The following is a 53,321-nucleotide window of genomic DNA, read 5'->3' on the forward strand; positions in this document are numbered from 1 at the left end:
GGAGAGTAGGACACCGCCGGACTCCTTTTAGAGAAACACCAGAAAGGCCCCTTCCACGGAAGGGGCCTTTCTGCGTTTAACGCCGATCGACCGTGCCGGGTCCCGGTAAGATCGACACCGATGTCAGCTCCTTTCTCGACCGCCACCGGCACTGATGTGCGCGTGCGGTTCTGCCCCTCGCCCACCGGAATGCCGCACGTCGGCCTCATCCGTACTGCCCTCTTCAACTGGGCCTACGCCCGGCACACGGGCGGCAAGCTCGTGTTCCGCATCGAAGACACCGATGCGGCACGAGACAGTGAAGAGAGTTACCAGCAGATCCTCGACGGACTGCGCTGGCTCAAGATCGATTGGGACGAGGGCGTGGACGCCGGTGGGCCGCACGGCCCGTACCGGCAGTCCCAGCGTCACGACATCTACCGTGGTGTCATCGACCAGCTCCTCGAGCGTGGCCTCCTCTACGAGAGCTTCGCCACCGGTGACGAGATCGAGGCCCGCAACATCGCGAACGGTCGAGACCCCAAGCAGGGTTACGACAACTTCGAGCGCGATCTCAGCGACGAACAGCGTGCCGCCTTCCGGGCCGAGGGGCGTCAGCCGGCCTTGCGGCTGCGGGTGCCCGACCGCGATCTGAGCTTCGACGACCTCGTCCGCGGCGAGATCACCTTCCCTGCCGGCTCCTTCAGCGACTTCGTCGTGGTCCGTCCCAACGGGGTGCCCCTCTACACGTTCGTCAACCCGCTCGATGACGCCCTGATGGGCATCACGCACGTGTTGCGCGGTGAAGACCTCCTCTCGTCCACGCCTCGTCAGATCGCCCTGTACGAGGCACTCGTCGAGCTCGGCATCACCTCGTTCGTTCCGCGCTTCGGGCATCTGCCCTACGTCATGGGCGAGGGCAACAAGAAGCTCTCGAAGCGGGACCCCGAGTCCAACCTCTTCCACCACCGCGACCGGGGCTTCATCCCCGAGGGCTTGGTCAACTACCTCGCTCTTCTCGGATGGTCGCTGACTCACGATCGTGACGTGTTCTCGATCGACGAGATGGTCGCTGCGTTCGACGTCACCGACGTGAACCCGAACCCGGCGCGGTTCGACGTGAAGAAGGCGGAGTCGATCAACGGCGACCACATCCGCCTCCTGCCCGTCGCCGACTTCACCGAGCGACTGCTGCCCTATCTCGACGGCATCGTGAGCGCCCCGCCGACCGAGTCCGAGCAGGCGGTGCTCGTCCAGGCGGCTCCTCTCGTCCAAGAACGCATGACGCTCCTGTCCGAGGCTCGTGGCATGCTCGGGTTCCTGTTCGTTTCCGATGACGACCTCGTGTACGAAGTCGACGCGCTCGCCTCGCTCGGTGACCGGTCCGCTGAGGTGCTGCGCGCCTCCTCGGCTGCTCTCGAGAGCGTCACGGACTGGACCCATGAGCCGATCCAGGCGTCCCTGAAGGCGGCCCTGGTGGACGAGCTCGGGCTGAAACCGCGTGTGGCCTACGGGCCGTTGCGCGTCGCCCTGTCGGGGCGACGGGTCAGCCCGCCGTTGTTCGAGTCGATGGAGATCCTCGGACGCGAGTCCACGCTCGCCCGCCTGGCCGCTCTCGCGAACCGCTCATGAGCGAGCGCTACGACGTCGCCGTCATCGGCGGCGGGCCAGCCGGCCTCAGTGCAGCGCTGAACCTCGTCCGAGCCCGTCGCCGCGTGTTGTTGATCGACAGCAACCGGCCGCGAAACTCGGCGACGCTGTTGTCGCACGGGTACCTCACTCGAGACGGCATCTCGCCGCTCGAGTTGCGCAAGTTGGGGCGTGAGGAGTTCTTGGGCTACGAGGGGGCCGAGCACCGTCAGACAGTGGCGACCGACGTCCGTGCCGTCGATGGCGGGTTCGAGATCGCGTGCGAATTCCGGGGGCAGGAGTCGAGCGCTCTCGCCGAAGTCGTGCTCGTCACCACCGGCCTCGCCGAGACCCTGCCCGACATCGGGCAGTTGCGAGCCTTCTACGGAACCCACGTCCACAGCTGCATCGAGTGTGACGGGTACGGCAAGCGGGACGAACCGCTCGCCCTGATCGGTGAGCACCCCGATCTGACCGAGCGTGCTCTGCTCCTCTCGCAGTGGACAGACGACCTGATCGTGTTCACGAACGGCTCGGACGTCGTCAGTTCGCGCGACGAGGCGGCGTTGGCCGCCCGCGGCATCCGCGTCGACCGACGGCGCGTCGCGAGCATCGCGGGTGATCGCCACGGCATGCAGGGGGTCGTCCTCGAGGACGGAACGCTCGTGCCGCGCACCGGCGGGTTCGTCCGCCCGGAGTGGTCGGCCGCGCTCGACTACGTCGCGTCGACCGGCGCCGCACTCGACCCCGACGGTCTGCTCGTCGTCGACGGTCACGGTCGCACCTCCGTGCCCGGGCTCTACGCCGCAGGCGAGAGCACGGCACCCGGGCCTCAACAACTGATCGTGGCCGCAGGTGACGGTGCCCGCGTGGCGGCCGTCATCAACCGTGACCTCATCGGTGGCCTCGAACACCTGGCGGATGCTGTACAGTAGACGTCGGTCCAGATGATGGGCCGACAGTGATGTAGGCCTGACGGTCGTCATCATTGGGGTATGGTGTAATTGGCAACACGACTGATTCTGGTTCAGTTGTTCTTGGTTCGAGTCCAGGTACCCCAGCAATGCATGCCCCTTGACCTGACGGTCCGGGGGCATTGCTGTTTCTGCTCGCGTGGCCACCACCACCGGCGGCGTCTTCGGCCTCGCCGAGCAGGGGCGGAGTGCCGGCTTCGCGGGCCCAGAGATGTACTCGTCCGTCGGCGCTCAGTTCGTGTGCAATTCGCGACCATGCAGGGGTGACACGCCGCCTTCGTGTCGCGGCTGGCGCCTCCTGCGGTGTCTTTTGTCGCGATGTGCACGGGCAGGGCTCTTCGGCAGGTCGGGTTCGGCGCAGCCGGGGTGTGCGGCAGGTCGAATTCGGCCGGGCGGGGACGTTCAGGCCCGAGACGGCATCGGGCGGCCGTGCGGGGTGTGCCGGAACAAGGAAGCGGGCGAGTCCGGCGGAACAGATCGACTGGTGTCGATCGATTCCGCCGGACCCGCCCGGTTCGGGGAGGCGCGGCTGGTTACTCGCCGATCGTGGCTCCGAAACGGGCCGGGAGCGTGCCCCGGTGGGTGCTGCGCAGCTCGTCGATCGACACGGTGAAGACGTCCTGCACCTCGAGCGAGCCCGACTCCGCGTCGGTCACGCCGATACGGGCCACGGGGTACCCGCGGCCCTCGCAGAGACCACGGAAGCGGACGTCGTCCTCGCGGGGCACCGACACGACGACGCGGCCCGTTGACTCGCTGAAGAGCGCCGTGGCGACGTCGATGCCGTCACGCTCGAGCACCTCGCCCAACCAGACACGGGCGCCGACGCCGAAACGCAGCACGGCTTCGGCCAACGCCTGCGCCAGGCCACCGTCGCTCAGGTCGTGGGCCGCAGCGATCAGCGACTGGTCGCCCCCGGCGTGCAGCAGCTGCGCGAGCCGGGCCTCGGCCGCCAGATCGACGGCCGGCGGACGGCCACCGAGGTGGTCGTGCACGACTCCGGCCCAGGCCGACCCGTCGAGCTCGAGCGCCGTGGTGCCGAGCAGGTAGATGTTGTCGCCCTCGTCCTGCCAGCCGGACGGGATGCGCTTGGCGACGTCGTCGATCACTCCGAGGACGCCGACCACGGGGGTGGGGTGGATCGGACGCGTGCCGGTCTGGTTGTAGAACGACACGTTGCCGCCGGTGACCGGGATCTCGAGCTCGAGGCACCCGTCGGCCAGGCCTTCGACGGCCTGCGAGAACTGCCACATGACCTCGGGGTCCTCCGGGCTGCCGAAGTTGAGGCAGTCGGTGACCGCGGCCGGGACGGCACCGGTCACGGCGACGTTGCGGTACGCCTCGGCCAGGGCCAGACGGGCACCCTGCCGGGGATCGAGTTGGCAGTAGCGCCCGTTCGCGTCGGTCGCGATGGCGAAACCGAGACCGGTCTCTTCGTCGACGCGGATCATGCCGCCGTCGTCGGGGAAGCTGAGCGCGGTGTTGCCGAGCACGTAGGTGTCGTACTGGTTGGTGACCCAGCTCTTGTCAGCCAGGTTGGGTGAGCCGAGCAGCTCGAGGAACTGTTCGCGCAGCACCGCGTTGCCCGTGGGACGGGGCAGCGTCGAGGCGCTGTCGGCCTGCAAGGCGTCGATCCAGCTCGGGTAGGCGACGGGGCGCTCGTAGACCGGACCGTCGACGGCGACCGTGCGGGGTTCGACGTTGACGATCTCTTCGCCGTGCCAATTGATGACGAGCCGGCCGGTGTCGGTGACCTCGCCGAGGACGCTGGTCTCGACGTCCCACTTCGCCACCACGGCGAGGAACGCATCGAGCTTGTCGGGGCGCACGACGGCCATCATGCGCTCCTGGCTCTCGCTCATGAGGATCTCTTCGGCGGTCAGTGACGGGTCGCGCAAGAGGACGTTGTCGAGCTCGATGAACATGCCGCCGTCACCGTTCGAGGCGAGCTCGGAGGTGGCACAGCTGATGCCGGCGGCCCCGAGGTCTTGGATGCCCTCGACCAGCTCGTCACGGAACAGTTCGAGGCAGCACTCGATGAGCACCTTCTCGGCGAACGGGTCGCCGACCTGGACGGCGGGGCGCTTGGTGGGGCCACCGGACGAGAAGGTGTCGGACGCGAGGATGGAGGCGCCGCCGATGCCGTCGCCGCCGGTGCGGGCACCGAAGAGGACGACCTTGTTGCCCACGCCCCGGGCGTTCGCCAGGTGCAGGTCTTCGTGGCGCAGCACGCCGACGGCCAGGGCGTTGACCAGGGGGTTGCCCTGGTAGACGGCGTCGAAGTAGGTCTCGCCCCCGATGTTCGGCAGGCCGAGGCAGTTGGCGTAGAAGCTGATGCCGCCGACCACGCCGTCCACGACCCGGGCCGTGTCGGCTGCGTCGATGTCGCCGAAGCGCAACTGGTCCATGACCGCGACCGGACGGGCCCCCATCGAGATGATGTCGCGGACGATTCCACCCACGCCCGTGGCAGCACCTTGGAACGGCTCGATGTAGCTGGGGTGGTTGTGCGACTCGACCTTGAAGGTGACGGCCCACCCCCCACCGACGTCGACCACGCCGGCGTTCTCGCCCATGCCGACCATGAGGTTCTTCTTCATGGCCGGCGAGACCTTCTGGCCGAACTGGCGGAGGTAGATCTTGCTCGACTTGTACGAGCAGTGTTCGCTCCACATGACCGAGTACATGGCGAGCTCACCGCTGGTGGGACGACGGCCGAGGATCTCGCGGATCGAGGCGTACTCGTCGGCCTTGAGCCCGAGGGCGCCGTAGGGCTGCTCTTTGTCGGGCGTCGCCGCGGCGTTCGCCACGGTGTCGGGCTGGTGACCCTCGGGGCGGACGTCGATCATCTCGGCGTCGTGCGTGGCGCGGTCTGTCTGGTCGGTCACTTGGCGAGGGCCCTCTCGAGAACGGACGTGAAGAAGGTCAGGCCGTCGACGCCGCTCGACATCGCGGCGGGGGTGTCGGGGCCGAAGCCCTCTTCGACGGCGTGCTCGGGGTGCGGCATCAGGCCGACGACGTTGCCGCGTGCGTTGGTGACGCCCGCGATGTCGTCCATCGACCCGTTCGGGTTGACGCCGACGTAGCGGAAGGCGACCTGCCCTTCGCCCTCGATGCGCTTGATGGTCTCGGCGTCCGCGATGAAGCGGCCGTCGGCGTTCTTGAGGGGGATAGTGATCTCTTGCCCCTCGGTGAAGCCGTTCGTCCAGTCGGTGCGGGCGTTCTCGACGACGAGACGCTGGTCGCGCCGGATGAACTGCTGGTGCGCGTTCCGGGTGTGCGCCCCCGGGATCAGGCGGGCCTCGGCCAGCATCTGGAACCCGTTGCAGATACCGAGCACGGGCATGCCCGCGTTCGCGGCGTCGACCACATCGGCCATGATCGGCGAGAAGGACGCGATCGCACCGGCGCGCAGGTAGTCGCCATAGCTGAAGCCGCCCGGCAGGATGATCGCCTCGACGCCCTTCAGGTCGTGGTCGCCGTGCCAGAGGGCGACGGGCTCGCCACCGGCGAGTCGGACCGCGCGCTGCGCGTCACGGTCGTCGAGGGAGCCGGGGAAGGTGACGACACCGACGCGCATCAGAGGGCGGCGGGAGCGTCGGCGACCGTGATCGAGACGACGTCTTCGATCACCGAGTTCGAGAACATGTCGTCGGCGAGCTCGCGGACGTCGGCGAGGACCGCCTCGGTCACCTCGCCCTCGACCGTGACCTCGAAACGCTTGCCGATGCGGACGTCGGTGAACGAGCCCTTGCCGAGACGGGAGAGGGCGCCGGCGACGGCCTTGCCCTGGGGGTCGAGTAGTTCAGCCTTGGGCATGACCTCGACGACGATTGTGGGCACTGGTTTACTCCTGCAGAGGCGTCAACGGGTGGACGCGACGAGTCTACGGCAGCCGCGCGCGCCTCCAGGTGGCGGGGGGAGGCGCGCCCGCGACGGGACGAGAGCGATCATCAGCAGAATGCGAGGCTCTTGTCAGCGTGATCATGGACTCGAGCTGCAGAGTGTTCTCAGCGGACAGAGCGCAGGCCTCGTGATCGGGCCTTCTGTCCGGCTTCCGGTCGAGGGGTTCCTGATCCGCCCCGAGACCGCCGGACGCCCGGCCGAACCCCCCGTCGGCCGGGCGTCTACCCCTCTCGGGCCTCGTCGGCCCTCGCGAAGCCCCCGCCCGGGGTCGTCGCCGCCGGTTCGAGGGTCGGGACGCCCGGTCGCGATCGGCCGAGCAGCCAGATCGCCAAGGGAAGGCAGACGGCCCCCGCGATCGCGTTGCGCAGGTCGAGGCCCTCGTGCATCACGTCGAACGGCGGGCCGATCGCGAGCACGGCCGCCGCACCGATCAGCCACCAGGAGGCGCGGCGCCGGCCCTCGGGCAGCGCTCGCGGCGGCCGTTCGAACCGTGCCGTCGCGAGCGACACGAGGCAGGCCAGCCCGATGACGAGGGCCCAGATCGGCAGGCGAGTCCACCACCAGGCGGCCGTCGAGGGCTGGGGGAGCGGCCCGCCCACGACCAGCAGGATGCCGAACAGGGCGATCAGCAGCGGCAGGTGCCAGAGGTAGATGGTCATGCCTCGGCTGCCGATCGCGAACACGACGGCGCGGGCCGCAGGCGTGGACATGAGGCGCGACAGAGCGGGGTGCAGGAGCGACAGCACGCAGATCTGGGCCACTCCGAGCACCATGAGCGGCACGGTCGGCGGATTGAGGTTGCTCAGCATGTCGTCGGACCACGGCCCGATCGACGTCAGCGGAACCAGGGCGGCGTAGGCCACGACGGCGACGACGAAGAGCACGACCCGAGGGGTTCGACGGAACCGACCGTCGGCGTAGGCGAAGCCGAGCTGCTGCACGAACAGCCACACGAAGGCGAGGTTGAGGAGGCCGACCGCCGTGACGCCGGTGCCGTACCGCACCGCGTCGACCAGGACGGCGGCGACGACCAGGACGATCAGGGTCGCCCAAGGGCGGGTGGCCTGCAACCGGGCCATGACCGGCACGAGAACCTGCGTGATGCCGTAGGCGGCGAGGAACCAGAACGGCGAGCCCACGCCGGTGGCCACGACGTCGCGGAGTTCGGGATCGACGCCGAGCAGGGTCGCCACGGCGAGGGCGATCGCGAGGACGGCGAAGACGGCGCCGGCCGGGCGGGCGAGTCGCAGCAGCCGGCCGCGGACGAAGTCGCCGGCATCGGCGCCGCGGCGACGCGCACCGGCCCAGGCCGTGGCGCTGGCGAACCCGCCGACCACGAAGAAGAGCGGCATGATCTGCCCGGCCCACGTCGAGAGGGCGAACCACGACTGCTCTTGCAGAGGTCGGTTCACGGCGACGGCGCCCGTCGCGTCGACGGCGACGCCGACCATCATCACGTGGATCGCCACGACCAGCAGGACGCAGAAGACGCGGGCGAGGTCGACCACGAGGTCGCGCCCCGGGGGGACGACGGGGGTGGCTGACGACGGTGTCGTGGCGGTGGTGCTCATGTCGACGACGCTAGCGACCCGCGGGCCCCTCGGAGTGGTTGTCCACAGGCGGCGGGTCGCCCCATCCCGGGAAGAGCCTCCGAGCCGTCCTCAATTGTTTTGATCTGATCAAAAGAGTGGTTGACTTAGTCCATGACCGTTCCGATCGACGACCCCCGCGAGGCCCTGCGCTCCGCCGGGTTGCGCGTGACCGAGCCCCGGCTCGCCGTGTTGCGCGCCCTCGAGCCGTCGCCGCACGCGGCTGCCGAGCAGGTCTTCGCCCGGGTCGCCCTCGAGCTGCCCGGTACCTCGCTGCAGGCGGTGTACGGCGTGCTCAACGCCCTGACCGGCGCGGGACTGGTGCGTCGCATCGAACCCGCTGGCTCGGCTGCGCTCTACGAACTGCGGACGGGTGACAACCACCACCACGTGGTCTGCGGCGTGTGCGGTGCGGTCGCCGACGTCGACTGCGTCGTCGGCCACGCCCCGTGTCTGACGCCGTCGCACGACTCGGGGTACCTCGTGCAGACCGCCGAGGTGACCTTCTGGGGTCTGTGCCCGGCCTGTCGAGCCGCCGAGGCCCTGGGCGCGGAGGGCGACGAGCCGATCCGCGCCTCCTCATCCGACGCCCTTTCCGCGGTGCCCGCTCCCTGAGCCGGCCCCGCCCCCCTGAACCCACACGACGACGAACCACCGACGAAAGAGGACACATGACCGACGCGAAGAAGATCACCACCACCGACAACGGCGCCCCCGCCGCCAGCGACGAGCACTCGCAGTCGGTCGGTGCCGACGGCCCGATCGTCCTGCACGACCACAAGCTGGTCGAGAAACTCGCCAACTTCAACCGCGAGAAGGTGCCGGAGCGCATCGTCCACGCCAAGGGCGGCGGTGCCTTCGGTACGTTCGTCACCACGGGCGACGTCTCGCAGTACACCCGCGCGGCGCTCTTCCAGCCCGGCGTCGAGACCGAGATGCTCGCCCGGTTCTCGACCGTCGCCGGCGAGCAGGGCAGCCCCGACACCTGGCGTGACCCCCGCGGGTTCTCGCTGAAGTTCTACACGACCGAGGGCAACTACGACCTCGTCGGCAACAACACCCCCGTCTTCTTCATCCGCGACGGGATCAAGTTCCCCGACTTCATCCACTCGCAGAAGCGCCTGCCCGGTTCGCACCTGCGTGACCACGACATGCAGTGGGACTTCTGGACGCTGTCGCCCGAGTCGGCCCACCAGGTCACCTGGCTGATGGGCGACCGCGGCCTGCCCGCCTCCTGGCGCACGATGGACGGCTTCGGCTCGCACACCTACCAGTGGATCAACGCCGAGGGCAAGCGCTCGTGGGTGAAGTACCACTTCAAGAGCGACCAGGGCAACGAGATCCTCACCCAGGAGGACGCCGACCGCATCGCCGGCGAGGACGCCGACTTCCACATCCGCGACCTGTCCGAAGCGATCGAGCGGGAGGACTTCCCGACCTGGACCCTGTCGGTCCAGGTGATGCCCTACGAGGACGCCGCCGGCTACCGGTTCAACCCGTTCGACCTCACCAAGGTGTGGCCGCACAGCGACTACCCCCTCATCGAGGTCGGCACCATGACGCTGAACCGCAACCCCGAGAACTACTTCGCCCAGATCGAGCAGGCCGCGTTCGCCCCGTCGAACTTCGTGCCCGGCATCGCGACGAGCCCCGACAAGATGCTTCTCGCCCGCATCTTCAGCTACGCCGACGCGCACCGCTACCGCGTGGGCGTCAACCACCAGCAGCTGCCGGTCAACATGCCCAAGACCGAGGTGCACTCGTACTCGAAGGACGGCGCGGCGCGCTACCACTTCAGCGAGGCCACGGCGCCGGTCTACGCCCCGAACTCGGTGGGCGGCCCGGCGGCGGACCCGCAGGCCGCGGGTGACACCGGCGGCTGGGAGTCCGACGGCGAGCTCGTCCGCTCGGCGGCGACCCTGCACGCGGAGGACGACGACTTCGGCCAGGCAGGCACCCTCGTCCGCGAGGTCATGGACGACGGTCAGCGTGACCGTCTCGTGCAGAACATCGTCGGTCACGTCTCGAAGGTGACCCAGCCGGCGCTGCGCGAGCGGGTCTACCAGTACTGGACGAACGTCGATGCGACCCTCGGCCAGCGCGTCCGCGCAGGCGTCGAGCCGTCGGCGCCCGGTTCGAACGAGGACCCGGCCGTGGTCGGCGTCCCGGCGTAGCCGAAAGCCACGTCAGACCGCAGGAGGCGCGGTGACCGGTCGTCGGTCACCGCGCCTCCTCGGCGTCCCACGGGTCTCAGACCATCTGGCCGTTCCAGTGCAGCTCGCCCTCGGGCCAGTCCGCCACGGTGAGCGTGCCCTCGTGGAGCAGCCAACCGTGGTCCTGCGTCACGAGGACACCGGCGCCGTCGGCGCTGAACGCGGTGTAATGCGCCGTGAGGCCCTCGACCGGCAGCCAACCGCCGCGGCGGTAGAACCCCTGCACCTCGTCGCCCGTCTCGAGAAGTCCGAAGCCGCTGTCGAGCGAGGTCAGTGCTGCGTCGACCTGTCGCAACAGTTCACCGCCGACGCCGGTGCCCTGCGACGAGGGCGAGACGGCGACCATGCCGACCGCGGTGACCAGCAGGTCGGTGTCGCCGACGGTCACGAACTGGCGACGCAGGCCGGCGTGCGCGACCACCACGTCATCTCGACGCGCGACGACCCTCAGCTCGGGTTGCATGCCCGCCCAGCTCCGGGCCCCGGCGTACCAATGGTCGTAGCTCGCGAACGCCCGGGCGAGCATCGCCGCGATCGCCTGGTGGTCGTCGAGCGTGAGGTCGCCCTCGCGGGTCGTGCTGAAGAGTGGGGAGTCGGCTGGGGACATGCCTCGACGTTAGCGGTGCCAGGCGTCAACTCGGGCGGATCGTCACCTGGATCTGGTTCGACCAGGGGTCATCGAACCCCAGCACCCGGCCGTCGTCACGGGTCGCGACTCCGTGGTGGCCGAGGCGCTCGCCGAGGGCACCCAGGTCGTCGGTGGTCGGTACCTCGATGCGCACCAGGCCGAGGCCCAGCGCGAGGCCGCGTCGCCCGGCCCCGGCGCTGTTCCAGGTGTTCATGGCCATGTGGTGGTGGTACCCGCCCGCGCTGACGAACAGCGCCTGCGGGCCGAACCGCGTCGTCGTCTCGAATCCGAGCTGCTCGACGTAGAACCGGTGGGCTGTCTCGACGTCGCCCACGCTCAGGTGCACGTGGCCGACCGTGGCGGGACGGGACGCCGAGCCGGCCAGCGCCTCCTCGGTGACGTTCTGCTGCACGAACGCGTTCGGATCGAGGGCCAGGGTCGCCATGTCCACTTGCCCGTGGGTCCACGACCACTCGCTGCGGCGGCGGTCCCAGTAGAGCTCGATGCCGTTGCCCTCGGGGTCGGTGAAGTAGAAGGCCTTGCTGACGAGATGGTCGGCACTACCGGTGAAGGTGCCCGCGTGACGGGTGGCGACGCTGTAGACGGCCGCGGCGAGGTCGGCCTCGGTCTCGAACAGGATCGCGGTGTGGAACAGGCCCGCTTCGCGAGGGCCGGCATGCTTCAGCTCGGGTGCGTGCTCGAGGATGACGATCGGGGTCGCGCCGCGTCCGAGGACGACGCGACCGGCTGCCGGCTCGGCGGCCAGCACCGTCAGGGTGACCGCGTCACGGTAGTACGCGGTCATCGCGTCGAGGTCGGCGACCCTCAGCGTGACGGCACCCATGCCGGTGTCGGCGGCGAGCAGGTCGGTGGCGCCGACGCCCTGCGCCCGAGGGCCGGTCGCGGGGGACGAGGAGGCGCGGGTGGCGTCGGTCGCGGAGGTGTCGGTCATGGATGCCCTCGGTCTGGTCTGGTCGGGTCGGGTCTGGTCGTCACCTGTTCGGTGACGTGTCATCGACTTGAACCGGGCGCGGTCGGCGGGCATTCCCGACCGGGCGGGTCAGGGCGGAACCGAGAGGGGCGGTGCGGTCGCGGGCCGGCGTCAGCGAGAGGTGAGGCGCTCGATCAGCTCGCGGTACCGGTCCGCCGTGCGGGCGACGATGTCGTCGGGCAGGGCCGGAGCCTCTCCGACGCCGTCCCAGTGCGCGGTGAGCCAGTCCCGGACGATCTGCTTGTCGAAGCTCTGCGTGCGGTTGCCCGAGGCGTAGGCCTCGGCGTCCCAGAAACGGCTGCTGTCACTCGTGAGCACCTCGTCGCCCAGGGTGATCTCGCCCGTGACCCGGTCGGTACCGAACTCGAACTTCGTGTCGGCGAGGATGACCCCCCGGGCCTCTGCCACGTCGGACGCCAGACGGTAGATCTCGAGCGACCGGTCGCGCAACGCCGACGCCGTCTCGGTGCCGACCAACTCGACCGTGCGCTCGAACGAGATGTTCTCGTCGTGCTCGCCGAGCGGCGCCTTGTACGCCGGGGTGTAGATCGGCTCGGGCAGACGATCACCGTTCGAGAGCCCGGCCGGAAGGGCGATGCCGCAGACGGTGCCGTGTTCGCGGTACTCGGCCCAGCCGCTGCCGACCAGGTAGCCGCGGACGACGCACTCCACCGGGAACATGTCGAGCGGCTTCACGAGCATCGCGCGGTCTCGCACCTGACCGGGCAGCGACACGGAGGCGGTGGTCGGGTCGACGAGGTGGTTGGGCACCTCGACCAGTTGGGCGAACCACCAGAGGCTGAGTTGCGTGAGCAGGGCTCCCTTGCCGGGGATGCCGGGCTCGAGGACCTGGTCGAAGGCGCTGACGCGATCGCTCGCGACGACCAACACGTGCTCGGTGTCGGCGAGGGTGGCGGCGTCACCGACCGAGCCGGCCACCGGCGCGGGGACGTAGAGGTCGCGGACCTTGCCCGAGTACACGGGCGTCCAGCCGTCGAGGTGGCGGGGGGTGCCCGTCGTGACGGGCGTGGCCTGGCTAGCCGCGCCTCCTGCGGTGGCGTCGGAGGGAACCGTCGTGCCGTCGGGGGCGGTCACCGGGCGACCCGTTCGGCGATGTCGTGGCGGTACTGGCCGCCCTCGAGCTCGATGCGGGAGAGGGCGTCGTAGACACGACCCCGGGCCTCGGTGAAGTCGGAGCCCTGGGCCACGACGCTGAGAACCCGACCGCCCGTGGCGATGAGTCGGTCGTCGAGGCGTGCCGTCGCGGCGTGGGCGAGGTGGACCCCGGCGACGGCGGTCGCGTCGTCGAGCCCGCCCACCGGGCGACCGCTGACGGCACCCTCGGGGTAGCCCTCGCTCGCGAGGACCACCGTCACGGCCACGTCGGACGAGAAGCGCGGCGACTCGTGGTTGCCGAGCGACCCGGTCGCCGCAGCGAGGAGCAGACCGCTGAGCGGGGTGACCAGACGCGGAAGCACCACCTGCGTCTCGGGATCGCCGAAGCGGGCGTTGAACTCGATGACGCGCACGCCCTGCTCGGTGAGGATCAGACCGGCGTACAGGAGGCCGATGAACGGCGTGCCCTCGGACTCGAGCTGCCGCACCGTCGGGGTGGCGATGGTGTCGAGCACCTCGTCGACGAAGTCCTTCTCGCTGCCGAAGCGGTCGGCGAGCCAGGGCAACGGCGAGTACGCCCCCATGCCGCCGGTGTTCGGGCCCGCGTCGCCGTCGAGCAGGCGCTTGTAGTCCTGTGCGGGACTGAGCGGCACGACCGTGTGACCGTCGCTGAGGAAGAACAGGGAGACCTCCGGGCCCTCGAGGAACTCCTCGACGAGGACCGGCCCGTGCTGCAGCCAGTAGGTGGTGTGCTCGACCGCGGCGTCGCGGTCGTCGGTGACGAGGACACCCTTGCCGGCCGCGAGTCCGTCGGCCTTGACGACGTAGGGCGAGCCGAAGTCGTCGAGGACGGCGACGGCCTCGTCGAGGGTGCCGACTCGCGTGGCCCGCCCGGTCGGCACGCCGGCCTCGTCCATGACGCGCTTCGCGAAGGTCTTGCTGCCCTCGAGCGCCGCGGCCTTCTTGCCGGGGCCGAACACCGGGATGCCCCGGGTACGGAGAGCGTCGGCGACACCGGCGACCAAGGGGGCCTCGGGACCGACGACGACCAGCTGGACGTCGTTCTCGAGGGCGTACTCGGTGACGACGGCGCCGTTCGACGGGTCGAGGTGCACGATGTCGACCTGCTGGGCGATGCCCGCGTTGCCGGGCGCCGCCACGATCTCGTGGCCCGCGTCTTCGCGCAGCAGGGCGGTGATGATGGCGTGCTCGCGAGCACCGGAACCGAGGACGAGGATTCGCACGCGCCACAGCCTACCGAGGGTCGGCCGCGCTGCCGAGTCCTCCGCGGGGCGCGGAACGCGGTGGCGGTGGAGCGGTGGCGGTGGCGCGGGTAGCGTGGGCCCATGGCCAGGGCACGGATCGAGGACGCGGCGGGATCGGCCGCCGTGGGCGAGGTGCGGGCGGCGCTCGCCGCCGACGCCACCCCGCCGCGGCCCGTGACCGCCATGGCCGTCCGCTGGCTGTTGCAGGTGCTCGCCGACGGTGAACCCGGGGCCACGGTCGAGGTCCGCGTGCCACCGTTCGGTGCCGTGCAGTTCCGCGAGGGGCTCAGCCACACCCGCGGCACGCCGCCCAACGTCGTCGAGACCGACGCCGCCACCTTCGTGCGGCTCGCCACCGGCGACCTCAGCTGGCAGGAGGCGCGGGCCGGGGCCCTCGTGTCGGCCTCCGGCAGCAGGGCGGACCTGACCGGTTACGTGCCGATCTCCTGGCAGCGGAGCTGACCCGCGCCTCCTCGGCGTCCGGGCCGGAGCGCCGCCGCGCCGGCGTCGAGGACGACGGTGGTGGCGAGGCCCTGCTCGACGTCGAGACGGGCGTCGGCGCTGGCCGGCCGGCTCTGGGATGATGGGCGGGTGACGAACGCATCCGACGACCAGCACCGACCCGAGCCCGTCGTCGAGCCCGCGGCCGAGCCCGTCGTCGAGTCGATCGTCGAACGCGACGAGGTCACCGTCCGTCGAGCGCCCAAGGTGCCCGTCTTCTTGATCATGGGCGCCGCGCTCGGTGTGGTCGTGTCGCTGATCGTCACCTCGCTCTTCCCGTTCGACTCGGGTGAGGGCGTCGCGCAGACCTACGGGTACATCTCTCTCTGGGGACTCACCATCGGCGGCGCCGTCGGCTGCGTCGTGGCGATCGTCGCCGAACGCGTGACCAGCCGGGGGGCCAAGCGCGTCCAGGTCGAACGCGAACGGCTCGAGCTGCCCGTCGACCGGACCGAGTCCGCGCCCGACCAGGTGACCGACGGCGACTCCAGCCGCGATTGACGGAGACCCCAGTCGCGACTGATGGCGACGTCTGCCACGATTGACGGCGACGTGCTGGCGGGGCTGACGGTGGTGCCGACCGAGGTCGGCTGCCGGATCAGGCTCCGCGGGCCCGCCGCAGTCGGGTGAGCAGTTCGGGGCCCCGGGCGTCGAGAAGACGCCCGCCCCGGCGGATGCCGACCATCATCAGGACGTCCCCGAGGGCGACCCCCACGGCGAGGGTCAGCAGCCCCAGCAGCACGGAGCCCTGCACCAGTGCCACGACGCCGAGCACGAGTTCGGGCAGTGACAACGCGAAGACGATCGCCCACGAGGCGTACAGGCCGAGGGTCGAGGTGACGTTGGCCCCGGGCGGCGACTTGAACGGGCTCTCGCCGGCGGCTGGGACGGGCATGAGGTAGAGCGCCGACGCCACGCTCGACACGCCGAATCCGGTGAGGAGCAGGCCGAGACCGATGCCGAGCAGAGCGGGGGCCGTGTCCAATCGGCCCACGATCGCGAGGGGCACGAGCGTGGCGAGCACGACGGAGGGCACCGCGAACAGGCCGAGCGTGAGGACGCGGCCGGCGCGGTCGGCCGAACCCGCCAACCCGGTGGACAGGTGTGCGGCGAAGGCGGTGCCGTCGTACGAGACGTCGGCGGCCAGGGTGACGGCGAGCAACGCCGCGACCGCCGGGCCGATGGCGTACAAGGGCCAGGCCGTGTCGAGGGAGAACGACAGGAAGATCGCCAGGACGGGCATCAGGGGGACGACGATCAGCGAGCCGCCGTAGCGCGGATCGCGCAGCCAGTAGACGGCCGTTCGGGCGGCGACGGCGCCCGTCGGGGTCGCGGGGAATCGTGCGAAGAGACCGAGCCCCTTGGACGCCGCGGTGGCGGTGACGGCCGGGGGAGCCACGAGTGCGCTCGTCAGCCCCCGTCGCCACAGCAACGACAGCACGCCGAGGGTGGCCAGGGCGATGAGGGCTTTGAGGGCCGCCTCGCCAGGTCGACCGAGGGCGACGTCGCCGGGGATCGACCACGCGGCGCCGAGGGGGCTCCACGACAGGGCATGGGCCACACGGGGCAGGTCGTCGCCGATCGAGCTGAGTCCCTGGCCGGCCAGGCCGATCAGCGGCCCGGCCAGGATGAGGGGCACGAAGATCGCGACGCTCATCAACTCGCGGTAGCGACGCTTGGCACCCAGGGCGCTGGTCGCGGTCTCGACGGCGCGTGACGCCGCCACGCAGACGAACACGCCGAGGACCCCGCAGAAGGGGGCGAGCACGGCCGAGAGGGGGTGCTGCACCCAGCTGAACGTCGTCGCGAGGGCGGCCACCAGCGTGACGATGCCCGGGATGCCCAACAGCCCCGTGACGAACAGCGCGACGAGGAGCCGGTCGGCAGGCATGGGGAACTGGCGCAGCTTGGAGACGCTGAGGGTCTGGTCGTACCCGCGGGCGATGACGGGCACGACGACCCAGCCGACGACGGCGAGCGAGCCCCCGAGGACCGCAGCCGTCCAGGCCCAGCGTTCGGGCGCGAACGAGAGGGCCACGAGGCCGATGACGACCGCGGCCAGGACACCGAGCCCGTAGAGCCCGCCGATGATCGCCGCGACGAGCTGCCACGTGCTGCGCTTGAAGCCGTTCAGCAGGACCCGCCAGCGCAGGCTCAGGAGGTGCGCAACCACGACGGCCCCTCGTTGTGCTGACGGCCGCCGACGAGTTCGACGAATCGGTCTTCGAGCGTGGAGCCGGCGCGCACGTCGTCGGTCGTGCCGGCGGCGAGCACCCGACCGGAGGCGATGACGGCCACGTGGTCGCACATGCGCTGCACGAGGTCCATCGAGTGGCTCGACACGATGACCGTGCCGCCGTTCTGCGTGTAGCCGTGCAGGATGTCTCGGATGTTCGCGGCCGAGATCGGATCGACCGACTCGAACGGTTCGTCGAGGACGAGGAGGCGCGGCGCGTGGACGAGCGCGCAGGCGAGCGCGACCTTCTTGGTCATGCCCGCGGAGTAGTCGACGACGAGCGTGCCGCCGGCCGAGCGCAGGTCGAGCAGGTCGAGGAGGTCGCCGACCCGCTGCGCCGTCGTCTCGCGGCTCATGCCGTTGAGGAGGCCGTGGTACGTGACGAGCTGCTCACCGGTGAGGCGGTCGAAGAGCGAGATGCCGTCGCTGAGGACGCCGACGAGCGACTTGGCGTGCGTCGGGTCGGACCAGACGTCGACGCCGAGCACCGCGATGCTGCCCGCGTCGGGACGGAGCAACCCGGTCGCCATCGAGAGCGTGGTCGTCTTGCCGGCGCCGTTCGGGCCGACGAGGCCGAAGAACGAACCCGTGGGGACGGTCAGGTCGATGCCGTCGACGGCGACCTTGTCGCCGAAGGCCTTGCGTAAGGCGGTGATCTGGAGGGCGGACGCCGGGGGCGTCGCGGTCGGTTCGGGGCGGGGGATGCCGACGTCGCTCATGGCCCCAGCCTAGGGACGCACACCGACACGACGCCTCCCCCGGCGGGTGGAAGCAGGGGGAGGCGCGGGTGGTGGTCGACCCGTCGGCTCAGCTGAGCTGGTTGGCCTCGACCCAGGCGAGGTACTCGGGGCTGACCGTCCCGGTGACGTAGTCGCCCGTGAAGCAGCTCATCTCGAGTTCGGTCACGTCGCTGCCCTCGGTGATGGCGGACTGCATGTCGGCGACCTCTTGGTAGATGAGGTGGTCGGCACCCAGCTCGCGGGCGATCTCGGGGATCTTGCGGTCGTGGGCGATCAGCTCGTGTCGGGACGGCATGTTGATGCCGTACACGTGGGGGAAGCGCACCGGGGGAGCGGCCGAGGTGAAGGTGACCTTGTTCGCACCGGCGGCCCGGGCCATCTCGACGATCTCGCGCGAGGTCGTACCTCGGACGATCGAGTCGTCGACGATCAGGATGTTCTTGCCCTTGAACTCGCTCGACATGGCGTTGAGCTTCTGGCGCACCGAGCGCTTGCGCTCGGCCTGCCCCGGCATGATGAAGGTGCGGCCGACGTAGCGGTTCTTGTAGAAGCCCTCGCGGTACTCGATGCCGAGCTTCTGCGCGACCTGCATGGCCGCGGGACGTGACGAGTCGGGGATCGGCATGACCACGTCGATGTCGCCGATCGGCGAGTGCGCAGCGATGGTGTCGGCCAGCCGGTTGCCGAGGCGCAGGCGGGCGTCGTAGACCGAGATGCCGTTCATGATCGAGTCGGGACGGGCCAGGTAGACGTACTCGAACGAGCAGGGGATGAGACGCGGGCTGGCGTGGCACTGCTTCGACACCATCTGGCCGTCGAGCGAGATGAAGACGGCCTCGCCCGGGGCGACGTCGCGGACGATCTCGTAGCCACCGGATTCGAGCACGAGGGACTCGGAGGCGGTGATCCATTCTTCACGGACGCCGTCGGCGGCCAGGCGGCGACCGAGCACCAGCGGGCGGATGCCGAACGGGTCGCGGAACGCCAGCAGGCCGTGGCCGGCGATCATCGCGATCGCCGCGTACGAGCCCTGGACGCGGTCGTGCACGCGCGTGACCGCGGCGAAGATCTGCTCGGGATCGAGCTCGCTGCCGTTCACCTGCTCTTGCAGTTCGTGCGCGAGCACGTTGACCAACAGCTCGGTGTCGCTGTTCGTGTTGAGGTGCCGACGGTCGACGTGGAACAGCTCGCTCGTGAGCTCTCGCGTGTTGGTCAGGTTGCCGTTGTGGATCAACACGATGCCGTAGGGAGCGTTGACGTAGAACGGCTGCGCCTCTTGCTCGTTGGTGGCCGCTCCCTTGGTCGCGTAGCGCACGTGGCCGAGGCCCATGGTGCCGAGCAGGGCGCGCATGTCACGGGTGCGGAACCCCTCGCGAACCTGACCCTTGGTCTTGTGGACGTGGAAGATGCCGCCCTCGGCGGTGGCGATGCCGGTGCTGTCCTGCCCTCGGTGCTGCAGCAGGAGGAGCGAGTCGTAGACGAGTTGATTTGCTGGCTCGTGCGCGACGAGACCGACGATGCCGCACATGCGGATCTGGCTCCAGACCGTAGAGTTGGGGTTACCGCGACAGTCTAGAGCGACACCGAACGGATGAACGAATGGCGACCTCCTCTGCCCACTCGACCAGCGCCTCCTACGCCGCAGCGGGGGTCGACACGGCCGCCGGCGACCGGGCGGTCGAGCTGATGAAGGCGGCGGTGGGCGCCACGCACGGCCCCGGCGTGGTCGGCGGCGTCGGCGGGTTCGCCGGTCTGTTCGACGTCTCCTTCCTCAAGGACTTCGACAAGCCGCTGCTCGCCACGTCCACCGACGGCGTCGGCACGAAGGTCGCCATCGCGCAGGCGCTCGACAAGCACGACACGATCGGGCAAGACCTGGTCGGCATGGTCGTCGACGACATCGTCGTGGTCGGCGCCAGGCCGCTGATCATGACCGACTACATCGCCTGCGGCCGCGTGGTCCCGACCCGCATCGCGTCGATCGTCGAGGGCATCGCCCGGGCCTGCAGCGAGACGGGCACCGCCCTCGTCGGTGGCGAGACCGCCGAGCACCCCGGTCTGCTCGGGCCCGACGACTACGACGTGGCGGGGGCCGCGGTCGGTGCGGTCGAGTCGGGCCGCCAGCTCGGCCCGCACCTCGTGACCGACGGCGACGTCGTACTCGCCCTCGCGTCGTCGGGCGTCCACTCCAACGGCTTCTCGCTCGTGCGACACATCCTGGCCTCACGCGACCTCGGCTACGACGACACCCTGCCCGAGTTCTCGGGCACCGTCGGCGAGGCGTTGCTCGAACCGACTCGGCTCTACACGTCGCCCCTGTTGCGCGTGCTCGACGACCCCGCACTCGACGGCGCCGTCCACTCGCTCAGCCATGTCACCGGCGGTGGCATCGCGGCCAACCTCGCCCGGGTGCTACCCCTCGGGTCGTGGACCGAGGTCGACCGGTCGACCTGGTCGCCGCTGCCCGTCTTCCGGGTGCTGAGCGACCTCGCCGGATCGACCCTCGAGTCGAGCGAGGGCACCTGGAACCTCGGCATCGGCATGATCGCCGTCGTCGCCTCGTCACAGGCCGCTGCCGTCACCGCAGCGCTCGAGTCCGACGGCATCGCGACCTGGCCGGTCGGCACCGTCTCGACCGGGCCGCGGGACCTCGCCGGTTTCGAGCAAGGCGCCAAGGGAGTCGACGGAGGCGCGGTGCGACTCGTCGGGTCCTACGCGGGCTGACCGCCGGACACGCCGCATGGCGTTCCGTCAGCGGCGGACGTACGATGGGCCCACGCCCGTGACGGGCGTGCTGACGACGAGGTCAGACCGGACGACGAAGGAGTCGACCCATGAGCACCACCCACACCCCTCTTCCCGCTGTCTCCCGCACGTCGGTCGCCGCCCCGCGCAGTGCCCGGGTCAGCCGCGTTCCCGCAGATCCGGCGCCGCTGCGTTCTTCGGCGTCACCATTCACCGGCGGGCGCAAGGTCGCGGCCTTCACGGCCGGCGGCATGATCCTGCTGCTGGTCGTGGGCTTGTTGCCTGCGGTCGCGACGCTCGTGGGCGGCTGACCCGCGCCTCCGGACGGGCGATCGCCTCGACCGCACCGCACCGCACCGCACGACGACGGCCCCTCGAGATCGAGGGGCCGTCGTCCTGTAATGCGCGTGGAACCGGTCGTGTGGGCCGACGCGTCAGAGGACGCAGAACTCGTTGCCCTCGGGGTCGGTGAGGACCACCCACGACACGGCGTCGTCGTCTTGGCCGACCTGCGCACGGACGGCGCCCAGCGACTCGAGACGGGCGACCTCGTCGGCCTGCGTCGCCTGGCGGCTCTGGCCGTCGACCGGGCTCGGCCGGAAGTCGAGGTGGAGGCGGTTCTTGATCGTCTTGGCCTCGGGGACGCCCACGAAGAGCAGCCCGGGCAGCGTGTCGGCCGTGGGACGGATCTCGGGCTCGTCGTCGTCGGACGAGACGATCACCCAACCGAGGGCGTCGGCCCACCAGCGCGCGAGCCGCACCGGATCGCTCGCGTCGACGACGACTTGCTCCCACACGAGGGAGGAGGACGAAGAACTCATCAGCCGACCGGCCTCAGGCGCTCTTGTTCTGGTCGTGTTCGGTGTCGTACTCGTCGTCGAAATCGTCGGCCCACTTGTCGACGTATTCGTCGCCGGAGTCGTTCTTCGTCGCCAACTCTTTTTCGAGTGCACCGTAGTTGGTGTCAGGGCTGAAGTACTTCAGCTCTCTGGCGACCTTGGTGTGCTTGGCTTTTTGACGGCCGCGCCCCATGCGTGACCCCCTCTGAACTCGGCCCGGAAACGGTGTCGGACGACCCGGGAACTGCCGACAGGATGCTCTTGAAAAACTGGACCGATCTTATCATGTACCCCTAGCCCCGGCTGCCGCCTCGGACGGGCATGATGGTCGGGATGACTGCAGGGGGCGAACGAGAGCGGACGCGGGTGGTCGTCGTCGGTGCGGGACAGGCCGGCCTGTCGGTCTCGTGGTACCTACGACGGCTCGGACTCGAGGGGGGCCGCGACCTCGTCGTGCTCGACCGAGGCCCCGGTACCGGAGGCGCATGGCAGCACCGCTGGGAGAGCCTGCGGTTGGGTGCCGCACACCGCGTGCACGACCTTCCGGGCATGGCCGGCCTCGGTCTGGGCTTCGACGCGGCGGACCGGTCGGCCCCCGCTCGCGAGGTCGTCGCCGAGCAGTACGGCCGCTACGAAGCCGCACTCGGGCTCGACGTGCGGCGACCCGTCGAGGTGACCGCCGTGACCGGGCTGGGGGACGGGTTCTCGGTGCGGTGGGCGGGGCGCGCCTCCTCGGGTGCCGGGTCGGCGGCGGCCGCGGCGGCCGCGGCGGCCGCGGTGACGGGGGCGGAGGCGGGTTCGGGGCCGACCTCGGGTTCGGGGCCGGCTTCGCGTTCGGGGCCGGCTTCGGGAACGCTGTGGGCCGAGGTCGTGGTGAACGCGACCGGCACCTGGGGCTCCCCGTTCATCCCGTGGTACCCCGGGCGCGACACGTTCCTCGGTCGGCAGCTCCACACCTCGGACTACCGGGCGGCGGCCGATCTCGAGGGGCTCGACGTCGTCGTGGTGGGTGGTGGCACGAGCGCGATCGGCTTCGTGCTCGAGCTCGACGGCGTCGCAGCCTCGACGACATGGGTGACGCGCCGGCCGGTGGACTGGCTCGACCAGGGCGAACTCGACGTCGAGTCGGCCGTCGCGGCCGTCGCCGAACAGGACCGTGCGGCCCGGGCGGGCCAGGCGCTGCCGAGCATCGTCAGCGGCACCGGCGTCCCGCGCACCCGGCGCTTCGTGTCGGGCATCGAACGCGGCGTGCTGGTCGAACGGCCGATGTTCGCGTCGATCGAACCGCACGGCGTGCGCTGGGCGGACGGCACGTTCGCCCCGGCCGACGCCATCCTCTGGGCGACTGGGTTCCGCCCCGAGCTGCGACACCTCGCCCCGCTCGGGCTCCGGTCGGCCGACGGGGGAGTGAGCGTCGAGGGTGGGGCGTCCAGCCTCGACCCGCGGGTGTTCTTCGCAGGGTACGGGCCGCAGGCGTCGACCATCGGGGCGAACCGCGCGGGGCGGGCGATCGCGCGGCAGGTCGTGGCCCGGCTTTCGGAGAGCGACGCCGCGCGCCGCGGGTGAGTCCTCGCGCCGCGCGCTGCGGGTGCGTCCTGGCGCCGTGCGCTGCGGGTGCGTCCTGGCGCCCGCGTCGTGGGTGCGCGTGCGGGGCGGTACGACCGCAGCGGAGGTGGACCGTGCCGAACCCGACCTGAGAGGGGGCGTCGGTGGTGCCGAACCCGACACTCGGCGGGCGACACGCCGACTGTCGCCTGCGTCGGACGGCGTGTCGCGCCTCCGTTGTCGCGATTTGCACAGGTGGGGGAGCCGAAGGGGTGGGCGGGGCGGCGGGTCAGGGGCGGTGGGGTGGGTGGATGTCGTGGGTGGCGGAGCAGACGGCGACGGAGGCCGCGGCGGACCAGGCCTGGGGGCGGCACGAGGCCGGGTACGGCACGGATGACGGCACCTCGGTGGCCGGGTCCCCGGAGTGCAGCTCGGGCGGACGCGATCATCTGGGCAACGGGGTTCCGGCTCGCGCTGCTTCACCTGTCGGAGCTGCATCTGCGCGAGCAGTCGGGCGGCGTGGCGGTGAGGGCGGGTGCTTCGAAGCGAGACCCGCGGATCTTCCTGGCGGGTTACGGGCTGCAGGCGTCCACCATCGGCGCGAACCGCGCAGGCCGCAGCGTCGCGTGGCAGGTCTTGGCCCCGCTGGAGGCACGCCTCGTCTGACCGAGGGAATGGCTGGTGGCGGGACGACTGTTGCAGCCGCCCGTCGAGCTGGGCGCTCACCGCAGGCTCTCGACGGGGCCTGTCGATATCGAGCCGCGGCCCACGGGACTTCAGACAGAGGAGACGTGCGGGCGTGTCCGTGATGAGGCGGAGTGCAGCTGCTCCAGCGACGCCAAACACGGGCGCGATGAGCAGGTGGGCGACGAGGGGAGTGCCCGCGAGGGTCTCCACCCCGAAACCCAAGAGCCAGAACGAAATCGCGAAACGAGAGGAAGGTCACTTCAATGTGCGTGAGGTAGAAGCAGAACGACCGTACCGCGAAGGTCACGATCGCCGTCGGACGAAAGGCCGAGGGTCGTCAAGCAAGGTCGGTAAGCTCGCAAACATCAACTTGAGGGGCTTTTCTTGCACCAAGAACGCATGCACGGACTGGCGCTGCTCGCCGCGATCGCCTCCATCGTCACTCTCGCGGGTTGCGTAGCCGGACCTCGCGTCTCCGAGTCGACGAGTCCGCCAGCGGGGTCGGGGAGCTCGGCGCCTGCTTCGCTCGCGCCGGAAGTCACGTCGAACGTGAGTGTGACCCGGGGCGCGACTCCTCTCAAGACGCTATTCGTCGGGGACTCGCTCACCGCGGGTCTTTACGCATCCGCGGCCGATCGTGGCTTCCGGCCGCTCATGGTGCAGGCCCTCGAGGCGAATGGCCCCGTTACCGAGGATCAGGGGTTCCAGGTCGACGCGACGACGTCGGAGGTGCGACAGGTGGCCTCGGTAGGCACCGACCAGGACCTTGCGATCGTCCAACTGGGCACCAACGACGTTGATGCCACACCGCTCCCGACCTTCGAGGCCGACTATGGGGAGACCCTCCGTGCGATCCGGGAATCGTCGCCTGGGGTCGTCTTCGTCTGCGCGGGCGTCTGGCGAGGAGCCGACGAAGCCGCGGCTTACGACGACGTCGTCCAGTCCGAGTGTGCAGCCCAGGGCGGTGCGTTCCGACCGATGAGCGATCTGTTCGAGGTGGACTCCAATAGAGGGCCGGCAGGGCGCGTGGCTCAGGGCGGTGTAAGCGACGACTTCCATCCGAACGACGCCGGGTATGCAGCCATCGCGCACCGGCTGCTCGGGGCGATCGCCCAGAATTAACGTTCTGCGCAAGCCCCTTGAGCCGGCTGACAGCCGATGACGGCCACTACCTGCTCACGTTACGTTTACGCTACGTGTTCCCCGATAGTCATGGCGAACACGAGCAATGTGCAAGTATTGGGCCCGGCCTGACGTGACGATGTTTCGCTGCTGACGCAGTCGCGTTGCTCATTGCTCATTGCTCGTTGCTCGTCATCACGGGGCCATCCCGGGGGATCGTCGCTTCCTGACCCCCCTTGCCGACCGACAAGAAATGGGGCCACGTGGAACTGCGTGACTACATCCGGATCCTTCGCAAAGGGTGGATCCTCATCGTTGCAGTGATGCTCGTCGGCGTCGCTGCCGGCGCTCTGGCCTCGATCCTGGCGACACCAAGATACGTGTCGTCGACCCAGCTGTTCGTGAGTGTGCAGTCGTCGGAGTCCTCGAGCACGTCCGATCTCGTGCAAGGCAGCAGCGCTGCGCAGCAGAAGGTGCGCTCCTACGTCTCCGTGGTCACCAGCAAGAGCGTCCTCGAGCCCGTCATCGCAGACTTGGGTCTCGACATGAGCACCGACGAGCTGGCATCGGAAATCACAGCGGAGTCTCCTTCGAACACGGTTCTCGTCGACATCACCGTCGAGGACGGTGATGCGGCACGCGCAGCCGCGCTGGCGAACGCGGTCGGTGAGAGTTTCGCCAACGTCGTCGTCAACGATCTCGAGTCGCCGGAAGGCGGCGGGCCGAGCCTCGTCAAGATCGCGACGATCGAGCCCGCGGCCGCGGCCTCGGCGCCGTCGTCCCCTCGCACCACGCTCAACCTCGCCCTCGGTTTCCTGATCGGCCTCGCTCTCGGTGTGGGCGCAGCCGTCCTCAAGAGCACGCTCGACACGCGCATCCATGGATCGCACGACGTGGAACTCGTCACGTCGGCTCCCATCCTCGGTGGCATCAGCTTCGATCCGGGCGCCAAAAAACGACCGCTCATCGTTCACGCCGACCCCCGGAGCCCGCGTGCGGAGTCCTTCCGTTCGCTCCGGACCAACCTGCAGTTCGTCAACCTCGAGTCGACGTCGCGATGCTTCGTCTTGACGTCGTCGCTCCCCGGCGAGGGCAAGACCACGACGACGGCCAACCTTGCCGTAGCGCTGGCGGAGACCGGAGCCTCCGTCGTGGTCGTCGACGGCGACCTGCGACTACCGAGGCTCGCCGACACCATGGGTCTCGAAGGTGTCGTCGGTCTCACGGACGTCCTGATCGGACGTGCCGACATCCAGGACGTCCTGCAGCCATGGGGGCGCGGCACGATGTACGTCCTCCCCGCCGGCCGCATCCCCCCCAACCCGAGCGAGCTCCTAGGCTCCAAGGCCATGGTGTCGTTGATCGCGTCCCTCACCGAGTCGTTCGACTACGTTCTCATCGACGCCCCGCCGCTCCTTCCCGTCACCGATGCGGCGATCCTCGCAAAGCTGACCGGTGGCGCCATCGTCATCGCGGCCGCGGGGCGGACCAGCCGGAACGAGTTGCAGTCTGCGCTCCGGACGTTGGAGCACATCGGCGGCCGAGTTCTCGGCGTCGTCATGACCATGCTCCCGACGAAGGGCCCGGACGCCTACGGCTACGGAAATTATGGCGCGTACTACGGCATGGACCAGGACAAGATCGACGGTCCGGACGCCCTCCCCTCGGCGGACGCCAAGACCAAAGTCAGGTCGCGTTAGTCGTGTCGTTGTTCGCTCGTACCCGTTCGACGAACCCGACGTTCACGATCCTCACCGTCTGCACCGGAAACATCTGCCGTTCGCCCATGGCCGAGCAGTACTTGCGGTTCGGGCTCCATCGCGCCGGCGTGACGGCGGTGTCCGTGGAGAGTGCTGGCACCATGGCGCAGGACGCACAGGACATGCCAGAGCAGGCCCAGGTGCTGGCACGCTCGTACGGATTGCCCGAGAGTCGGCACTCGTCGAGGTATCTCTTCGAGGGTCACATCGCCGGAGCGGATCTCGTTTTCGGGATGGCCCTGGAACACAGGCGTTCGGTCGTGTCGCTCTTCCCTCGTGCCTCGCGCTACTCCTTTACGCTTAGGGAATTTGCTCGACTGGCCGAAGGTGTGGTGGCAGAGGACCTCGCTGAGGCCGCCAATATCCCGCTATCGGACACGGCAGAGCGTCTTCGTTCCGCCGTCTCGGTCGTGGCCGCGCGACGCGGGCTCATCCCGACGCCCGAGGACGTTCTTGACGACGATGTCGTCGACCCCTACCGCAAAGACGACGCGACCTTCGTCCAGTCAGGGCAGCAGCTCGTACCGGCAGCCGATGTCGCGATCTCGCTTTTCGCTCTGGCCGCAACGGTGGAGCCGTCGGTGGAGACCTCGCGCTGATGGCCGGTGACAAGCGACGCCGCCGCAGTTCGGTGGCGAGGAAACGTGCGGCCATCTTGGGATTGGTCGCCTTCTCAGCTCTGGACGTAGCGTTGGTCGCCTACGCCGTCGGCGCCTTCGACGATGATGCTCCGGCGGCCCCGCCTTTTAGCGCCGCGCCGCGACCTACAGCCTCTGCAAGTGCTTCGGAGGCTCCCCCGCCAGCGCCGACGACTGCCTTCACCGAACTGACGCCAAGCACCGTGCTGATCTCAGCAGTGGATGGCGACACGGCTTATCGCGTCGCAGCAGGGGACTGCGCGACCGGCGGGAGCCTTGAGCTGGAGAAGTCGACGGATGCGGGCGCCTCGTGGGTGTCGACAACAGTGTCGACAGATCTCGCGTCGGCACTCCGTCTGGATGCTCAGGACACCGATTTCGTCGTCATCGTCGGCCTCGAGGGGCAGACCTGTACTCCTGGCCTCACGGCGACCTACACGTCGGGTTCGGGATTCGAGACGTACCCAGATCGTCTCTCTGCGACGTGGTATGTGGTGCCCGGCAGCGACGGGACCATTAACTCCCCCCAAGCCCTCGCGAAGGCCCCGTGCGCCGCGCCGGTGAGCATCGCGCCGCGCAGCGACTCCGCGGCTGCTCTCGTCTGCGCTGACAGAAACGTCTACCGGACCGAGGATGGCGGGACGACCTGGTCGGATGGTCTCTTCGTACCCGGGATCGTCGCCATGGACAGCGACGCCGACAGCTACGTCATCGCCTCGATTGATGAGACGACGTGCGCCGGAGCTCAGATTTCCGAGTTGAGCAACACCGTCGGATCGACGCCAGCCGTCATCGGCTGCGTTCTCGGTCCCATCTCCACATCACGTAAGGACATTGCTCTGTCGGCGGCCGGAGAGTCCCTGTGGTTCAATGCCGGGCAGAACGCCGTTGTCTCTGCCGATGGTGGCAGAACGTGGTGATGTCGGCGAAGTCCCGCCTTGTTCGAAACTTCGGGACTCAGTTGCGAGTGGAGTCGTGGTAATTCCGCGAGGCTCAGTCGACGTGGTCCTCACGCATCCTGGAGCGGAGCTCTACGGAAGCGACCGCATGGCCGTAGAGTCCGTCAGGGCCCTCGCTGAAGCGGGGCACCAGGTCACGGTCGTCCTTCCCGAGACGGGGCCGCTCGTCGAATTGCTCAAACAGGCAGGGGCGACCGTCGTCTTCGTGAGCGTGCCCGTGCTACGAAAGTCCCTGGTCTCGCCGAGGGGTTTGGGTGTTCTCGTCTGGACCTCCGCACGTGGCCTTATTAGAGCGATACGCCTGATCCGCCGACTCCGCCCCCAGGCCGTCTACATCAACACGCTGACGCAGCCCGTCTGGGTCGTGGCCTCCTGGGTGAGCCGGGTCTCCTCTCTCGTGCATGTACGAGAAGCAGAGCTGGGTGGGAACCGGCATCTTCAGCGGGTGTTGCACGCGCCCATCGGACTCGTCACACGCGTCGTCGCCAACAGCGAGTCCACCAAGAGACACGTCGTCGACTCGACCCCGACGGGTCTCGATGACATCCGGGTGATCTACAACGGCAAAGCCTGGGATGGCTACTACAATTCGGACCTGAGCCCGGAGGCCGGCACCTGGACCGTGGGCTTCGTCGGTCGGCTCAGCCCTCGTAAGGGCGTCCATGTCCTGGTGGAGGCCTGTCATTTACTCCTCGAGCGGGGGATGCCCCTCCGTCTCGTCATCGCGGGTTCGGTCTACCCCGGTTACGAGTGGTACGAGGCCGAGTTGCGTGAGGCCGTGGCGAAGGCTGGGCTCTCCGGGCTCGTCGACTTCGTCGGTTTCGTGGAGAATGCGGGCGCCGTCTTCAGCGGCGCGGACATCGCGGTCGTCCCGTCACTGGTCGAGCCCTTTGGCACCGTCGCCGCAGAGGCTCTGGCATCCAAGCGCCCAGTGATCGCTTCGCGAGTCGACGGGCTACAGGAGATCGTCACTCACGAGAAGACCGGATTGCTCGTTGAGCCCGGTAATGCCCTCGAACTGGCAGACGCCATCGAACGCCTGGTCCGACATCGGACGCTGGCTCGGGATCTCGCTTCCGCTGGTTTCGCGGATGTCCGCGACCGCTTCTCGCTGACGCAGTACGCTCGTGCGACCCAGGACGTAGTGGCGGAGCTGCGACGGGGGAGACCAGGCAGGCATGGCTAAGACCGGTCATCTGGCTTACTCAGTCCTGCGGTTCCTCCCGCTCCTCTTCTCGACCGGCGGGACCCTCCTCCTTGCGGTCTCGCTCCAAGCCCAGGGGTTTGGCGAGTACTCGGCCGCCTTGGCGATGACGCAGGTGATCTCCGCAGTTGGATTGCTCGGACAGGATCAGTTGATCCTCCAGGGGCGACTCAGCCTCGGCATCGCACTGGCGCGGGGAGGCTTGGTCGTCCTCCTCACCGGGGCAGCCTCGGTCACCTTGGGGTTACTGACCCTTCCGGAAGGTCAGGGGGAGCTGGTCTTCGCCGTCGTCGCGACATCCTCGTTGATCCAGCTCTGCTCAGTGCCGTTCGCCTTCCTCCTTCGGGCGCGTGCATCGTCAACTCGGGCCAACTCCGAGCTCGCGGTACGCCTGACGTACCAGGTCGGGCTCAACGCGGCAGGCTCCGCGCTCGGCACCGCGAGATCGGCTGCCTTCGGCGGCACGATCGGGGCTGTGATCGGAGTCTTCCTGGTAGGCGGGTACTTCACCCATTTTTGGAGGAAGAACAACTCCGAGCGCGACGTGACCGTCACCTCGGCGCCTTGGCGTCAGGGAGTCCTCTTCGGAATCGACAGTATTCTCTACAGCACCGGCGTGGCCATTCCGATCATCATCATCGCGGCCACAGCGAGCAACATCGTGAATGCACAGGTCCGAGTTGTTTTCCTCTGCTACACGGCCATCGTCGGGGTGAGTCGCGCCTTTAACGGCGAGTTGTTCCGGGCCCGGTTGTACGCGGCGGATGATGCGGAGCAGCGACGTTCGATCTGGCTCCAGCTCCGACTAGTCCTCCTCAGATATGGTGCGGTCGTTGCTGTCGGTGTAGGTGCTGCCGGCTTGCTCCTGCCCGTGGTGATGGGTGCCGAATATGAACAAGCCCGTTGGGCCGTGCTCGTCCTGGCTCTTGGCGTATTGTTCCAGTTCTTCGGTTTCGGTCTGACGACGCTCGCCGTGACGAACGGGGGCATCAAGCGCAGCATCGTCCGGCTCTCGCTGACGCTGGCCCTATCCGTCCTAGTATCGTCGACGCTCCCCCTGGGGCCGATCGAATTGGCGCTTCTGCTTGTGGCCAACGACATGATCACCTGCCTCTTCTTCAGCCTTTACAAAAGAACAAGGCACGAAGGATAGGGATCAGATCTGTCGGATGACCTTTGCCGGTGTCCCAGCGAGGAGCACGCCGCCGGGATGCTCACCCCGGACGACGGAGCCGGCGGCCACGACAGTACGCGGCCCCAGCTTCGTACCCGACAGCAGCGTCACACGCGAACCGATCCAGCAGTCGTCGCCCACGACGACCTCGCGTTGCGTCGTGCCTTGGTCGCGGATGGGGACGTCGGGATCTGCGTAGTTGTGCTCCTGTGAATGGACGAGCAAGTACGGGCCGACAATGACGTTGTCACCGAACGTGACACCGCCGGAGCATCCGATGTGGAAATTGTCACCGATGCCCGATGCTTTCCCGAGGGACAACCCCACGCCGAGGAGGGTCAGCCTGCTCGTCGTGGTGACGATCCCGTTATGACCGAGTCGGCTGCCCGGCCCCATCACGAGACCACGTGAACCTCGAGCGTCTATGAGGTTGCGCGAGCCGATCGATACTCCCCGCGCCAACGAAAGGCCAGATCTGCCGAGCAGGCGAGTTCCTGAGCCCAGGAAGACGGGCTGCCGCAGGAGCAGCGTCCCGCGAACCAGTTGAGTGCCCCGGCGGAACAGCTCGCCCCAGATCCAGCTCGGCCGGATGGCCTTGCTCGTCTCATGAGCGCGCCCCGTCCCCTTTAGCAAGCGGTCTGCGAGCGCGTGGACGGAGAATAGGGTCATGCTCTGGCCTCGGGATCATCGATAAGGTTTACAGGATTTCGATCGAGATCCATCCTACAAGCAGAGGAACTTGTGCCCGAGCTGACCATAATCATCGTGACGTACAACGCCGAGAAAGATGTTGAAGCGTGCCTCCGCATCTTGTCCGGCCGAAATGTCGTCGTAGTGGATAACGATTCCCAGGACGGTACGAGGGCACTTCTCGCTCGCATCTCACTCGAACAGCCGAGCGTGAGGACGATCTTGAACGACGATAACGTCGGCTTCGCCGTGGCGGTGAATCAAGGGCTTCGAGCGGCCCCGGAAGGGGACGTGCTTCTGCTCAATCCCGACGCGTCTATCGACCCCCGATCCCTCGATCTCCTCGTCGAGTCGGCGGCGGAACCCGGCGTGGGCATCGTGGCTCCCATCATCGACAACGGGCCGACGGTGGCCGTGCTCGCCGCGGGAGCCCAGCCTCGAATTTGGCCGCTCTTCACGCACTACTCCGGCCTGAGCAGGATGCTTCCGCGGCTGGCTCTCGTCCAAGGCCGTCACCTCTATCGGCCTGCTCTCCGACGTGGGCTGACACCCGTCGAGTGGGTGTCCGGCGGGTGCCTCTATCTATCCGCTGAGGCTCGCACGCCGGTTCCGGAGCTCACGGAGCGATGGTTCATGTACGGGGAGGACCTGGACCTCTGTCGGCGGGTCGCCGAGGCTGGTCTCAGCGTCAATCTCGTGGCCGGGGCTAATGCCGTCCACGCTCTTGGGGCCTCCGTAATCGCGAGTGGGGGGTCTGTTTCGACCATGTGGGCACGCAACACCTACGACTACTACTGCGTCACCTACAGGCCGGGCCCTCTTCGTCGCTTCGTGTGGCGGGCGATCTTCTCCGGAGGGCTCTGGTCTAGGGCGGCGGCCTTCGACCTGATGGCGAGGCGGCCCGGCCGACAGGCATCGGATCTCAAGGATCGTGCGAAGAGATTCCGTCGGCACGGGCTCGCCGTCTGGGCGACCGCGTCGCCGCGAAGCTAACGGCTCCTCAACGTGAAGGGCGTGTCCAGGACGGATTTGCGGCCGTCCGCTCCGAGCGCCACCAAGCGCATCACGTAGCTCCCGGGTGGCGCGACCGCGCCCGTCGCCGTCCGACCGTTCCACGTGGCGGTGCGCCTGCCTGCGTCGAAGTTCAGAGACGACGCGATGGTCCGGACCGCGGCACCACTCGAGTCGAAAATCTGGATCGTATAGGTCGCCCTGTCCCCGCCGCGCCAGACGACACCGACGAGGTCCCCCGCATAGGCGGGATCAGGGCTCGTCACTGCGGTCGACTCGATGGTCACCAGCCGGTCGGGGTTCAGCTGGACCCTCACCAGGTTGTTCGTGGGACCTTTCGCGACCTCGAGAGGCGTGACCTGCGATCCGACACGCAGACCAGCTGTCGGGCTTTGGACGGGCACGTCCACGAGTCCGGACGACATCGAGTAGACCAGTTGCAGGTTCTTCCCCCGCCCAATCGCCACCGCTCCGCGCGTGACGGTGCCCATGTGCGCGCTCAGGTCGTCGAAATACACCCGTCCGAACTGAACTCCGGTCGTCGGCCGGTACACGTACAGGGAGCTGACGGTCAGGGGGTAATCGACGACGCCGTCTCCTCCCCATCGATCGTAGTTCGGGTTGTTGCCGTCGAGGTAGAACGTCTGCCGTTGCCAGCCAGGGGCGCTCATTTGCCCTACCTTGGCCTGAAAGAACTCGCCCTTCGCGTCCTTGAGCTTCATGTAGATGGGCGCATTGCTGGCGTCGCCGTAAGCCCAGACGGAGACAGCCGTCGGTCTACCGGACATCAGCTTGTCGGCGACGATCTCCAGACCTTGAGAACTGCCGGTGAAGCCGTAGTCCACTTGCATCGAACCTGTTCCGGAGTGCCCCGACGACGACGTTTGGATCATCGCGGAGCCGCCTCCGATCATGTTCACGCCGAGGCCCGTGGTCGTGTCGAGGCCGTTGACGATGTAATTCAGCCCGTCCGCCGTGGGAGACATGGACCCGACTCCGACGGCGCCGTCAAGAGCTTGCCCGACCCTCGTCAGCGCGGCGAATGCCGGCTTCTGTCGGCCGCCCGTCTCGACGAGGCCGAAGTTGTCCAACTGGCTGCCGGAATTGCCGACCTCGACGAGCGAGAACCAGAATGCCCCCGCCACGCCGCGCGCGGACGCGTCCGTATATGCACGCTCGAGGTACTTGGCCTGGTCCACCTCGGATACACCAGTTGGGCACACGCCCGTACACGTTGACCAACCGAGCTCCGTCAACCAGACCTTGCGATTCGACAATCCGTTCCTAGCGAGGAAGGACTTGGCCCCCTCGATGTACACCGACGACGTCCCGTTCTCCGGTGTGCCGTCCGTGTAAGTGTGAATCGACAGGCCGTCGTAGGAATTGGCGGCCCCCGCCGCGTGGACCTTTGACATGTACGCATCGTCGAACCCGGCGAGTGAGCCGCCCAGCACGACGCTCGTCGGGTCGGCCTGCTTTATTGCCGCATACGCCGACGCAAGCAGTCGACCGTACGCCGTGCCATCGGCCTGCGGCTTCCAGTGTGCACTGGTGTTCGGTTCGTTCCAGACCTCCCACACGTGAACTTTGTCCTTGTACCGGTTCACAACGGTCTTCGCATAGGCCGCGAAGTCGGCGTTGTTCCGGGGCGGATAGAAGACGCTGTCGGCATCCGCTGTGCCTGACGGTGCCGATGAGGCCCAACGAGCTGAGTAGACCAGCTTGCCGATGACCTCGACATTGCGCGCGGAGGCGAGCTCGACGGCTTGATCGAATTTGGCGAAGTCGAAGTACCCCTGACGGGGCTCGATCCGATTCCAGTCAAATTCCTCGCGAGCCTGGCGCACCGCGGCAGTCTCCATCAGTCTCGTCTGGGCGTCGACGGTCACCGGGTCGTCGAGTGTCGTAAGGAAGCTGTTGATCCCAACGATCGACCCGACGTCGTCGGGAGACTTTTCCGACACGCCCGTGACGTACGGGGTCCCCAGAATCCACGGTGCCTGGACCATGCCGTTGCGCGTCGTGTCGTAGAAGACGGACGCAAAGATGCTCCCTGACAAGGGCGTGCCTCCCGAGTCCTTTCCGTCCCACACGTAGCGCACGGCTCCGGGGGTCGCTGCGGAACCCGTCCACGACCGTTGGCGGCCCTGCAGATCCGCGATGGTCAGGGTGTAGTCGCCGGCGGTTCCGGCCTGGAACGAGAGCGTCGTCGACGCGTCCGCCTTCGCCGAGAAGACCTCGGCGGTGCTCTGGACCTGGGTCCAGCCCTCGTCCACGAACCGCAGGTTGTCGAGGTCCGCGAATCCGCTGGCCGGCTGGGTGCCGTTCCGGGCGACGTTGAGCCGGAAGAGGCTCACGGGCCCGTCGAGGACGCCGTTGTGGTTCCCGCCGGTCGACTGGTCCGGTCTCGTCCGCAGATCTAGGGTCACGGTGTGCCAGGACGCGTTGTTGAGGGTGTCGAGCCGATAGAGGAAAATTTCTCCGGTCGCGTCGCGGAGTCGAAGATAGACGGTGTTGTACGTGCCATCTCCCTTGACATCGACCTGCACGCTGGTCGGGACGGTTGCGGTCACCGTCGGGGGAGTCTTCGAATAGCCGACCTCGGAGATGTTCCCCGCGGCGAACGAGTAGCCGAGCCGTAGGTAGCCCGAGCCGGCGGTCGGCCTGTCGGTCTTCGTATCGACCGTCGCCGCACCCAGCGTCGAGGTCCAGGTGCTGCCCGCGGACCCCTCGAAGGACTCCACCACAGTGGGCGCGGGCGCCGCGGCCGCGGGCTGAGCGACGAACAATCCCGCCGTCACGGCGATAGCCGCGGTCAGTGCGAGTGTCGACTTAATGGACATCGTTCCCCCCGGGGCTGCCTCGTCACGGAGAATGGCGGGCGCAAGGCCGACCTTAAGGCAGGTGTCGGCGGTCTCCAAGACCCCTAATGGGGCTGACGAGAGATATTGGTGGTCACGTGCCCGTTGACAATCGCCTGGAGGGCATCGTCGAAGGCCTCGGAACTGTACGTTGAATGAGCCCAGGCGAAAGCCGCTGCTGCCTTCTGGTGCGTGTCTGGGGCGGTGAGGGCCGTGAGGACGGCCTCCGCGAAGTCCTCAGCGTCCTTCGTGACGGCGAACACGTGCGAGCCGTCGCCGACTCCCTCGGCGCCAACCGGTGTCGCTATCAGGGGCAGCCCCCAGAGCATCGCGATGATCGACTTAAACTTGACCCCACCCCCATGGAGCAGAGGCGCGACCGCAACCTGGGCGTCTGCGTAATACGGTGCGAGGGAGTCGACGTAGTCGGTGACCTCGATGTGGGCATCGGGGCGGGCGGCAGCCCGTCGTAGGAAATCGGATGGGCTCGAGCCGGCCAGGACGAGCGTCGCCGACGGTCGGGCTCTGAGTACGATCGGCCACACGTACTCGAGGAGCCATCGAGCCGCTTCGTCGTTCTCCTGCCGGTGGAAGGCTGCTGCGAAGAGCACGCGGCCGCTGGCGGGACGCGGTTCGAACCGGCTCGGCATGGTGTCGTCCGCGAGCGCCGGAGGCAGTGTGTGTACGGTGACAGTGGGGACCGTCGAGCGAGCCAGTTCCGCATCCTTCTCGCTGAACGTCACGACGGTGCCGATCTCGGCGAAGAATCTTTTCTCACCCCGCGACCAGATGACTGCCTGCGCGAATCCGAGCACTCGCCGGATGAGAGACGTCTCGTCTCGCCAGCGTCGACCGAGCTTCTGCGCAAGGACGTCGTGCGCGACGATCTGCTGGGGGGTGGTAGGCGCGCTTCGCCGGACGAAACGGCTCAAGCGTCCTGTCTCGGACCACTGCAACTCGACGAGGTCAGCCTCGCGGAGCAAGGCCCGGACCGAGGGGTCGCGCCGGAGGTTGTGCTCGAAATCAAGTCCCAAGGTCGGCCCCGACAACAGGTTAACGAGACCTCTGATCGGTGCAGCAGGTCGACTCAGCCACGCAGCACTCCGCGGCACCAGCACCACGGTGTGGGCAGCGTGCTCGTTCTTGTCGAGCGCGGCATCATTGGCGGCGGTCTTCGGCGTCACCAGCGAGATTGTGTGATTCTTGCTCAGCGATAAGATGTGACGGCGTATTGCTTCGCCTCCTGCGTGATCGATGCCGTCGTGGGGGACGAACGGAGCGATGACGACTATGTGGGCCATGAGAAAACAGCTTTCTTCTTGGTGAGCTGACGAGAGAGGGCCTCTTCATGAACCGTGGGAACCTGCTCCTCATCGGTGGGGCGTGCGTCCTGGCAGCCGGTGTCACGTTGGCGGTCACAGCGAGTCCGCTGATCGCGACGGGGCTGGCGATCATCCTCTGTCTTGCCATAGCACTCATGAAGTATCCCTGGATGGGCATCGCCTTCTTAGCCGTGTATCTGCCCTTCAACGGGGTGGTCAGCAGTCTATTGGTGAAACTGGGTCAGGCTCAGTTCGCGACGGTGTTCGGCGCAGCCAAGGACGGCGTCCTGATCCTCCTGTTCGTCCTCGTCGTGTTCAGCCCTCGGATAGCTCGGGTTCGACCGGAGCTATTCATCATCGTTCTTACGATCGTGGGCTTGGGTGCCGTATCGGGAATCGGGTCCTCAAACGTGGAGCAGGCGGCTTACGGCTGGCGGAACGACTTCCTGCCGCTCCTTCTGATCATCATCGTGCCGGCTGTGCTCGATCGGGTCAACGCGTCTCGCATCTCCACTGTCGTCGTCGTCGCAGGCCAAGGCGCCGGAATAGTGGCGATCGCGACCTGGAGTCGCGGCATCGAGTGGCTCTACGTCCTCGGACGTCTTCCCGTCCCCGAGGGGGAGCGCTTCCCCAGCTCGCTCTTCAGCGCGAACAGCATCGAGCCACGTGCCTTCAGCCCGTTCTCGGCACCAAATGAGATGGCTGTCGGGTTCCTTATCATCATGTCGTTCATCTGGATGATGGGTGACCGGAAGTTCGGCACGCGCATCGCCCTCAGCGTCCTCCCTGTCGTCGCGATAGTGTTGTCGGAGTCGCGAAGCGGCCTGCTCGGTCTGGCGTGCCTGGCGGTTGTCGTCGTCTGCCTGAAGCTGCGGGACATTCGGCCCGGTGTGGCTCTCGCTTTCGCCAGCATCTCGGGGGTCGCTATCGGGCTCACCGCTCTCGCCTATGTGAACGTCCGCATCGAGACCGGCAACGATCCCTCCATTGGAGGCCACGCTGCGAGTCTGAGGGAGTCTCTCCAGCTGCTCGTCCAACACCCGCTGGGAATCGGCCTCGGCCAGGTCGGGCCTCGAGCCTTGCGTTACGACGACAATCCGGTGCTGGTGGAGAGCTTCCTCCTGCTCTTGGCCCTCGAGTCCGGTCCTCTCGTCCTGGTGCTCTACCTGGCCCTCGCCGGACGCATCGTCTCTCTCGCGGTGAAGGAGCCCAGGGCAGGGGCGGCTCACCTCGGTCTCGTTGCCATCGCCGCATCTCTCGTTAGCCAGATCGTCCTCCCGACCATGCAGGACGGGGCAGTCAGCTATCTCCTGTGGATCGCTGTCGGGATCGGTCTGCTGCACGGTCAGAAGCGCCCTGGTGCGGGAGAGACGGACGGGGTGACGTCGTCCGGCGACGCCGCCTTCTCGCGCCCGGAGAGCGTTCTCGTCGGGAGGCGCTAGATCAGCCGCAGGGTGGACGCGAATCGGGGTCTTCGGTGCTGTCGTCGGGCCCAGGGAGATCGTGCTTAACGCGAGCAGCCAATGCCGTCAGGGCCGCTTCGTCGCCGCTGAGCCCCACCGGCCACGGGTACTGACTGGGACGCAGCACGCGTCGCAGCCGCCTCGGCCTTGGTCTCTTTGGACACGATGCCTGCCAGCACGTCTCCGGCGGCTACGGTATGTCGCCGACTCGCGGCTCGGCCAATAATCCTTCTCGCCGAAGATCTCGCTGTGTGCACCGTGCCGCGGGCCACGATCGGCGTGCCGCGCATCATGCCCCGAACCAGCGGGGCATTGGTTCCACCGGCGCTGTGGCCTGAGAAGAAGGTGCTGGCGTGCGGCCACAACGAGAACAGGGGCGTGGCGCCGCTCAAGTAACCAAGCCGGAGCTGGACAGGACGGCGACGCGCTGATCGAGCTCTCGACCGAAGCCGCCTCGATGAGCTCGCGCACAGTGTTCTCGTTCACGAATCAGGCCACGATGAGGTGATGGCCACCGTGGGTCAGGCCGGGTTCGAGCGGCAGGTCCGAGGCCTCGTCGCCCCGTAGGGATGAAGGCTCCGCCTCGGCCGAAGCGCAGGGCAGGGCAGGTCGAGCAAGGCGCGCGGGCGGGCGGGCGGCTACTTCTTCTTGCGGGGGGCGGTTCCGGTGGAGTTGCGGGCGGCCGAGCGGGCCTTGCGGGCGGCGGCACCGCCTCCGCGGTTGCCGGTCGCCGAACCAGGCGCACGCGGGGTCTGCTTCGGTCCGGGTTTCGTGACGTCCTGGGTCGGCTGGACGTCCAGACCTCGCTGCACCGCGCCTCCTTCGACCGCCGCGCCGGCACGGCCGTCGGGGCCCGCGTCGGCACCGAGGGCACCCCCGGCGGCACCCGACCGACGACCCGCCGGCTCGAGCACGCGGCGCGGCACCGGGCGAGGGCGAATCGGCTCACCCCGACGGTCCTGGCCGGGGATCGGCCGCGAGCGACGCCCGTAGAGCACCTCGGACGAGTCGAGCAGCCACGGCACGAGCGAGATCGTGACTCCGTGCACGAGCATCAGCTTCTGGCGGATACGACGGCTCTTGTGGTTGTGCAGCGCGGCCTCCCACCAGTGGCCGACGATGTAGATCGGCGTGTAGACCGTCACGACCTCACTGCCGTGCTCGTCGCGGTGGGCCTTGATGTACTTGATCAACGGCATGCTGATGTCGCGGTACGGCGAGGCGACGATCCGCAGGGGCACCTCGATGTCCTGCTCGGCCCACTGGCGTTGCAACAGCGCCGTGGCCTCGTCGTCGATGCCGACGTGGATCGCCTCGAGCGACTCGTGGCGCGCCGCGATGGCGTAGTCGAGCGCCTTGAGCACGGGCTTCTGCATGGTTCCGACCAACACGATCGCGTGGTCGCCGTGCGAGCCGAACTGCGTCGTGGCGTCGGGTTCGATCTCGACCAGGACGTCGCGGTAGTACCGGTTCACACCGAGCATCAGCACGAAGAGGATCGGCATGATGACGAACACCAGCCAGGCCCCGTGGGTGAACTTCGTCACCGTGACGACGATCAACACCGATGCCGTCAAGAGGGCACCGAACGCGTTGATGCCCCGGGCGCGGTAGACGGCCCCCCGGTCGGCGCAGCCCTCGCGCAGCATCCGGGTCCAGTGGACGACCATGCCCGTCTGGCCGAGCGTGAACGACACGAAGACGCCGATGATGTACAGCTGAATCAGGCCCGTGACGCTGGCCTGGTAGACGAGCAGGATGGCGCAGGCCACCAATGCCAGCACGATGACGCCGTTCGAGTAGATCAGGCGGTCACCACGCGTGTTGAGCGCCTTGGGGGCGTACTGGTCGCGGGCCAGGATCGAGCCGAGCAGCGGGAACCCGTTGAAGGCCGTGTTGGCCGCCAGCAGCAGCACGGCAGCAGTGCAGGCCTGGATCACGTAGAACGGGATGCCGAACAACGCGCCCCCGAAGACCGCGCTGGCGATCTGCGCGATCAGGCTGCGCTGGGGCGTCGTGGCACAGTCGACGAAACCCTGCAGGTCGCAGGCGTCCTCGGCGTAGTGCACCTTCGCGATCAGCGCGACGGCGACCAGACCGGCGAACAGGACGATGGCGATGCTGCCCATCAACACGAGCGTCTTCTGGGCGTTCTGCACCTTGGGGCGGCGGAAGGCGGGCACGCCGTTGGCGATCGCCTCGACACCGGTCAGCGCCGAGCAGCCGCTGGAGAACGCGCGCAGCAGCAGCAGCACGAACGCGGCCTGCGTGAGCTGGTCCGCCTGCACCGTGTAATCGGCGCTCTCGGCGACGGGCGGGTCGCCGAGGGCCGTGCGCACCAGGGCGATGACGATCATGACGAACACGCTCGACACGAAGAGGTAGGTCGGGAGCGCGAACGCCTTGCTCGACTCGCGCACGCCCCGCAGGTTGACGGCCGCCAGCAGGACGACGAAGACGATCGCGAGCTCGACGCGGACCGGAGCCAGCTCGGGCACGGCCGAGATGATGTTGTCGACGCCGGAGGCGACCGACACGGCCACCGTCATGACGTAGTCGACGAGCAGTGCCGAGGCGACCACGAGGCCGGCCTTCTCGCCGAGGTTCTTGTGGGCGACCTCGTAGTCGCCGCCGCCCGACGGGTACGCCTTGATCAGCTGTCGGTACGAGGCGACGACGACCAGCAGCAGGACGACCACCGCGACCGCGACCCACGGCGCGAGGGTGAGGAACCCGAGGCCGCCGATCAGCAGGATCATCAACAGCTCTTGCGGGGCGTAGGCAACGGAGCTCAGCGGGTCGCTGGCGAAGATCGGCAGGGCCAGGTGCTTCGGCAGCAGTTGTCCTTCGAGCTTCTCGGAGGGCAGGGGTTCACCGATGAGCCAACGCTTCGGCGACCGGGTGTCGTTGGTCACGAGCGGCGACTCTACTCCCGTGCGAGGGCCTGTCAACTTCACTCGTGAGCCGTTTATTCCCGGTCAGATCGGGTTCGTCCGAACTGTTTCGTACCGGTGGGCGATCGATCAGGCCACGTGCGCCTCAGCGGACTGCAGGGGCGTCACCGCTAACGTGGCCGAATGCCGTCCAGTCTTGTACCCTTCGACCCCCCGAGGAGGCGCGCGGCCAAACCCGAGGACCTCTCGCGAGAGTCGCTGCTCGCGGCGGCAGTCATGGGGTCGGACGTCGTCTTGTGACGATTCGTCGGGTTCGCCGGGCCCGTGCCACCCTGGGCAGCCGCCTCACGGCCACGGCGATGCTGATGGTGTACGGCGCGGTCGTGGCCGCCATCGCGTACTGGCCGACGCCGGTCGACAGTGGTCTGCGCGCCAGCATCGGTCGTGCGCTCGCCGCCCTGCACCGTCGGGGACTGCCCGGCTGGTTCGACTACGCCCAGCTCGAATGGTGGGCGAACGTCGCGTTCTTCGCGCCTATCGGCCTGCTGGTCGTGCTGTTAATCGGCGGGCACCGGTGGTGGGTCGCGACGCTCGTGGGAGGGACGGTCAGCGTGGCGATCGAGGTCGGGCAGCACATCTTCCTGCCGATGCGCTACGCGACCGTGGACGACGTCGTCGCGAACACGCTCGGGGCGGCCGTCGGGGCGTTGGTCGGACTCGTGATGCTGGCGGTCGTGCATCACCGGAGGCGCGCGAGAGGCCGTCGGACGGTGCGGCGCCTCGAGGTGTGAGCAGACGTGGGGTCGGAGGGGGCGACGGGCCCTTCGTTGCAGGGCCTCCTTCGGGCCCGCACCATGCCCTGCCGCGTCCTTCTCGCCCCTACGTCGGCGTGTTCATATGCAAGTATGAGAGAACGCGTGAAGTGAGGATTTGTCGTCGAAGGCTCGAGTAGCCGAAGAGTCCTTTCTTCGCGGAGCCGTCCTGGGGGCACTATCCAATGAGCACATGCCGATCAGCAAGAAGTGGAGCCACGTGGAACTGCGTGACTACATCCGTGATCATCGCGGAGGTTATGTGCTCATGGGTGGCGGCCCGGCGGCCTGGTCGAACGGGCTCGACACCCTAAGGCTGACGATATCGTGGAACTTTATCGCCTCGGCCTATCCATTTTCCTCTAAACCAGGTCGCCAACTTGTGCCCGCGGCGGACGTCGTCGCCGATGTCCTGCGCCAAGCCGCGACCGTCACAGCATCAGGAACAGGAACCCACCCCCGATGACCCAAAATCAGCGCCGCCGCCGCGGCTCGAATTACACACGTCCCCTCGTAATCGGTGCACTCACCCTTTTCGTCCTCGTTGATGCAGCCTTGGTCGGATACGCCCTCCTGGGGCAAGGAAAGTCTCCCTCTTCTGACGCGTACACTCCTGTTCCTATCGCGTCGGCGACCGACGACTCGACGGAGGCGGGTGACGCCGCAACGTTCCCCGCTCCGACGGCCACGCAAGTTGCGCTCGTGTCACCATCGACTTACCTCTCAGTAGTGGACGAATCTGTTGCCTACAGGGCGACAGCAGGTACGTGCTCCCCGACGGCGAGACCTGTGCTCGAGAAGTCCGTAGACGGCGGATCGACCTGGACCGCCTCGACAATCACCACAGACCTTTCGTCGGTCTTCCGGCTGCAGGCGGTTGATCGGGCCTACGCTTACGCGGTCGGTCTGGGCGGGTCGTCCTGCGTTCCCGGCGTGACCGCCACCTACACATCGGGCGCTGGTTTCCAGACCTACCCGGACCGCGTAGCGACCACGTGGTACCTGGACCCTGGGCAACCTGCCATCGTTCACTCGCCCGTCGGGAGTGCGGCTGCGCCTTGCGCAGCCGGTGTTGCCCTCGCGCCGGCTGACGGCAGCAACGCAGCATTGCTTTGTTCTGACGGCGTCATCCACAGAACGACCGACTCCGGAGTCTCCTGGGATGCCGGCACAACCATCCCCAGCGCAGTGTCGATTGACTCACAGCCCGGTGGATACGTGGTCGCCGGGCGCCGAACTGAGGCATGCGGCGGAGTAGCAGTCCTTCTCCTCGACATGTCGAGCGCAGAATCGGTGCCGGCGGTTGTGGGTTGCGCAGATGAAGCTTTCGCATCTGTTGACGAGTTCGCGCCCATCGTAATCGCCGCGGGTGCCGGGTCTGTATGGATTCAGCTGGGCGACGCCGTAGCAGTGTCAGCCGACGGCGGACGGACCTTCTGACGCGCGACCCGTGCGCTTTCAGCGGTTCGGCGTCAGAGGTCATCGGCTTCACGTTCATCCCTTCGTCGATGCTGTCGGCCGAGCTGCGCGAAGGAGATCCCCGACCCGGTTGCGGGCCAAGAGCGCGCAGATCAACCCATTGGCCACAACGAAGCTGATGATGGACAGCCGGAGTAAGAGACTCGGCCGTCAACAAGGTTGCTGCAGCCCGTACGAGGCCAAGGCCGAGCCCATAGCTGTCGCCCTTCGATCCGACGGACGCGATCGCGCCTGCTTCGATGAATCGGTCGGAACAATAGCCAAATCGTTCTTATGAACCGCCCGTCGCAGCTAGACGTCAATCCCCAGCGCGCCGTCGGCGCCGTAGTTGCTCCCGTGCACCCGCTCCACCTCGAAGGTGTGGACGGCATACCCGATCGAACGGGCCGCCGGCGGTTTGGACGTGAGGGCTCAGTAGATCGACGGGGTGGCCTGCCACGTGCGACAGATCGGCCCGACCCTGAACTCATCTTTGTGCTCATTGATGAACTTTTTCATCCGCTTGACTCGTAGTCGAGCTCCACCGCAAAGAAGGCCGACGCCGATTTCAGAGTCGCATGCGCCTGGTGTAACCCCGGACCTACCGCTTGGAGTCCGTGTTCCGGGCTGCATCCATCGCGAGTCGGCCTGCTCGCTCCGAGGGTATCTCCGGGTACTTCATCTTGGCCCCCATGACCCCCCAGGGGTCCAGACTTTTCCTCAGGCCCAGGCGGAACCGTAGCGCTCCGACCGGTACGGCGAGAGGACCAGAACAGATGCGGTGACCAGCGGATGGGCGGAGATGCGGACTCACTTCGATAAGCAATCCTCGATCTGATTGCACACGAAGCCATGGGAAGCGGAGGGGCGCGCATTAGCCGACGGTTCAATCTCAAGGTAGACGAAGCCGTCGACTTCTCTGGTATTTCAGGTACGCCTTTATCACGGTGACAACGCCGACGGCCGGGGTCGAGTGGTTCTACGCACCGAGAATGACGGTTCGCCGGTCTGGGGAGCCCCCGGTCAGCGCCACTTAGTAGGCACCGCTCCCACGCAGGACGGCTCGGGCCGTGCGCCCGAGCAGAATCAGATCGTTGAGCACCGACCAGTTCTCCACGTAGTAGAGGTCCAGTCGAACCGAGTCTTCCCACGAGAGATCGCTGCGGCCGCTCACCTGCCACAGGCCCGTGATCCCCGGACGGACGAGGAACCGACGGAAGTTGTGCTTCTCGTAGGACTTGGTCTCGGCATCGAGAGGTGGCCTCGGTCCGACCAAGGACATGGTCCCGTTGATGACGTTGAAGAGTTGCGGGAGCTCGTCGAGGCTGTATCGACGCAAGAACGCGCCCGGCCGAGTGAGACGTGGATCGTCCTTCATCTTGAAGAGCACGTCGTTGCCGGCGTCGCGGTTCTGCTCGGCGAGGTCGGCAAGGTGTTGTTCGGCGTCGACCCGCATCGACCGGAACTTGAACATCGTGAAGGTCACCCCGCCCAGGCCGACGCGCTGCTGTCGAAAGATGACCGGGCCGGGCGAGGTGGAGGCCACGATGACTGCGATGGTCAGGAAGATCGGAGAGAGCACGAGCAAGGCGAGTCCCGCTGCCACCTTGTCGATGGCCACCTTCGTCCAGACCTTCCGCCCGCCGTAGACCGGCGACTCGACGTGGATCAGGGGAAGGCCTGCCACGGGGCGAGTGTGCATCCGCGGGCCGGCGATGTCGGTGAGGGCCGGGGCGACGATCAGCTCGGTGCCCGACGCCTCGAGTGACCAGCCCAGACGGCGCACCGTCTCGGCCGGGAGTTCGTCACTGCTCGTCACGATGACACAGTCGATATGCCCCCGCTTGAGCACGGCTTCGATGTCCGATAGGGAACCTGCCACCTCGATGCCGTGGACGGTCTCTCGTGGGCGGGCGCTCGGGACGCAGGCGAGGACGGGCTTGTAGCCCGCCTCGGGCATCCGGGTGAGACGTTCCGTGAGGTGCAGGACGGACTCCCGCGAGCCGACGAGGAGGGCCGAAGCCGTGTACGTGCCTGTCCGTCGCCGGGAGACGAGCCACTGGCGCCATGCCCAGCGGGACAGGACGAGGCAGACGGCGGCGACGGGGAACGCGGTGAGGACGAAGCTGCGACCGAGGTCGAGGCGGAACACCACGGCGAGGATGGCGAACGTGCCGAAGAGCATGAGGGAGGACTCGAGCACGCGCTTGTACTCCAGGGCACCCTGGCCGATGATGCGCGCGTCGCGGGTCCCGTAGGAGGACAAGACGAACAGCCAGCCGATGGTCAGTGCCAAGGTGGCGATCGTGTGACGCGTGGCGACGGGCGTCCATGCGGCCCAGCCCCAGCTCGCGGCGACGTTGATGGTGTACCAGAGAAGTTCTGCGACACCTACCGCGACGAGCACGATGACCGTGTCGGTCAGTGCCAGTCGTCGCGCGTAGTGGCGGGCCCAGGGGGCCGGCGCCTCCCCGATGATGCCGTGCCGAAGGCGCGCGTCATCCGTGGTGGTCACGAGCTCCCCCTCTTGCAGCGTTCGTCTCGACGTGTGCCGACAGGGATCGAACCGGGACTGGTTTTACGGCTGATGGGCCACGGATGGATACCCCTGAGTATCCAGTCCTTCCACTGTCAAAGGTCCATCGTAATGAATCAGTGTCACATTATGGGAACGAACATCGACGCGTGGGGGAGGGCCCAGGCCCGGTGGCCTTCTCGCCCGTGCTTCGTCAGGGCACCGAGAGCATGAAGGACTCCATAGCGTCGTCCTTGAGAGCCGCTTGCAGGCGAGGAATCAGGGCCGTGTCGAGGTTGACGATCGACTGACCGTCGGCGGACGTGCCCGTGCCGGCGGTCGGGACGGTGAAGAAGTCGATGTCTTCTTTGGCCAGCCCTCGCAGACTCACGCCGAGGTTCGCCAGGGTGCCCGCGTCGAGGGTGTCGTCCACCGACAGGTATTCCGAGACGGAGTCGACGAACGCGGAGATCTTCGCGGGGTCGGTGAGCGTGTCACGGCTGATGACCTTGTCGACGATCGCGGTCATGAACGCCTGCTGGTTCTCGACCCGGGTGTAGTCACCGTCGGTGAAGGCGTACCGCTCACGGACGAAGTTCAGGGCATCGTCACCCGCGAGGTGGTTGAGCCCCGGCACGATGGTCGTGCCGCGCGCCGTGAATCTCTTCTGGCTGAAGACGTCGACGCCGCCCAGGGCGTCGGTCATGCCCTTGAATCCCTCGAAGTCGATGATCGCGACGTGGTCGATGCGGGTCTGCAGCAGCTGCTCGACCGTCTGGACTGTCAGGGGCGCGCCTCCGTAGGCGAAGGCCGCGTTGATCTTCGCTTCGCCATGGCCCGGGATCGGCACCCACAGGTCGCGCATGATCGACATGACGTAGACCTTCTTGCGGTCGGCGTCGACGTGCATGAGCATCATCGTGTCTGTGCGCTGGTCGCTCGGGCCCCCTTCGTCGATGCTCGTCGCGTCTGCACGCGAGTCGCTACCCATGAGCAGGATGTTCATCGAGCCGTCGGTCGGTGCGACCGGCCGCGTCGATTCGTCGGGGAACGCCTGCGGGATCTTCGTGGTCTTCTGGTCGTAGCTGCGGGCCAGGTTCATCGCGTAGACACCACCGATGACACCAACCGTGACGAGGATGCCGACGAGCACCGACGCAAGGATGACGAGGGTCTTCACCGGGCCCGACATGTGACGCTTACGTCGCCCGGTGGGCTCGTGATCGTCAAGGTCTTGGTCGTCCGGGCCGGTGGTGAAGATGTCGGTCATGTGGCTCCCCTGGGCGCGCGACTGCGCCCGCTGTTCGTCGTCAGACGAGCGTAACGCGCGGTTCGTCCGTCGTCGGGTTGATCTCACCCCCCGCTCGGGGGTGACCCCCGGCCACCCGGCGCCGGGCGAACAACGGCAACGTGATCGCCACCAGCGGGCCGATCAACAGGGCCTCGGCCGCCGTGCCGATGCCGACCTGGCCGCCGAGCAGCCAGCCCGCGGCGAGCACCGTGACCTCGATGACCGTGCGGGCTACGCCCACGCGCCACCCGAGTCGCGCGTGCAGTCCGAGCATGAGGCCGTCCCGTGGCCCGGGCCCAAAGTCGGCCCCGATATAGAGGCCGCTCGCGACGGCCAGCAGCACCAGGCCGCCGGCGAACGTCAGCCCCTGCGCCCACCACACCGTCTGTTGCGGCAGCACGTGGAGCCCCAGGTCGGCGACCGGCCCGATCATCAGCGTGTTGGCGATCGTGCCGAAGCGCGGTCGCTGACGCAGAGGGATCCAGAGCAGCAGCACGACGAGGCTCGTGACGAACGTAACGGTGCCGAACGTCAACCCGGTGTGCAGGACGAGGCCCTGGGACAGTACGTCCCAGGGGGCGACGCCGATGCCCGCGCGCACCATGAGGGCGATGGCGAAGCCGTAGGCGACGAGGCCGACGAACAACTGCAGGAGGCGACGCGAGAAGAGCATGGAGTCGATCCAATCGCCGAACTGGCCTGGTGGCAAGGGTCCAATCGGCCTAAGGTGGCGCCATGAGCATCTCCGACCACGGTGCCACCACCGTCTCGTCACGAGCGCTCGGAGTCCTGCTCGACTCGTGGCGCGCCTCCTCGGCCCCCGGTTACCTGGCGCTCGCCGACCGCATCCGCCTGCTCGTGCTCGACGGCCGGCTGCCGGTCGGCACACGGCTGCCGTCCGAGCGCGACCTCTGCGCGCACCTCGGCGTCAGTCGCACGACCGTCGCGGCGGCCTACGCCGCGCTGCGCGACTCGGGGCACGTCGACAGCCTGCGAGGCAGCGGCAGCGTCGTGCGCCTGCCGGCCCGCACCTCGGTGCCCCGCCCGACGACGACCGAGGGGCTGCTCGACCTGACGAAGGCGGCGCTGCCCGCGGTGGACGGCATCGCCGAGGCGGCCCAGCGGGCGGCCGGGCGGCTCGGCGCGTACCTCGACGAGCCGGGCTACGACCCGGTGGGGCGGCCGGTGCTGCGCGAGGCCATCGCCGAACGGTACCGACGGCGAGGGCTCGAGACGAGCGCCGAGCAGATCGTCGTCACCCTCGGGGCGCAGCACGCCATCGCACTGCTCTCCCGCGTGCTGGTCTCGCGCGGCGACCGAGCCGTCGTCGAGGCACCCGGCTACCCGCACGCCTTCGAGGCCCTTCGCGGGGCCGGCGCCCGTCTCGTGCCGGTCAGCGTCACCGTCGACCACGGCTGGGACGAGGCGGCCCTCCTGCAGACCCTGCGTCGCACCAGCCCGCCGGTCGCCTACCTGATGCCCGACTTCCACAACCCCACCGGCGCGACGATGCCCGCCGACCAGCGCGTGCGGGTGCTCGAGGCGGCGGCCGACGAGGGCACCGTGGTGATCGCGGACGAGACCATGGCCGAGATGGCGATCGACCGGCGTCGGGACGCCCCCCTGCCGATGGCGGCGTACGGCCGGGCGGTCTCGATCGGTTCGGTGGGCAAGTCGCTCTGGGGTGGGCTGCGCATCGGCTGGATCCGCGCCGAGCGCCCGCTCGTCGACCGGCTCGTCCGCGCCCGCTCGGCGGGCGACCTGGGCACGCCCGTGCTCGAGCAGCTGGTGGTCGCCGAGCTGCTCGGCGACTTCGACCGCGTGCTGGAGGCGCGGGCCGGCCACCTGAGACGGGGTCGCGACCGCGTCGTCCACGGCCTGCGCGAGGCGTTCCCGTCCTGGCAGGTGCCGTCGCCGGCAGGCGGGCTCACCACCTGGGTCGGGCTCGGGGCGCCGGTCAGCTCGCAGCTCACCCTCGCCGCCCGGCGCGAGGGGCTGCTGCTCGCCGCCGGTCCGGTGTTCGGCATCGACGGGGCGTTCGAGCGGTTCCTCCGCGTGCCGTTCTCGTACGCGGACAGCGACACCGACCGGGCGCTCGCGGGCCTGCGGGCGGCGTGGGACGGCGTGGACGGGGTGCAGGCGCCGGCCTCGCCGCTGCTGGCCGAGGTGGTCTGAGGGACGCGACCGGCGCCTCCTCGGATCGCGACGCCTCGGTCGGGGAGTCGACTCGTCCACAGGAAGACCACCGGGGCCGTTCTGCACGGCATGTAAGAAAGCGCCGCCAGTTCCCAGAGAGGCTGGTGACAATGGAGGCGCGGTGCACGTCGTCCACCGCGCCTCCTCTGCTCTCCCTCTCACCACCGGAGCCCCGTGCACCTGCTGTCCGTCTTCAGCCTGCGCAACCGCGCGCTGATCGCCCTCGTCACCATCGTCGTCGCCGTCTTCGGCGGCATCGCCCTCACCTCGCTCAAGCAAGAGCTCGCACCCAACGTGCAGTTCCCGCAGATCGCGATCGTCAGCTCGTACCCGGGTGCCACGCCCGAGGTCGTCAACGAGGACGTGTCGACACCGATCGAGCAGGCCGTCCAGATCATCCCCGGCCTCGAGGGCACGTCGGCCACCTCGAGCACCTCGCAGAGCACGGTCTCGGCCGAGTTCACCTACGGCACCGACCTCGACTCGGCCGAGCAGAAGATCCAGTCGGCGATCAACCGGCTCTCGCTGCCCGACTCGGTCGACACCCAGGTGGTCACGGGCAGCCTCGACGACCTGCCCGTGATCCAGATCGCCGTCACCGGTTACGACTCGGCGAACTCGCAGGCCCTCGTCGACCGGCTGACGACCGTGACGGTGCCCGACCTGCAGAAGCTCGACGGCGTCCGAGAGGCCTCGATCTACGGCGACGCCGGTCAGCGCGTCGTCATCTCGCCCGACCAGACGGCACTCACCGCCGCGGGGCTGACGACCGCCGCCTTCCAGGACGCCCTGGACGCCAACGGCACGCTGATCCCCGGCGGAACCATCACGCAGGACGGCAAGACGCTGTCGATCCAGGCCGGTCAACGACTCACCACCGTCGACGAGATCCGCGCCCTGCCGCTGCTCGGCGGCACCTCGGCCACCACGATCGGCGACGTCGCCGACGTGCAACTGACCGGTGCCCCCGTGACCTCCATCAGCCGGGTCGACGGGCAGGACGCCCTGACGGTCGCCATCACCAAGACCCTCGACGCCAACACCGTCGACGTCTCGCAGACCGTCCGCGACGCCATCCCGAGCCTCGCCACCGACCTGGGCGACGGCGTGGAGCTCACGGTCGTCTTCGACCAGGCGCCGTTCATCCAGCAGTCGATCGACGCGCTCGCCGAAGAGGGACTGCTCGGCCTCGTCTTCGCCGTGATCGTCATCCTCGTCTTCTTGCTGTCCATCCGGTCGACCATCGTCACCGCGATCAGCATCCCGACGAGCGTGCTCATCACCTTCATCGGACTGCAGGCGGCGGACTACACGCTCAACATCCTGACCCTGGGCGCGCTGACGATCGCCATCGGCCGCGTGGTCGACGACTCCATCGTCGTCATCGAGAACATCAAGCGGCACCTCACCGCGGGCGTCGACCGGCTCGAGGCGATCAAGGTCGGCGTGCGCGAGGTGGCGGGCGCCATCACCGCCTCGACGGTCACGACCGTCGTGGTGTTCCTCCCGCTGGCCTTCGTCGGCAACATCACCGGCGAGCTGTTCCGGCCGTTCGCCCTCACGGTGACCATCGCGCTCGTCGCGTCGCTGTTCGTCGCGCTGACGATCGTGCCCGTGCTCGCGTACTGGTTGCTCCGGGCGCCTAAGGCCCACAAGCACGCACCGGGAGGCGAGGCCGCCGCCGTCGAGGGGGCGACGGCCGAGTCGTTGACGACCCGGGCCTCCGACCCGTCCGACACCCGGCCGCTCGACCGCCTGCGACGCGCGTACGTCCCCGTCCTGCGGGGCACCCTGCAGCGACCGGTCGTGACGATCCTCGTGGCGTTGCTGATCCTGGTGGGCACGGGCGCCGTCATCCCCTTCATGAAGACGAACTTCCTCGGGGCCAGCGGGCAGAACACCTTCACCGTCACGCAGACCCTGCCGCCCGCGTCGAGCCTGCAGACGCAGTCCGACGCCGCCGACCAGGTCGAGCAGGTGCTCGAGGGCGTCGACGGCATCGAGACCGTGCAGTTGACCATCGGCTCGAGCGGCACGTCGATCGCGAGCTTCCTCGGTGGCTCGGGAGACAGCACCGTCACCTACTCGATCACCACGGACGAGAGCGCCGACCAGGACGCCCTGCAGGCCGACGTCCGGTCCCGACTGGACGACGTCACCGACGCGGGCGAGATCGAGGTGTCCGCCTCGAGCGGCTTCGGCACGAGCAACGACATCACCGTCGACGTGACCGCCCCCGACCCCGACAGTCTGCAGACCGCCACGGACGCCGTGCTGAAAGAGGTGCAGGGGCTCCCCGGCACCGCCGAGGCCAGCTCGAACCTGCAGGCGGCCCAGCCGGTCATCGGCGTGAAGGTCGACCGAGCGGCCGCCGCGGCGCTCGGCTACAGCGAGGTCGCCGTGGGTGGCATCGTGTCGCAGGCGATCCAGCCCTTCCGGGTGGGGTCGCTCGAGATCGACAACAGCTCGGTCGACGTCTACACCGTCGACCCGACGCCTCCGGCGACCATCGACGAGCTCGAGGCCCTCGAGCTGCCGAGCCCGACCGGACCCGTGCGACTCGACTCCATCGCGACGGTCGAGCAGACGACCGGGCCGACCTCGGTCACGACGACCGACGCGGTGCGTTCGGCGACCGTGACGATCACGCCGTCGAGCGACGACCTGTCGGCCGCCGGCACCGAGGTGTCGGACGCCGTCGCGTCGGTGACGCTGCCCGACGGCACCGACGCCACGGTCGGCGGGGCGACGGCGGACCAGGCCAACGCGTTCTCGCAGCTCGGGCTCGCGGTGCTGATCGCGATCCTGATCGTCTACATCGTGATGGTGGCGACGTTCCGCAGCCTGATCCAGCCCCTCCTGCTGCTCGTGTCGATCCCGTTCGCGGCGACCGGGGCGATCCTGCTGCAACTGGCCTCGGGTGTGCCCCTCGGCGTCGCGTCCTTGATCGGCGTGCTCATGCTGGTCGGCATCGTGGTGACGAACGCGATCGTGTTGATCGACCTCGTGAACCAGTACCGCGAGAAGGGGCTGAGGGTGCGTGAGGCCCTGCTCGAGGGGGCATCGCGGCGGTTGCGGCCCATCCTCATGACGGCGGCGGCCACGATCTTCGCGCTCACCCCGATGGCGCTCGGGGTCACCGGCCACGGCGGCTTCATCTCGCAGCCGCTCGCCATCGTCGTGATCGGCGGGCTCGTGTCGTCGACCCTGCTGACCCTCGTGGTGCTGCCCGTCATCTACTACCTGTGGGAGCGCATCGGCGAACGCCGGGCCGACCGCCGGGCCGCGGAGGCCGGCGACGCGGCCGAGCCGGCTGGCCCCCGGGGCTGATCTCGGCCGGCATGCCGGGTTCGGCCGTGGCCGTGGCCGCGGCCGTGGCCGTGGCCGTGGCCGTGGCCGTGGCCGTGCAATTCGCGACGACGGGCCGTCGACACGCCGCTCAGTGCTCGTCCGGAGCGGCGTGTCGAATCGTAGGTGTCGGGTTCGGCACGCCGCGATGCGGTCGGCCGGTCGGGTTCGGTATGCCGGGAGAGACCGGTGGGCCGCCCACCGACCCGAGGAGGCGGGGCTTCCGGTTCGGGGGAGGGTCGGGTATCGTAGGTGGGTCGGCTCAAGACACCGCGCCTGTGGCGCGAGCACATCGGCACCTGCGGGGGCCGATCATGCACAGCTTTGAACAGCACGAGGGTTTGTAAGTCTTGTGGGCCGGATTCCCGTCGAGTCACGACGGGATGAATTCACGATTGTGAACGGTCCTGGTCAACGGCTGCCCGGGTATTTCTTCGCGTCATCTCTGACAAGCCCGGAAAGAACTCCTCCATGTCTCCTTACGACAACTCCCGCCCGCGCACCGACCGCACCGGTGGTGCACCCAAGGCCGGCTCCAAGAGCCCCAAGCACCGCGGACACCGCGCCGACGAGGCCGGTGCACCCGCCCCCAAGAAGCGCTGGGACGCGAGCGAGCGCGCCGACCGCGGACGCCGCGAGTTCGGCACCCGCGACGGTGGCGGCAACCGTGCCCCCGGGGCCGCCCGCTCCGATGACCGTCGCCCCAACTGGGAGCCCCGCGAGAAGTCGTCCGGCGGCAACCGCTTCGGCAACCGCGACTTCGACAGCCGCAACGGCGAGCGTGGTCGCGACGCCGCCCCTCGCTTCGGCCGTGACGGTGGCCGCGAGGCCGCGCGTGGCTACGGCCGTGACGGTGGTCGTGACGCCGCCCGCGGCTCCGACCGCGGGCCCCGCTCGTGGGACCGCTCGGACCGCCCGGCACGTGACGACCGCCCGGCCCGCGGCTACGACCGTGACGCGCGTCCGGCCCGCAGCTTCGACCGCGACGCCCGTCCGGCCCGTGACGACCGCTCGCGCGAC

The 53,321-nt window shown here is 68.3% G+C and carries 41 protein-coding genes, 1 tRNA gene, 1 pseudogene and 1 other annotated feature; of the genes and pseudogenes, 23 read left to right on the forward strand and 20 right to left on the reverse strand.

Annotation, left to right across the window (positions count from 1 at the left end; genetic code table 11):
• Positions 1–120 precede the first annotated feature (120 nt).
• The 3 genes from gltX (at position 121) to HRF36_RS11630 (ending at position 2,669) form a co-directional block, all read left to right on the forward strand.
• Positions 121–1,611 carry a glutamate--tRNA ligase gene (gene gltX, locus HRF36_RS11620; RefSeq protein WP_173210103.1) on the forward strand — a complete coding sequence of 497 codons (1,491 nt, stop codon included), beginning with the start codon at positions 121–123 and terminating at the stop codon, positions 1,609–1,611.
• Positions 1,608–2,543 carry an NAD(P)/FAD-dependent oxidoreductase gene (locus HRF36_RS11625; RefSeq protein ID WP_173210104.1) on the forward strand — a complete coding sequence of 312 codons (936 nt, stop codon included), beginning with the start codon at positions 1,608–1,610 and terminating at the stop codon, positions 2,541–2,543. The genes gltX and HRF36_RS11625 overlap by 4 nt, the downstream gene beginning before the upstream one ends.
• A gap of 54 nt (positions 2,544–2,597) precedes the next feature.
• Positions 2,598–2,669 (forward strand) — tRNA-Gln (locus tag HRF36_RS11630).
• Positions 2,670–3,115: 446 nt separating this feature from the next.
• On the opposite strand, the gene purL is transcribed toward HRF36_RS11630, so the two are convergent.
• The 4 genes from purL to HRF36_RS11650 form a co-directional block, all read right to left on the reverse strand.
• Positions 3,116–5,431, reverse strand: a complete 2,316-nt coding sequence (gene purL / locus HRF36_RS11635; RefSeq protein ID WP_173210406.1) for a phosphoribosylformylglycinamidine synthase subunit PurL — start codon at positions 5,429–5,431, stop codon at positions 3,116–3,118.
• Positions 5,432–5,466: 35 nt separating this feature from the next.
• The gene (gene purQ, locus HRF36_RS11640; protein WP_054144901.1) at positions 5,467–6,162 is read right to left on the reverse strand and encodes a phosphoribosylformylglycinamidine synthase subunit PurQ; all 696 of its coding nucleotides are present in this window, start codon (positions 6,160–6,162) and stop codon (positions 5,467–5,469) included.
• Complete coding sequence (gene purS, locus HRF36_RS11645) at positions 6,162–6,425, reverse strand: phosphoribosylformylglycinamidine synthase subunit PurS (RefSeq protein ID WP_173210106.1); 264 nt, start codon at positions 6,423–6,425, stop codon at positions 6,162–6,164. The genes purQ and purS overlap by 1 nt, the downstream gene beginning before the upstream one ends.
• A 284-nt stretch (positions 6,426–6,709) precedes the next feature.
• Positions 6,710–8,059: an acyltransferase gene (locus tag HRF36_RS11650; protein WP_173210108.1), complete on the reverse strand. Its 1,350-nt coding sequence runs from the start codon at positions 8,057–8,059 to the stop codon at positions 6,710–6,712.
• Positions 8,060–8,191: 132 nt separating this feature from the next.
• On the opposite strand from HRF36_RS11650, the gene HRF36_RS11655 reads away from it, so the two are divergent.
• Together HRF36_RS11655 and HRF36_RS11660 are read left to right on the forward strand one after the other, a co-directional pair.
• On the forward strand, positions 8,192–8,692 hold the full coding sequence (locus HRF36_RS11655; RefSeq protein WP_173210110.1) for a Fur family transcriptional regulator: 501 nt from the start codon (positions 8,192–8,194) through the stop codon (positions 8,690–8,692).
• 56 nt (positions 8,693–8,748) lie between these two features.
• On the forward strand, positions 8,749–10,251 hold the full coding sequence (locus HRF36_RS11660; RefSeq protein ID WP_173210112.1) for a catalase: 1,503 nt from the start codon (positions 8,749–8,751) through the stop codon (positions 10,249–10,251).
• A 76-nt stretch (positions 10,252–10,327) separates the two neighbouring features.
• Here HRF36_RS11660 and HRF36_RS11665 read toward each other — a convergent pair whose 3' ends face one another.
• The 4 genes from HRF36_RS11665 to purD form a co-directional block, all read right to left on the reverse strand.
• Positions 10,328–10,897, reverse strand: coding sequence for a GNAT family N-acetyltransferase (locus HRF36_RS11665; protein WP_173210114.1), 570 nt, complete (start codon positions 10,895–10,897; stop codon positions 10,328–10,330).
• A 25-nt stretch (positions 10,898–10,922) separates the two neighbouring features.
• Positions 10,923–11,762: a VOC family protein gene (locus tag HRF36_RS11670; RefSeq protein ID WP_173210408.1), complete on the reverse strand. Its 840-nt coding sequence runs from the start codon at positions 11,760–11,762 to the stop codon at positions 10,923–10,925.
• A gap of 258 nt (positions 11,763–12,020) precedes the next feature.
• On the reverse strand, positions 12,021–12,890 hold the full coding sequence (locus HRF36_RS11675; protein ID WP_371740156.1) for a phosphoribosylaminoimidazolesuccinocarboxamide synthase: 870 nt from the start codon (positions 12,888–12,890) through the stop codon (positions 12,021–12,023).
• Positions 12,891–13,000: 110 nt separating this feature from the next.
• Complete coding sequence (gene purD, locus HRF36_RS11680) at positions 13,001–14,269, reverse strand: phosphoribosylamine--glycine ligase (protein ID WP_173210118.1); 1,269 nt, start codon at positions 14,267–14,269, stop codon at positions 13,001–13,003.
• Positions 14,270–14,371: 102 nt separating this feature from the next.
• On the opposite strand from purD, the gene HRF36_RS11685 reads away from it, so the two are divergent.
• Together HRF36_RS11685 and HRF36_RS11690 are read left to right on the forward strand one after the other, a co-directional pair.
• Entirely contained in the window at positions 14,372–14,752 is a 381-nt protein-coding gene (locus HRF36_RS11685) for a sterol carrier family protein (protein ID WP_173210120.1), read from the forward strand.
• A gap of 129 nt (positions 14,753–14,881) precedes the next feature.
• Positions 14,882–15,292 carry a hypothetical protein gene (locus HRF36_RS11690; RefSeq protein WP_173210122.1) on the forward strand — a complete coding sequence of 137 codons (411 nt, stop codon included), beginning with the start codon at positions 14,882–14,884 and terminating at the stop codon, positions 15,290–15,292.
• A 97-nt stretch (positions 15,293–15,389) separates the two neighbouring features.
• Here HRF36_RS11690 and HRF36_RS11695 read toward each other — a convergent pair whose 3' ends face one another.
• The 3 genes from HRF36_RS11695 to purF form a co-directional block, all read right to left on the reverse strand.
• Positions 15,390–16,964 carry a transporter gene (locus HRF36_RS11695; RefSeq protein WP_173210124.1) on the reverse strand — a complete coding sequence of 525 codons (1,575 nt, stop codon included), beginning with the start codon at positions 16,962–16,964 and terminating at the stop codon, positions 15,390–15,392.
• Entirely contained in the window at positions 16,946–17,746 is an 801-nt protein-coding gene (locus HRF36_RS11700) for an ABC transporter ATP-binding protein (protein WP_173210126.1), read from the reverse strand. Before HRF36_RS11700 ends, HRF36_RS11695 begins: the two co-directional genes overlap by 19 nt.
• A gap of 88 nt (positions 17,747–17,834) precedes the next feature.
• Positions 17,835–19,295, reverse strand: a complete 1,461-nt coding sequence (purF, locus tag HRF36_RS11705; RefSeq protein WP_173210128.1) for an amidophosphoribosyltransferase — start codon at positions 19,293–19,295, stop codon at positions 17,835–17,837.
• A gap of 71 nt (positions 19,296–19,366) precedes the next feature.
• On the opposite strand from purF, the gene purM reads away from it, so the two are divergent.
• Together purM and HRF36_RS11715 are read left to right on the forward strand one after the other, a co-directional pair.
• Positions 19,367–20,491 carry a phosphoribosylformylglycinamidine cyclo-ligase gene (gene purM, locus HRF36_RS11710; RefSeq protein WP_173210130.1) on the forward strand — a complete coding sequence of 375 codons (1,125 nt, stop codon included), beginning with the start codon at positions 19,367–19,369 and terminating at the stop codon, positions 20,489–20,491.
• Between the two features lie 110 nt (positions 20,492–20,601).
• Positions 20,602–20,823 carry a hypothetical protein gene (locus HRF36_RS11715; RefSeq protein WP_173210134.1) on the forward strand — a complete coding sequence of 74 codons (222 nt, stop codon included), beginning with the start codon at positions 20,602–20,604 and terminating at the stop codon, positions 20,821–20,823.
• A gap of 123 nt (positions 20,824–20,946) precedes the next feature.
• Here the strand turns inward: HRF36_RS11715 and HRF36_RS11720 are convergent, their stop codons facing one another.
• Both HRF36_RS11720 and HRF36_RS11725 read right to left on the reverse strand, forming a co-directional pair.
• Positions 20,947–21,333: a VOC family protein gene (locus tag HRF36_RS11720; protein ID WP_173210136.1), complete on the reverse strand. Its 387-nt coding sequence runs from the start codon at positions 21,331–21,333 to the stop codon at positions 20,947–20,949.
• Between the two features lie 13 nt (positions 21,334–21,346).
• The gene (locus HRF36_RS11725) at positions 21,347–21,544 is read right to left on the reverse strand and encodes a DUF3073 domain-containing protein (RefSeq protein WP_056227242.1); all 198 of its coding nucleotides are present in this window, start codon (positions 21,542–21,544) and stop codon (positions 21,347–21,349) included.
• Between the two features lie 140 nt (positions 21,545–21,684).
• Here HRF36_RS11725 and HRF36_RS11730 point away from each other — a divergent pair, with 140 nt between their 5' ends.
• The 7 genes from HRF36_RS11730 to HRF36_RS11760 all read left to right on the forward strand — a co-directional run bounded on the left by HRF36_RS11730 (position 21,685) and on the right by HRF36_RS11760 (position 30,419).
• A complete protein-coding gene (locus HRF36_RS11730) occupies positions 21,685–22,917 on the forward strand; it encodes an NAD(P)-binding domain-containing protein (protein ID WP_173210138.1) in 1,233 nt (410 codons plus the stop codon).
• 1,065 nt (positions 22,918–23,982) lie between these two features.
• Complete coding sequence (locus tag HRF36_RS11735) at positions 23,983–24,705, forward strand: SGNH/GDSL hydrolase family protein (protein ID WP_173210140.1); 723 nt, start codon at positions 23,983–23,985, stop codon at positions 24,703–24,705.
• 263 nt (positions 24,706–24,968) lie between these two features.
• The gene (locus HRF36_RS11740; RefSeq protein ID WP_173210142.1) at positions 24,969–26,405 is read left to right on the forward strand and encodes a polysaccharide biosynthesis tyrosine autokinase; all 1,437 of its coding nucleotides are present in this window, start codon (positions 24,969–24,971) and stop codon (positions 26,403–26,405) included.
• A gap of 2 nt (positions 26,406–26,407) precedes the next feature.
• Positions 26,408–27,064, forward strand: coding sequence for a low molecular weight phosphatase family protein (locus HRF36_RS11745; RefSeq protein WP_173210144.1), 657 nt, complete (start codon positions 26,408–26,410; stop codon positions 27,062–27,064).
• Positions 27,064–28,023 (forward strand): hypothetical protein, encoded by a 960-nt coding sequence (locus HRF36_RS11750; RefSeq protein WP_173210146.1) that lies wholly within the window; start codon positions 27,064–27,066, stop codon positions 28,021–28,023. The genes HRF36_RS11745 and HRF36_RS11750 overlap by 1 nt, the downstream gene beginning before the upstream one ends.
• A gap of 82 nt (positions 28,024–28,105) precedes the next feature.
• Positions 28,106–29,248, forward strand: a complete 1,143-nt coding sequence (locus HRF36_RS11755; protein ID WP_173210148.1) for a glycosyltransferase family 4 protein — start codon at positions 28,106–28,108, stop codon at positions 29,246–29,248.
• A complete protein-coding gene (locus HRF36_RS11760) occupies positions 29,241–30,419 on the forward strand; it encodes a hypothetical protein (RefSeq protein WP_173210150.1) in 1,179 nt (392 codons plus the stop codon). Before HRF36_RS11755 ends, HRF36_RS11760 begins: the two co-directional genes overlap by 8 nt.
• 3 nt (positions 30,420–30,422) lie before the next feature.
• Here HRF36_RS11760 and HRF36_RS11765 read toward each other — a convergent pair whose 3' ends face one another.
• Positions 30,423–31,109 (reverse strand): acyltransferase, encoded by a 687-nt coding sequence (locus HRF36_RS11765; protein ID WP_173210152.1) that lies wholly within the window; start codon positions 31,107–31,109, stop codon positions 30,423–30,425.
• Positions 31,110–31,181: 72 nt separating this feature from the next.
• Here HRF36_RS11765 and HRF36_RS11770 point away from each other — a divergent pair, with 72 nt between their 5' ends.
• Entirely contained in the window at positions 31,182–32,123 is a 942-nt protein-coding gene (locus tag HRF36_RS11770; protein ID WP_173210154.1) for a glycosyltransferase family 2 protein, read from the forward strand.
• Here HRF36_RS11770 and HRF36_RS11775 read toward each other — a convergent pair.
• Both HRF36_RS11775 and HRF36_RS11780 read right to left on the reverse strand, forming a co-directional pair.
• Positions 32,120–35,062, reverse strand: coding sequence for a FlgD immunoglobulin-like domain containing protein (locus HRF36_RS11775; protein ID WP_217271258.1), 2,943 nt, complete (start codon positions 35,060–35,062; stop codon positions 32,120–32,122). The genes HRF36_RS11770 and HRF36_RS11775 overlap by 4 nt on opposite strands.
• Positions 35,063–35,067: 5 nt before the next feature.
• Entirely contained in the window at positions 35,068–36,303 is a 1,236-nt protein-coding gene (locus tag HRF36_RS11780; RefSeq protein ID WP_173210158.1) for a glycosyltransferase, read from the reverse strand.
• A gap of 47 nt (positions 36,304–36,350) precedes the next feature.
• Here HRF36_RS11780 and HRF36_RS11785 point away from each other — a divergent pair, with 47 nt between their 5' ends.
• The gene (locus HRF36_RS11785; protein ID WP_173210160.1) at positions 36,351–37,766 is read left to right on the forward strand and encodes an O-antigen ligase; all 1,416 of its coding nucleotides are present in this window, start codon (positions 36,351–36,353) and stop codon (positions 37,764–37,766) included.
• A gap of 659 nt (positions 37,767–38,425) precedes the next feature.
• Here the strand turns inward: HRF36_RS11785 and HRF36_RS11790 are convergent.
• The gene (locus HRF36_RS11790; protein ID WP_173210162.1) at positions 38,426–40,702 is read right to left on the reverse strand and encodes an APC family permease; all 2,277 of its coding nucleotides are present in this window, start codon (positions 40,700–40,702) and stop codon (positions 38,426–38,428) included.
• A gap of 275 nt (positions 40,703–40,977) precedes the next feature.
• On the opposite strand from HRF36_RS11790, the gene HRF36_RS11795 reads away from it, so the two are divergent.
• Positions 40,978–41,472 (forward strand): VanZ family protein, encoded by a 495-nt coding sequence (locus HRF36_RS11795; RefSeq protein ID WP_173210163.1) that lies wholly within the window; start codon positions 40,978–40,980, stop codon positions 41,470–41,472.
• 214 nt (positions 41,473–41,686) lie between these two features.
• Positions 41,687–41,959, forward strand: coding sequence for a hypothetical protein (locus HRF36_RS11800; RefSeq protein ID WP_173210165.1), 273 nt, complete (start codon positions 41,687–41,689; stop codon positions 41,957–41,959).
• A gap of 1,436 nt (positions 41,960–43,395) precedes the next feature.
• Positions 43,396–43,509, reverse strand: a sequence feature (AL1L pseudoknot).
• 475 nt (positions 43,510–43,984) lie between these two features.
• On the opposite strand, the gene HRF36_RS11805 is transcribed toward HRF36_RS11800, so the two are convergent.
• The 3 genes from HRF36_RS11805 to HRF36_RS11815 all read right to left on the reverse strand — a co-directional run bounded on the left by HRF36_RS11805 (position 43,985) and on the right by HRF36_RS11815 (position 47,430).
• Positions 43,985–45,466: a sugar transferase gene (locus HRF36_RS11805; protein WP_371740144.1), complete on the reverse strand. Its 1,482-nt coding sequence runs from the start codon at positions 45,464–45,466 to the stop codon at positions 43,985–43,987.
• A gap of 214 nt (positions 45,467–45,680) precedes the next feature.
• Positions 45,681–46,736 (reverse strand): LCP family protein, encoded by a 1,056-nt coding sequence (locus tag HRF36_RS11810; RefSeq protein ID WP_173210167.1) that lies wholly within the window; start codon positions 46,734–46,736, stop codon positions 45,681–45,683.
• A gap of 40 nt (positions 46,737–46,776) precedes the next feature.
• Positions 46,777–47,430 carry a YitT family protein gene (locus tag HRF36_RS11815; RefSeq protein WP_217271259.1) on the reverse strand — a complete coding sequence of 218 codons (654 nt, stop codon included), beginning with the start codon at positions 47,428–47,430 and terminating at the stop codon, positions 46,777–46,779.
• Positions 47,431–47,492: 62 nt separating this feature from the next.
• Between HRF36_RS11815 and HRF36_RS11820 the strand changes: the two genes are divergently transcribed.
• The 3 genes and pseudogenes from HRF36_RS11820 to HRF36_RS11830 all read left to right on the forward strand — a co-directional run.
• Positions 47,493–48,932 carry a PLP-dependent aminotransferase family protein gene (locus HRF36_RS11820; protein WP_173210169.1) on the forward strand — a complete coding sequence of 480 codons (1,440 nt, stop codon included), beginning with the start codon at positions 47,493–47,495 and terminating at the stop codon, positions 48,930–48,932.
• Positions 48,933–49,127: 195 nt separating this feature from the next.
• Positions 49,128–52,283 (forward strand): efflux RND transporter permease subunit, encoded by a 3,156-nt coding sequence (locus HRF36_RS11825; protein ID WP_173210171.1) that lies wholly within the window; start codon positions 49,128–49,130, stop codon positions 52,281–52,283.
• Between the two features lie 489 nt (positions 52,284–52,772).
• Positions 52,773–53,321, forward strand: a pseudogene (locus HRF36_RS11830) (ATP-dependent helicase); the annotation flags it as partial.

It is taken from the genome of Frigoribacterium sp. VKM Ac-2836, from assembly GCF_013248995.1.
Taxonomy (GTDB): Bacteria; Actinomycetota; Actinomycetes; order Actinomycetales; family Microbacteriaceae; genus Frigoribacterium.

Coding starts and splice junctions, on each gene's coding strand:
- gltX (WP_173210103.1), top strand. CDS start 121: ATGTCAGCTCCTTTCTCGACCGCCACCGGCACTGATGTGCGCGTGCGG.
- HRF36_RS11625 (WP_173210104.1), top strand. CDS start 1,608: ATGAGCGAGCGCTACGACGTCGCCGTCATCGGCGGCGGGCCAGCCGGC.
- purL (WP_173210406.1), bottom strand. CDS start 5,431: ATGATCGACGTCCGCCCCGAGGGTCACCAGCCCGACACCGTGGCGAAC.
- purQ (WP_054144901.1), bottom strand. CDS start 6,162: ATGCGCGTCGGTGTCGTCACCTTCCCCGGCTCCCTCGACGACCGTGAC.
- HRF36_RS11650 (WP_173210108.1), bottom strand. CDS start 8,059: ATGAGCACCACCGCCACGACACCGTCGTCAGCCACCCCCGTCGTCCCC.
- HRF36_RS11655 (WP_173210110.1), top strand. CDS start 8,192: ATGACCGTTCCGATCGACGACCCCCGCGAGGCCCTGCGCTCCGCCGGG.
- HRF36_RS11660 (WP_173210112.1), top strand. CDS start 8,749: ATGACCGACGCGAAGAAGATCACCACCACCGACAACGGCGCCCCCGCC.
- HRF36_RS11665 (WP_173210114.1), bottom strand. CDS start 10,897: ATGTCCCCAGCCGACTCCCCACTCTTCAGCACGACCCGCGAGGGCGAC.
- HRF36_RS11670 (WP_173210408.1), bottom strand. CDS start 11,762: ATGGGTGCCGTCACGCTGAGGGTCGCCGACCTCGACGCGATGACCGCG.
- HRF36_RS11685 (WP_173210120.1), top strand. CDS start 14,372: ATGGCCAGGGCACGGATCGAGGACGCGGCGGGATCGGCCGCCGTGGGC.
- HRF36_RS11700 (WP_173210126.1), bottom strand. CDS start 17,746: ATGAGCGACGTCGGCATCCCCCGCCCCGAACCGACCGCGACGCCCCCG.
- purF (WP_173210128.1), bottom strand. CDS start 19,295: ATGTGCGGCATCGTCGGTCTCGTCGCGCACGAGCCAGCAAATCAACTC.
- purM (WP_173210130.1), top strand. CDS start 19,367: ATGGCGACCTCCTCTGCCCACTCGACCAGCGCCTCCTACGCCGCAGCG.
- HRF36_RS11715 (WP_173210134.1), top strand. CDS start 20,602: ATGAGCACCACCCACACCCCTCTTCCCGCTGTCTCCCGCACGTCGGTC.
- HRF36_RS11720 (WP_173210136.1), bottom strand. CDS start 21,333: ATGAGTTCTTCGTCCTCCTCCCTCGTGTGGGAGCAAGTCGTCGTCGAC.
- HRF36_RS11725 (WP_056227242.1), bottom strand. CDS start 21,544: ATGGGGCGCGGCCGTCAAAAAGCCAAGCACACCAAGGTCGCCAGAGAG.
- HRF36_RS11730 (WP_173210138.1), top strand. CDS start 21,685: ATGACTGCAGGGGGCGAACGAGAGCGGACGCGGGTGGTCGTCGTCGGT.
- HRF36_RS11735 (WP_173210140.1), top strand. CDS start 23,983: ATGCACGGACTGGCGCTGCTCGCCGCGATCGCCTCCATCGTCACTCTC.
- HRF36_RS11750 (WP_173210146.1), top strand. CDS start 27,064: ATGGCCGGTGACAAGCGACGCCGCCGCAGTTCGGTGGCGAGGAAACGT.
- HRF36_RS11760 (WP_173210150.1), top strand. CDS start 29,241: ATGGCTAAGACCGGTCATCTGGCTTACTCAGTCCTGCGGTTCCTCCCG.
- HRF36_RS11765 (WP_173210152.1), bottom strand. CDS start 31,109: ATGACCCTATTCTCCGTCCACGCGCTCGCAGACCGCTTGCTAAAGGGG.
- HRF36_RS11780 (WP_173210158.1), bottom strand. CDS start 36,303: ATGGCCCACATAGTCGTCATCGCTCCGTTCGTCCCCCACGACGGCATC.
- HRF36_RS11785 (WP_173210160.1), top strand. CDS start 36,351: ATGAACCGTGGGAACCTGCTCCTCATCGGTGGGGCGTGCGTCCTGGCA.
- HRF36_RS11800 (WP_173210165.1), top strand. CDS start 41,687: ATGCCGATCAGCAAGAAGTGGAGCCACGTGGAACTGCGTGACTACATC.
- HRF36_RS11810 (WP_173210167.1), bottom strand. CDS start 46,736: ATGACCGACATCTTCACCACCGGCCCGGACGACCAAGACCTTGACGAT.
- HRF36_RS11815 (WP_217271259.1), bottom strand. CDS start 47,430: ATGCTCTTCTCGCGTCGCCTCCTGCAGTTGTTCGTCGGCCTCGTCGCC.
- HRF36_RS11820 (WP_173210169.1), top strand. CDS start 47,493: ATGAGCATCTCCGACCACGGTGCCACCACCGTCTCGTCACGAGCGCTC.